Origin of the sequence: Planococcus beigongshangi, assembly GCF_016820495.1 — a bacterium.
GTDB lineage: Bacteria > Bacillota > Bacilli > Bacillales_A > Planococcaceae > Planococcus > Planococcus beigongshangi.
In genome coordinates, this window is record NZ_JADHDU010000003.1 from 342,837 (window position 1) to 400,507 (window position 57,671).

Sequence of the window (57,671 nt, forward strand, 5' to 3'; positions counted from 1 at the left end):
GGCTGTGCTCCAGTTGGTAACGATCTAGATGCATTACGTAATTATTCAGAACCTGTTCTTGGACGATTTACTGGTAAATGGGATTGGAAAAGTTTTGATGATTATATTGAACGTTTAATAAAAGCACCAAAGACAGTTAATACTGTTAGTCAAGTGGCACATGGTGCTGTTCGGTCAGCTGTGATGGGGTTTGATGGAAGGTCAGCTACTAAAAAAGAGATTGATCTAATGGTGGGTATTGTAAGTGAAGCAATGGAAGCAGGAGCTGTGGGATTATCCTTAGGTCTTATGTATGCCCCAGGGAGTTATGCAGACAAAGAAGAACTGGTAGCGCTTGGTAAAGTTGTAGGAAAGTTCGGGGGAGTTCTTAATTGTCATTTGCGAAGTGAGGGAAATAGTCTTATAGAATCAATGGATGAGTTTTTTACAATAGGAGAAGAGGCAGAGGTGTCACTCCATATTAGTCACCTGAAATCTGTAGGCTTAAGTAATTTTGGGAAGTTACCAAGTATAATAGAGAAACTCGATAGAAAGCGATCGGAAGGAGTAGATATTACTTGTGATGTTTACCCTTATCCAGCAGGGAGTACAACAATAGTTTCCCTCATCCCATTATGGGCTATCGAGGGAGGTACTCAACAATTACTTCGTAGACTTCAAAATCCCGCGTTGAGAAAGCAAATTAAATTTGAGTTAAAGAAGCCTTGGGGACAGATGGAGAATAACCTTTTAGGTATTGGTTATGAAAGAATTCGAGTTTGTGGGTTACGCAATATTTCAAATTTAATTTATGAGGGTATGAGTTTAAGTCAAATAGCAGAGAGAAAAAATGAACCTTTGGATGAATGCTTACTTCAACTAATAGAGGAGGAAGAAGGGAAAGCGAGTATTATTCTTTTTCAAATGGCTGAAGAAGACGTCCAAGAAGCATTGAGTTGGAAATGGTCTATGATAGGATCCGATGGATTACCTTTGGATTCTAAAATTATTCACCCTCGACATTACGGAACTTTTCCAAGAGTGCTTGGCCATTATTCAAGAGACAAAGATTTGTTTTCGTTAGAAGAAGGCGTTAGAAAAATGACTTCGTTACCTTCAGAAAGATTTAACTTAAAAAAGAGGGGGCGCATTCAGACTGGTTATGTTTCTGATTTAGTTGTTTTTTCAAGTAATAATATTAAAGATTTAGCAACATTTGAAAAACCACGTGTTTATCCAGAAGGTATAAAATTTGTTTATATTAATGGTGAACAAGTAGTTGAAATTGGGAAGACGACTGGGAAATATCCTGGAAAGCATCTCTTAAATAGTCTTTTAGATAGACCATAAAGTACTTTTTTATGAAGCAAAGAGAGTGATGTCTCTCTTTGTTTCGAAATTCATAATTTAAGTCTTTATTTAAATAAGGACAAGTAAAATCACAACCCATGAAATAAAGAAAACTCTAAAAATACTAAATCTCAAATAGGGAGGTAACATGCGCTGGTTATGAGACTATGTTTGTGAAAGTGTGCACAAATTAAAATAGTTGACAAAATTATAGCTGTTCTAAGAGAACTAAGCGCACTCTCTATTGAATTGAATACAAGAGATGCGGTGATTGAACTTTGCTGAAAGGAAGGTGAAAAGTTGTGACGAAAGTTTGATAAACAGCAACATCTTTAATTAGCTGAAATGCTTTTGCCTAGAAAGTTAATCGATAATGTTTCGATTAAAAAACTGAGGTGCTGTGGTAAGCTCGAGCGAACCAAACTTAGTTGCAAAAAATTAAAAAGAAAACTATATAGCTTTCTAGATGCGTTTATTTCAAAGACTCAATGTATTGGAGGGATTTAATTGACAATTTTACTTGGTGAAAAAAGATGGGAAGATGCAAAAGAATTAGTCGAAAGTAATGCAATTGTAATAGTTCCTACCGCAGCGTTTGAACAGCATGGTAATCACCTTCCTTTAGATACAGATATGAGGTTAGTAACGTTTATTGCTGAGGAGGTATGTAAACGATGTGAATCTTTAAACAGTCCTGTTGTGATTACTCCAACTATATGGACAGGTTTTTCTCCTCATCATATGCAATTTGAAGGAAGTATTACTCTTAAAATGGATACCTTTAATGCAGTGATTCGGGATACTTGTGAAAGCTTGTGGCATCATGGTTTCAGAAAAATAATATTGTTGAACGGGCATGGAGGTAACGCTAACCTGCTAAAGAGTGTGGTTGCAGATATGACTTTTTCTCTTAGCATTCGCACAGTGACAGCTTCTTATTGGGATTTTGCTCTAGAATACATTAATAAATGGCGAAAATCTAATTTCGGTGGAATTAACCATGGTTGCGAAATGGAAACAGCTTTAATGTTATATTTATCGGAAAAACTTGTTCATAAAAATCTTATTAAGGATAATATCTGGAGTCCTGCTTCCAAAAATATAAGTAATGACATAGCTAACAGTGGTACTGTTCTAACAGCTTTTGATTTTTCAGAGATAAGTGAAGAAGGAGTAATCGGCGAACCAAGTAAAGCTTCTAAAGAGAGAGGTCAAGAATTATTCGATTACATTTGCAACGAGATTGTTAACTTTATTGAAGATTTTGAACAATGGGATTGGAAAGAGCCATTGAAAATATAAGCTCCTCGTCATATGCCTGTAGAATTCGTTGTTTACAAAGATGCTTCGGATTTGATTCTATGTAGAGTAATGTCGGAGCTGTAGAGCCTTAATATTATTAGTCTTACCTCCCACCGCTACTTTCGTGAAATGGGGAGGCTGGCAATTTCGGAATTCTTACTGCTAGTTTTTCATGATCTTAGGAAAGCCTGCATGATCAGATGATTAATCTGGTCTTATATGAACCCTCGTGCATATCTTTCGGCCAAGACGCGGTGGTAAAAACAGGGAATTGCCGCATTTTACAGTGATGGGCGTGGAAATGTTAAAGCTGGCTATGAAATTTTCTCCTAAATTGAAAACAAGACGTGTAATACTTCAAATTCCTTCTTTACGTTCAATATTAGATCACCATTGATGCGTCCTCGTTCTCTCGAAGGTGACACTTTTGCGAGTAAATGATTGTATCAATTTGCTATAAATTTTGCGGAAGCGCGTTTGTCGAAAAGTGGATATGATAATTACTTAGAGCACAGCTATAAAAGCGTCTTCCGAATAACATTTGTAAGAAAACTATTTGAAATTTCAGGAGAAAATAGAAGACAAGAGCTCGAGTATACAGTGGAATACATTTGGAATTTAAATCTTTTATTATGTCGATTGAAGATTGGTGCGCTGTTTTACCTTTTTTGAATATAGTCATGCATTTAGGTATTGAAAGTAAGGAATATATATATAAGGTTGTGTATGATGAAGAAATTAGATGTATTTACTTTTGGTGAAACTATGGTTCTTTTTCAGCCGGAGCAAATGATTCCTCTTGAATATGTGCATCAGTTTCCTAAAAAAATTGGAGGCGCGGAATCGAATGTAGCCATTGGATTAACTCGGTTGGGTCACTCTGTAGGATGGTTTAGCAAATTAGGAAATGACCCTTTCGGCCGTTTTATCCTAAAAAGTATCCGTGGAGAAGGAGTTGATACATCTTCTTGCCAATTTACTGACAAAGCTCCTACCGGTTTGTTTTTTAAAGAACAATTGTCACCGGAAAATATGAATATCCATTACTATCGTAAAGACTCTGCTGCCAGTTTGATGGAACCTGCTGATTTAGATATAACAGCTATTGCTCGCTCCAAAATTCTCCATATTAGCGGGATAACTCCTGCATTGAGTACAAGCAGTTATCGCACAGTTATGAAAGCCATTGAAGTCGCAAAACAAAATAGCACGATGATTGTCTTTGATCCGAATCTCCGATTGAAACTCTGGTCTGCTGAACGTGCAAAAGAAGTATTCAATGAGATCGCCGAAAAGGCCGATGTAGTCCTTCCAGGCCTCGATGAAGGGCAATTAATGACAGGTGAGACAGGCGCCGAAGCGATAGCAGAAGCATTAATTAAAGACAGCGATAAAATCATTGTTATTAAACTGGGTCATAAAGGCGCTTATCTGCGTTCAATGTCAGAAAAAATATACATTGATGGATTCAAAGTTGATAAAGTTGTTGATCCAGTAGGTGCGGGTGATGGATTTGCAGCCGGCATTATCAGTGGCATCCTACGTCAGGAACCTATGCAGCAAGTCGTCAGACGGGCAAATGCTATAGGAGCGATGGTAATTGGAGTGAGCGGAGATATTGAAGGCTTGCCAACTTTTGAAGCTGTCGAAAAATTTATGAAACCAACGGAGAACGTACCTGATGTAAAGCGTTAACTTAAGGAGGACCCGAATAATGAAAAAATGGGAAAATTTAATTCAATTGAAAGAATCTGGACTTATTGCGGTTATCCGTAGACCAAAGCAACCCCAAATAGAATATATTTCAGAAGCGCTTGTTGAAGGTGGGACAGGAGCGCTGGAAATTACATTGGACACGCCGGGGGCTTTGGAAATGATTAGAGATTTAAAGAAGAAATACAAGAATCGAATACTAGTGGGTGCAGGGACAGTATTAGATGCGGTTTCAGCGAAAAGTGCAATAGACGCAGGATCGGATTTTATTTTCTGTCCAAGTTTTGATGTTGAAACGATTCAAATAACCAATCGTCATGGCAAGATTTCCATTCCAGGTGTCATGACGCCTACTGAAATCGTTCAAGCATATTCAGCAGGTGCAGATTTGTTAAAAATTTTTCCTGGCGCTGCGTTAGGAGAAAGTTATATTAAGGATTTACAAGGACCTTTAGGCCATATCCCGATGATGCCGACCGGCGGAGTGAATCTTGATAACGTTGAATCATTTATTAAAGGTGGTGCAGTAGCGGTGGGCGTAGGTGGTTCACTGGTTGACAGCAATGCGATTGCGGAAGAACGTTATGACGTTTTGACCGAAATTTCCAAAGAGTTTATCAAGAGAATACAAAAAGGAAGAAGCTAAAAAGTAAAATGCTTTTTCTGATACTGGGATTAAGTAAACGAAAGTTTTCATATTTGTTAAGAATATTAAAGATATCATTTGAGAAAAAACGATGGCAAAAAGGGGTAGCTTACAGAAATGTAAAAACGACAATTTCCATCCAAGTAGTTCTTCTTGTCTTGCATACGTCTTAATAAATTTTGTACTGGAAAAATTGGGAAAGGCCTAGTAAAAAGCCTCTTTCGACCATGGCAAATTACATTTACATACCTATATTGATTTTTTAAACGTTTTATTAATTTAAATTTGATCGAATGAAATAGTCTTATTTTGTCGATAGCTTCCATAAATTCCGAAAATAATGAAAATCCGATGCTATTATGCGCTTACAGTAAAGAAGCGTTAATATGCAGTTTCCTTGTTAGTTTTGCATATGATTTTAATATATTTCTTCGATATTAAGTTTCGGCATAAGCTAGGATTTTAATCTTTATTGTCGCTCAGCCTTCAGCCGAAAATAATGTTATTTACGTAGTTCAATATGACAGCGAACACATCTCATTTCTTGTACCACTTTAAACACCACCTTATTCGATATTCTACCTTTTACAAGAATGCGAATCTTATTAGGGTGGATCTTTCTGTCTTATTGTTCTTCATATAAAAAAGGTTCTTCTTGCAGCATCTCGAGATATGAGAATAGTCAACAGGCAGGGGGATATGCACCTTGTGTTAAGTATACGTCAAATAGGTTCTTTTTGTTATTAGTTGAGTAGTTAACGTACTCTGTTGTGGTGTTGAACTGCAAGCTCCTTTCGGAGACATGAAAGGATTGAGTTCGAGTTCACGCGAGCAAGGCGAAGCGGCGAAAGAAGTTTAAACTGTCATCAAAACGGTTTTCATAAAAGGCAGATAAGCAGATTGAAATAAGAGATTTCCAAGTTTAGAAGTCTTTTATTCTTTAATCTAATAAAACGGTTTACAAAAAAAACTAAGTAAAAACCTGTTTGTTTAAAAGTTTTTTTAAGATTTCGGGTTTTTAAATCTTTACAGAGGAGACTAAAAGTATCTGTTAATCAGAAATTCAAAAATACATAAGTATCAAAGGTTTCGGCTGGAATGCTTATAATTTTTCTATTTAAGAAGAGTTTTTTAAACAAAAAGTAGCTATAGATTCTAGTAAACGACTGGAGGCTTTTTTACTAAATTTCGAATAATTGATAGCATAGCGCAGAAAATTTTAATGCGTATCTATACACCGATGAAAACTAATATATCTACCTATTGTTCTCTGGGATAGTTACGAATTTCTTTTTCAAAATATTCCGCTAAATTTAAGGGTGAATGTTACTTCCATGCTGTACCGACTAGCACCGGAATATTCTTCTTCTGGAGCTGTAATCCATTGTAATAAGGCATATGAGGGGTGATACCTAATCGGCCAACTGAAGTAAAGGTATCATCGGAGAAAATCTAGCGATGTTTTTCTGGTTAAGGAGTCGAAACCATAGAAAGTAAAGAAATATTAAAACAATTCTTATTTTATCCGATACAAGATTATTTTTCGTTTCTCAAGCACTAGCTTTACAGTTAATCTTAAAATATGAGTGGTATGGTTTGGCTCCTTTAAGAATGTTTTAATTTTGTCGACCTTATAAAGAAATTACCTTAGTAGATAAGGAAAGATTTATCCTATTCAAACCAAACGCCGTACGGAATTCAGCCAGCTTTTATTACGACCATAGAACTTAATGTTTTACGGGTTTTGGGCGTAGAATATGTATAGCATAACGGGTAAATTAGCATTTTAGGTTTTTTTAAAGTGAATTAAAAATGTCAATTAGGTTTGTTTAAGAAGGTTAATGGTTGGAGCAATCATCGATGATTCATCAAGCTGTTTTCGCATTTCAAACTCAGTCTGTTTAATAGCCGGTTCATAGTACTAAGAGGATTAAAAGAAATAGGAAAAATAAAAAAGGAGAGATTATAGATGAAAATAGCGGCATTCTCATATCAGGCAGAACAGCATATAGGTGTAGTGGAAGAAGAAGAAATCATTAGTTTGACGGCGCTTAGCCCAGATGAATTCCCGCCATGTCTTAAAACATTCATAAAGGGGGGGTGCTTTGCAACAGAAAGCAGCACAGCTGATTATAGAAGGTAAGAATAAAAATTTCCGATTTGCACTGTCAGATATTACTTATCTTGCCCCAATTCCGGAACCAGAGAAAATTATCTGTGTTGGGTTGAATTATTTGGACCATTGTAAAGAAACGGGCATGGACCCGCCCAAATCTCCAGTCATTTTCTCGAAATATGCAAATGCCATTATCGGTCATAATGACACAGTTGAAATCCCAAGTAATTCAAATGAAGTAGATTTTGAAGCTGAATTGGCGATTGTTATAGGAAAAGAAGCTAAATACGTGTCAGAAGCTGATGCAAACGATTATGTATTTGGCTATACAATAATAAACGACATCAGCGCTCGCGATCAACAATTTGCTGACGGTCAGTGGTCACGCGGAAAAACGGCTGATACCTTTGCACCAACCGGCCCGATAATCGTGACGAGAGATGAAGTGGATAATCCTTATGAGCTCGCAATAAGTTTAGAGCTTAATGGTGTAGTGATGCAAAATTCGAACACTAGTAATCTGATTTTCACCATCCCTCAGATAATATCATATTTAACACAATCGATAACATTAAAGCCAGGTGATTTAATTGCTACCGGAACTCCTCCAGGTGTAGGAATGGGCAGGAAACCAAAAGTTTGGCTGAAAGATGGAGATAAGATGAGTGTAACTATCGAAAAGATTGGTACGCTAACCAATTCCGTTCTAGGCTAAATATACAAAAAATAAAGAACAGCACATTAATTTAAGGAGGATGAAATATGTTTTCATTTGATAACAAAGTAGTATGGGTGACAGGAAGCAGTACAGGTATAGGTAGAGCAATTGCAGTAAAATTTGCAGAAAATGGGGCACATGTAGTTGTCCATGGCAATACTAATAAGGTGGAAGCAGAAAAAACCCGTGAAGAGGTCAGTAGAAAAGGAGGCAATAGCCTTTTAGTCATAGGAGATCTCACTGACAGGAATCAAGTTAACCGTATGACAGAAGAAATCAGAAATAAGTTTGGCCGCATTGATGTCTTAATTAATAATGCCGGCACGATGATAAAGAGAGTGAAAATTGAAGAAATTGAAATTGATACTCTGGAAAAAATTCTCAATGTTAATTTCACTTCAGTTATTCATGTGACACAATCTGTTTTGCCTCTCATGAAAGAACAGAGAAAGGGAGTGATAATCAATATGACCTCCATCGCGGCGAGAACTGGTGGGGGTCCTGGAGGAGTGCTTTATGCAGCAGCAAAAGGAGCAGTCAGCACGTTTACAAGAGGACTGGCAAAAGAGATGATAGAAAACAATATTCGCGTTAACGGGATAGCTCCTGGAGTTATCAATACACCTCTTCATGACCGGTATTCGACGGTCGCACTTCGCGAAAAAATGGCTTCTAATATACCGCTTGGCCGTGAAGGGACAGCAGAAGAGGTGGCAGGTGCCGCCCTATATTTAGCTTCAGATTTGGCAAGTTATGTTACTGGGGAAATTATCGAAGTGAACGGCGGCTTATTGATGGACTAAGGGCTTGAAAGTTTAATTCTAAATAATATGAGGGATTTTATGAAACCGAAAATATATAATGGGCTACCATTTCAACCTGAGAGTGAAGCTACATAGAGTAGCAATGTGGATACAAATTTCGAACAATGTATACCAACTTCACATGAAATCCTCTTAGAAGAAAAAGTTGTTGATGGTTACTTGTTTAGCATACTAAAATTATCGAAGACTTTATAGAAGAGGTTCCGTAAACGAAATATATCAGCATTTCTTACGTAGAGGATAAAACTTTAAATCTTGAAGTTATTGAGATCTAATTTTTTTTAGGCACTCATCCAAGATAAATTTTAAACGAATCATTGCCAGACTTGTTATTCACTTTAGTCCTGGTTGCGGTACGAGAGCCATGGAACTAAAAGGTTATGTGAAACAAGGTAAGAGTACAATATATAGGCAAGCGATCTACGCGACAAAAACGTACACCACGCAACAATGGGTATTATCGAAGAGAAGAAAACCAGACTGGCTGTTTTAGTTTTAAAAATGAGTATTCTTTATAACAGCAACAAACCTAAATCAGAGATTGAAGAAAAATACGGCATAATCTACCGTGACATGGATTCGCTTCTAATCGATAATCCGCTACTAAAGATGTCTCAAGTTGTACCGATGTCACTATAGGTTCGGCGACTGATAAAACACCACTATCATAGTGATGAAAGCGGCTTAAAATGTGATAAAGGAATTGCAAAGTTTCGTCTAGACAGATCAAAAAAGCAAGCTCTTTGTTTTAAAAATTTAAGTAGAGGGTGTATTCCTGATATTAAAATAGTGAGGGGATTAATATGAGATTAAAAGATAAAATCGTTATTATTACAGGAGCAGGATCAGGAATCGGAAAAGAAACGGCTATTTTATTCGCCAAAGAAGGCGCCATTGTGATTCTAAATGATTTGAATCTAGAAGACGGGAAGAAAACGGTGAATGAAATCACTTCAAATAAAGGGCATGCTTCATTCGTTCAAGGTGATGTCACTAAAGTAGAAGATGTAGAATTTTTAGTAAAAGAGGTGGTTAAGAAGCACGGACGAATTGATATTCTATTTAACAATGCTGGAATAAGTGGCGTAGGTCAACTCCATGAAGTGGAATTGGATACTTGGAACAAGGTAATTAATGTTAATGTAACAGGCGTTTTTTTAGTTACGAAATCTGTTATCCCTTATATGCTTGAACAAAGAGCTGGTTCGATTATTAATATGTCTTCTTGCATTGCGGAAATAGGATTAGCTAATCGAGCTTCTTATGCAGCTTCTAAAGGTGCGATTTTATCCCTGACTAAATCAATGCAAGTAGATTACGCCAAATATAATGTGCGTGTAAATGCTTTGTTGCCTGGAACAATTTATACACCTTTTGTGGAGAAATATGTAAAAGATTCTAAGGATCCGAAAGAGACTATAAATTCAATCAAAAAACGGCAATTGAGTGATGAACTTGGAGAACCGATAGATGTCGCCTATGCTGCACTGTATTTAGCGTCAGATGAGTCGAAGTTTATGATGGGGGCGCCTTTGTATATTGATGGCGGAGCTGTAAACGGAAAGTAATGTCGGAAAAGTTAAGAATAGTTTACAAGTTGCCTGCATTATATGTAAGGAGCACTGGACATAATTCGAGAAAGTGGACAGTAATTTCTCCAAACTATTTTTCTTCAAGGCCTACCGCACTTGATAAGTCGAGCTTCCAAAAACGGGAAGTAAGACAAGGATACTTCCTTTTTTTGGAATATTTAACGGAGGGTAAGTAACATGTTTCATGTTGCCAAACCCGTATTTTGGCTCCTTAGATAAGGTCGCAGCTCACGAGTACGGCGTTAAGCGCCTGAAGCATGTCCATTTTTATGAGCTAGGCATGTAACCTAGAACAGTGTAGAGGCCTGAGTCACTATTTTATTTATCTGAAAATCTAGTTTGCGAATCGGCATAGTTTCGTTTGTTTCTATAAGAGTTTATGGGGCTAACCCATTTGTAAAATCATTATATATATATTCTCGGCCATATATAGCTCATTTTTATTGGATTTGGACAGGAATCACTTGAACTTTCCATTACAAGGGCTTCATTTTTTAGTTTTAAAAATTTTGAATATTTAATAATTTAATGATATCAACATTCAACTAACGTAACACTATTGATTCATTTTATAAAAAAAAATCAGTATAAAAGAATGAAGTTAAATTTACTATTAATTCAAAATTTTATTGCTAGTTAATTTATTTAAGTATATACTCATATTATCGATAATTTAAAAGGAGGAAAGAAAATGAATGAGTAGATTCGAAGTACTAAATCTATTTTCTTTAGATTCGTCCTTAAGTAACAAAGTTTATCTTTCCCTTAGAGAAGCAATTATTAAAGGAGAATTAAATGTAGGAGAAAGATTATTGGTGCGTGATATAGCGGAACATTTTTCAATTAGTCAAGCACCTGTAAGGGAAGCCTTAGAAAGATTAAAACAAGAAGATTTAGTAATTAGTAAACCAAACAAAGGATCTATGGTTTCTGATGTAAAAATAGAAGAAATAGAAGAGATATATGAATTAAGAAGATTAATAGAATCTTACGCAGTAGAAAAGACGCTTAGAACTATTAATGAAGCAAATATTAGTTACTTAAAAAGTCTATATATAGGCATGAAAGAAGCGGCAGAAATTAATGACATTTACAAATTAATAAGCTTAGATATTAAATTCCATAGTTTTTTTTACGAGAACTGTAATAATCTAGTTATTTTAGAAATATGGAATAAAATCAAAGTAAAAATTATGCGTTTTACTGCTAAAACTAACACGGTCTATTTTCCGGATTTGGATACTGTAGCGGACACTCATATTGTTTTAATTGAGGCAATTGAAAAAGGAGAAGAGAGAGAAATAAAAGAATTATTTTTGAAACATATGAACGAAGTTTGGTGGAGAATAAAAAATAATTAATTTGATGGGAGATGAAAGATATTCTAATGTCAAAACAAGATTTAATGGGAGATACACCGATAGTAAAAGTAAATTTAGAAAAAATGGAAGATAATATTCGATGGTTAGCTCAACTTGCCAAAGAAGCAAATGTTAAGTTAAGACCTCATACTAAAACCCATAAAAGTCCATTTATAGCTCATGAACAATTAAAAGCTGGAGCAAGTGGCATTACTACTGCAACACTAGGCGAAGCTGAAGTTATGGCGAATTCCGGAATAAAAGATATATTAATCGCATTTCCGATAATTGGTGCTAAAAAGTTAGAGAGGTTTCAGAAACTTTTTGAAAACAATAATCTAATTGTGGGTTTAGATGATTACAAGATTGCAATAGGACTTAATGAAGTTGGCTCAAGGCTTAATAAAAAAGTTCCCATATACTTCGATATAGATACAGGTTTAGGACGGATGGGCAGAATGCCTGAAGAAAGTATAGAACATATATATAAAACTTCAGAATTACCATTTATTGATGTAATTGGTTTGATGAGCCATACAGGACATGCTTATAAAGCGCAAAACGAAGAAGAAATGAGAAAGATAGCAATAGAAGAAGCAACTAAATTAAATGATGTTAAAAATCGATTAAAAGAGAAAGACATAATAATAAAGGAAATAAGCGTAGGCGCCTCGGCCACGGCAAGATTTATAAAAGATATACCTTTTATTACTGAAGTAAGAGCGGGTATGTACGTTTTTAATGATCGAATGGTAATGGGGGCTGGAGGAGCTAATATCAACGATTGTGCCTTGACAATATGGGCAACGATTGTATCAAAACCAAACAATAATCGTATGTTAATTGATGCAGGTAGTAAGACTTTGACATATGATTCATTTAAAGGAGGTGGATATGGATATATTAAAGGTCATGAAAACCTTACAATAAACAATCTTTCTGAAGAACATGGATTTGTGGAAGTAACGGGTCATACTAATTTGGAAATCGGCGATGTAGTGGAGATTATTCCAAATCATGTTTGTCCAGTAGTCAATTTGACAGATAACTTATTTGGCTTTAGGAACAACGAATTTGAAAGAATTATTTCTGTCGAAGCCCGTGGAAAGAATCGATAAGATATAGAAATCATTTCAATATAAAAAATAGGGGGCTTGAAAAATGAGGAAAATATTTGGCTTGTTTATACTTATACTAGTATTCCTAATTACTTCAGCTTGTGGAAATAATAGTGACGGTAATACTGGAAGTGCAAGCGAAAAAGTGATAACAATGAAAGCTGGCGTTGGACTAAACGATCAACATCCACAATATAAAGCTTTATTAAAATTTAAAGAAGAAGTAGAAAAAAATAGTAATGGACAAATGATAGTAGAAACATATCACAGTGGTCAACTTGGCGACGACAAACAAATGATTGAGAATTTGCAGTTAGGTTCACAAGAAATTACGATTCCATCGACTGCTCCTTTAGCAAACTTTGTTCCAGAATTTAATATATTTAACTTTCCTTTTTTATTTCCTAATACAGAAGTTGCGGACTCAGTATTAGATGGTGAATTTGGAACTAATTTGTTAACCAAATTAGACGAATCTAACCTAGTAGGTTTGAACTATTGGGAGGAAGGATTTTATAATATAACAAATAATGAAAGACCAATCGAATCTGTCGAAGACTTAAAAGGGTTAAAAATTCGAACTATGGAGAATAAAATACTTCTGGATGTTTTCAAAGAATTGGGAGCTAATCCTACTCCAATGGCATTTGGGGAAGTATATTCATCGTTACAGCAAGGTGTTGTTGATGGACAAACAAATCCACCTTCGCAAATTTATGAAGCAAAGTTCCACGAAACTCAAAAATATATGTCAGCCACGAATGATTTTTATGGAGTTTGGGTTTTCTTGGTTAGTAAAGAATTCTATGAAGGCTTGAATGAAGAGCAGCAAAAAATAATTAAAGACGCTTCTATGAATGCTAGAGATTTTGAGAGACAAGAAACTAGAAATAGCGAACAAGAATATGTAGAAAAATTACAAGAAGAAGGAATTGAATATAATACTGTAAGTCCAGAAGCGTTACAAGAAATGAAAGACACTATCCAACCTGTACTAGACGAATACTCAAAAGAATTTGATAAAGAAATGCTGGAACTTTTAAACAAGGCTTTAGAAGATGCCCAGTAATATTTTACAATTTTATTGACTATAGAAGGGGATAAAACTCCACTCTATAGTCAATTTTTTCAAAAGTGTACAAATATTTCTTGCGAAAATAATAGGAAAGTAATAAAAGGAAGTGAACTTTTGAAAGTGCTAAAGTTTCTTGACCAATATTTAGAGGTAATATTAATTTCAATTCTTTTCTCTATAATGATTGTTTCTACTTTTTCTCAAATAATTTTAAGAGCGCTCTTTAATGACTCTATATCGTGGTCTGAAGAATTGACGAGATATTGCTTCATACTAATGGTGTTTTTTGGTATTAGTTACGCAGTTAAGCTTAATAAACATATAAAAATTGACTTAATAATGAATATATTAAACGATAAGAAAAAAAAGATTTTAGAAATATTTTCAACGATAATTTTTATGTTGTTTACATTATATTTGACATTCTATGGAGCTGGAGTAGCCCAAAAGATGTTTTCTTTAGGACAAACTTCTCCAGCATTACATATACCAGTTGGATTTTTGTATTCTATCATTCCTCTAGGCTTAGGGCTAACAACAATAAGGTTGCTTCAAAAACTATTTGGTGATTTTAAAAGTTTTAGATTAGATAAATAAAAATATATATAGTAAGGAAGAATAAATATGATATTATGGATTCTGTTTGGAACATTTTTCCTTCTTCTTTTATTAAATATTCCTATTGCTGTTTCTTTAGGGATTGCTACTGTATTAAGTATATTATTTAGTGGAGCCACTACAATTGATTTTTTTATTACTAATTTAGTGACATCAATAGATTCTTTCCCCTTAATGGCTGTTCCATTTTTTATTTTAGCTGGAGAATTGATGAGTAAAGGGGGGATCTCTGATCGTTTATTTCGTTTTGCTAATTCAATTGTTGGATATCAAACTGGAGGTTTCGCTGTTGCTACAATAGTCACTTGTATGTTTTTTGCTTCTATTTCTGGATCTGGCCCTGCAACCGTTGCTGCTATAGGTAGTATTATGATTCCTGCCATGGTGAATAGAGGATATGACTTGAAATTTGCAACAGCCACGGTTGCAGCAGCAGGCTCTCTAGGTGTCATAATCCCACCCAGTATCGATATGATAATGTTTGGGGTCTCTACAAATACATCCATAGGGGATATGTTCATAGCAGGAATTCTCCCAGGTATTTTTATAGGGTTGTGTTTAATAGTATGGGCAGTTATTTACTCTAATATCAAAGGATATAAAGGCGCGGAAGGAAAAATTTCTATTAAAAATATTTTAAAAGAAGGCTATGAAGCAAAATGGGCTCTATTAATACCCGTTATTATTTTGGGAGGAATTTATGGTGGAATCTTTACCCCCACTGAAGCAGCAGTAATTGCAGTGGTAGTAGGATTAATAATTGGAGCATTCTTTTATAAAGAATTGAAAATTAGCAGTATTCCTTCTGTCTTAGTTAAAGCTGCTATAACTTCCGCAACGATATTTTTTATTCTTACTACAGCTACCACTTTTGGAAAAATACTTACCATTGAACAAGTTCCACAAAAAATGGCTGTTTCCTTATCTAATATATCTGAAAACCCGTTAGTTATACTTTTATTAATTAATGTGATGTTGTTAATAGTTGGTACTTTTATGGAGACTGTCGCTGCGATAATCATCCTTGCACCTATTTTTCTGCCTATAGCAGTTGGCTTAGGATACGATCCCGTTCATTTTGGAATTATGATGATTGTTAACTTAGCAATAGGCTTTATAACACCGCCTTTAGGAGTGAACTTATTTATTGGGTCGGGATTATCTGGCTTATCGATAGTAACTTTATCTAAGGCAATATTACCGTATTTTATAGCAATGATTTTTTCCCTTTTTATTGTTATCGTATGGCCAGATCTATCATTATTCTTAATAGATTTAAAAAATTAGCGTTGGGGGGATAACTAGTGAATTATATTATCGAAGATGGCAATATAACGTTAAGAGAGAAGTTATCAATCAATCATGAAGATAGAGCTTATCAATTTGGGGACGGTGTATATGAAGTAATAGGTGTTTATGAAGGAAAACCTTTTAAGATTAAAGAACACCTAACTCGTTTGCAATACAGTTGCAATGAAATTGATATTAGTTTCACTGAAAGTATATCGGACTTAGAAGATAAGTTATTAGAATTAAAAGAAAAAAACAAATTACAAAATGGTCATATTTATTTGCAAGTTAGTCGTGGAATTTCTAATAGAAATCATTCCTTTCCTCCTAAAGAAGTTCTGCCGAAATTTATAGCTTATACATTAGAAGTGCCAAGGCCGACAAGCGAGATGTATCAGAAGGGTGTTAAAGCACTTATAACTGAAGATATTAGATGGCTAAGATGTGACATTAAAAGTTTGAATTTGTTACCAAATGTATTGGCGAAAGAAAAAGCAGTAAAAACAGGTTCATATGAAGCGATTCTTCAGAGAGATGGAATTGTAACTGAAGGAAGCTCAACTAATTTATTTGTTGTTTCTAATGAGATAGTGTTTACACATCCGGCAACAAATAAAATACTCAACGGAATAACTAGAAGAACTATTCTAGAAATTTGTCAAGATAAAAATATTAGTGTTAAACAAGAAGAATTCGATGTCAATTTTTTATTGAATGCGGATGAAGTGTTTATTACAGGTACATACATTGATATTCTTCCTCTTAGAGAAATTAATAAACAAAAGTATGAAGTAGGACCAATATACAATTTACTAAAAAAAGAAATTGATTTTCTTACTATGTAATATGATTCTCTCAAATCGCTCTATAAATAAGTTTAAGCTCTTTTTAAACTGACATAATAATTTGATGCGCTTATTAAAAACCTTTTTAAACTATTTGCTAACCAAATTTTTTGGATGTAAGGTAGCATAATTTTTTAGATTTGGTCTTTGTTGTAGAAATCCATGTATTCATTCACGTTCTCCATGATTTAAATATTGTGCGTCGAATAGAATTTATCATATTGGAATGAAAGGATTCACTGTCCGCGTCATTCCAACAATTTCTAGGGCTTGACATAATGCTCGCTGCGTGTTTCTTAATATTGTCTCTTGGTTTTGTCTAGAAATTGAGTAAGCGTTCAATAACGAACACCTAGTTTCTTAGAGAAGAAAATGCCTTTCTGATTCTTTGTCGGAAAGGCATTTTAAATTTTTTCTTTTGGCTACAAAACTCTGTTAGCAGTACCATCGATCATGCACGATATGATCAATGTTCAGTGATTACAACCACTAAAATGAGCCACTCTTGCCATCTTTTTTACCACGGAATGCCAAAGAATGTACCACTGAATAACACGATACGTATTAATACTATTTTATAATTTACAGAATTCTACGGCATTGTCTGTCTAGGAATTGACGGATAAATGTCCTTAAGAATCCTGGAGAAAGGGAAAGACGTCTCCATTAGTGTCGGCTATTACCGGTAGCTCGAGGGGAGACGTCATCCATAAAAATATAATAATCGTCTCTCATTATAACAGGACATGGGTCAAGAAAGTGGACAGTAATTTCTACAAACTATTTTTCTTCATGGCCTAGCGCACTTCGTTTGTCAAGCTGCCAAAACAGGAAACCGAAAAAGACGCCTCCCTATTTCGGCAGCTTTTGCGAAGATTAATAGACATTTTTCATGTTGCTCACCCGGAATTCCAGCTCCACTTTGTTTGGGGAAAGATAGGCCATTGTGGAATGCTTTCGGCGTTTGTATATTGCAAGAGAAAAATACATAAGATTGCAACGTTTTTCTACATAACTTAGTCACCGATAATAATTTCTAATTATTTTGTTCTTGATAGAGCGTTCGTCAATCGGAAACTTTCTCCGACATACGTAATTACATGGGCGTGGTGGATCAGTCGATCCACTAATGCAGCGGTCAATCGGCTATCTGAAAAGATGCGATTCCATTGACTGAATTCAAGATTTGATGTCACAATCAGGCTCTTTTGTTCATAGAAATCCGTAATTAGCTGAAAGAGGATTTCAGCACCTTCTTTGCTGAATGGTACGTATCCCATCTCATCTAAAATCAATAGATCGACCGTCTCAAACTTCTTGCGATAGGCCGCAATACGGCCATTTCTGTAGGCGCTCTCCAGTTCCTCCACAAGATGTGAAACCCGGTAAAAACGAACCTCATATCCTTTCTCACAGGCCCGCCGTCCTAAAGAGGAGGCGAGATGCGTCTTTCCAGTTCCAGGGGCGCCGACTAGGACGAGATTTTGATGTTGTTGAATAAACTCCAACTCTTCTAATCCTTCCTTACTGATTGTCGACGGAAGCCGGACAGCGTGATTCCATTGATAATCCTCGAGATATTTCTCTTCAAGGAACCTGGCTTTTTTCAGGTTACGTTCAATCCTGGTACTTTCGCGTAGTTCCATTTCTTTTACAAGCACTTCCGTCAGGTAAGTGGCCGGGTCATCCGTATGGATGATATTTCTTTCCGCGATATCCGCCACATGAGCGAGTCGTAGACTCTTACAGATTGTTCTTAGATCCATCGCCGTCATGAGATGACTCCCTCCGATTGCCCTAAATTATCATAGTTGTCCCAGTTCACTTCAAAGGGGTGGGCAATTTCATTCTCGTCTAACCTGCTGATCAACTCATACAGGTTGGCATCAATCTCAAGCACCGAATGATTAGGTAAAAGTGAAAGTACAAACTCGATACGCGCCCGTTTCAGTTCAAGCGATGGAACCAATAGGAATTCTGCTAAACGAGATGGCAGATACGGACGGTAACGTGAATGTTCCAATGCACGAGGTTTCTCTCTCCAGCCGAGGAATACCATTTTCCAAGGGAGTTCCATTCGTTTTTCCATATAAGGTCGTGGACCTTCAAGCAAGACTTCACTATTGCCTGAGAGAATTTGAAAATGATTCCACGTCAAGACGCTGAAAAGTCTTGAGTGATTTCGCGCCTTCGGTACATGGACCTTCACGTTGTCAATCACGACCTCATTGTATTTATTGGCTTTGATGCTCGATTCCTTCCGTACGTTGAACGGTTCTTTTGGTAATTTGAGAAGGTGCTTCTGCTCTTCTTCCCAAAGCTCCTGAATCGGCAGTTCCTTTTCGTAATGCAGTCGATCTTGGTCTTCTTGTGAGAATGCATCGAGTTGTCGTGAAAGGTCGTCAAGACCTGTGATTACTGGAGGAACGCTAAAGATGTTGTGTATCTTATGTATCCGACTCTACGCTCCACATGCCCTTTCTCATTACCGCTTGCAGTGTTACAAACCTGTGTATTAAAACCATGATGCAGCTGGAATCGCAAGAACTCGTCAGTCAATACTGCTTCTTCATTTTTTTCTCGGGTTTTTTTCACGGCCGTGGTCATATTATCAATCCTTACAGCCATAGGCACACCAGCTGATTTATCAAATAGTTTCTTCATTCCTTCAAGAAGACATTCTTGGTTCTCAGATGGCAATGGTTGATAAAACGCTTGGTTGCTAAAGGGGTAGGAAAGAATGAGAAGATAGATATCCAGCATCTTGCCTTCTTGTACAGCCTGCATGATTCCGAAGTCTAACTGAGCCTCTCCTGCGGGATGCAAAAGTCTTTCCGATCCTTTATCCTTGGTCTCTTCACTATGATTAGCTTTCCATTCTGCAATGAAGTTACAGACCGTACGATACGATCCTGGAAAGTCCATCTTCTGAAGCTGCCTGAAGATCTGTAAGTTGTTCCGTCTATGCTTCTTCTTTTCACGACTATCCTCAAACAGCCAATCTCCGACAATTTCGCCCCATTTTTCTTCATACATCATGCCGCTTTTCTTTTTAATAATAGTTGGTTTTTCAATAGCGCCATCGGCGTACTTATCTGCGGTTCTCCAGTCGATCTTCATTATTTCAGCGATCCGGTTGATCGATAGGTCTTTCTCGTTTCTTAGTTTTTTGATAGTATTGATATCGGACATTGATAGCATCCTTTTATTCCTCCAGTAGTTAGATGGTTAGCACCACTAACACTAGAGGCGACTTGGGTGACTATCAAGTCCATTTTTATTTCCAGCAGATTGCTCTGCGGAGTTATGTATTTTTTCATTGCAATACTATGTACTTTTATTTTGCACTACACAATGCCGGGTGAAGAAGAAACGGAAATGGAAATCGCAAGGCGAATCAGTGATTGTCGCACCCAACTTGTTGGAACGAAACTTTACGGCCACGGCTCCGAACAAGAAATGGGTAACGGATATCACGTATATCCAGTATGGGAGCTCGACCCTCTATCTTTCGTCAATCATGGACCTGTACAACAACGAAATCGTTGCATACAAACTCTATGATCATCAGCAGACGCCACTCGTCATCGATACCTTGAATGAGGCGCTGGAACTGCGGGGCTATCCTGAGGGGATCATTATCCATTCCGATCAAGGCAGTGTTTATACGTCGTATGCCTACCAGAATTTAATCAAGGAGAAGCATGGGGTAAGCAGCATGTCACGGCGTGGCAACTGTTGGGACAACGCGGTGATTGAATCGTTCCACTCGAATATCAAGTCAGAGGAATTTCAATACACCAAATTCAACTCCCTGAATAATCTTCAAGTCGCAGAGAAAGTAAAGGAATACATCCGGTACTATAACGAGGATCGGATTCTAGAAAAATTAGGCTACCTGGCACCCAAAGAATTTGGGAAGCAAGCAGCCTAATGAAGGTGTTTTATATGTGTCTCATATCGCTATGTCAGTCTATCTCTACATGACTTTTATCAAATAAAATCAATAGTTCAAATTTTTTAAATATTTTGTTGACTTAATTTTAAATTAAAACTATAATAAACTAACTTTAAATTATAAAGTTATAATTTTATATTCTATATCCTACAAAAGGAGAACTGGCATGGATTTAAACAAAAATCTTTTAGTCCCTCTTTACCACCAAGTGAAAAACTATTTGGAAGAAAAAATTCTATCTGAAGAATGGGGAGTGGGACATCGGTTACCAACAGAAAAAGAATTAGCAGCCCAGTTTAGCGTAAGCAGCATAACTATTAAAAGGGCGGTACATGAATTAGTGAATGAAGGCTTATTATATCGACAAAGTGGCAAAGGAACCTTTGTAATAAAAAAGGAAGAAAAAAATCTCTCACAATTAGTATCTTTAAAAAGTGAATCTGGGGAAAATAAACATCACCCTCACAAAACACTGAGTTTTAAGAAAGAAAAAGCTACAAAAAAAATTGCTAGTATATTCGAAATTAAAACCAATGATCCTGTCTACAAAATTGTCCGTGTAAAATTAGAAGAAGAAAAACCTATGGCCTTGGAGTATTCATATATTCCAACTGACAAATTTCCGGATTTAGACCCGAAAACGTTTGAAAACGACTTACTTTACAACTTATTCATAAAGAAATATCAGATGAAACTGGATAAAGCTAAAGTATACTTTTCGTTAGTCTTAGCGGAAAAAATTGAAGCTGACATATTGAATGTTCCCGTTGGTGAACAGTTATTTGTAATTGAGCGTCACACCTTAACCACGGATGGAAAAGTAATAGAATATTCTCAGTTTGTTATGAAGCCGGATCAAACGAAGTATTTCGTTGAGATAAAAATTTAAATTTAGTTTAACCAGTATGATTTGAGCAACAAGATAAATTATAAGATTATAACTTTATAATATTATAATGAATCTAGTATATAGAAAGGTGGAACTTCTATTGCCAAATATTTATGAAGGAAGAAATGTCAACATTGCTGATGTATATGAATTAATCGAAGAGAATTCTCAAATGTACATAGGCTGGTTAAAAGAAGCCTGTAACCAACCCAGTGTTTCAGTTCTAAACGAAGGAATGTCAGAAATGAAAGAGTTAGTAAAATTCTTTTTAAACAAAATAGGAGCAGAAATAACTGAGATTGAAACGAATGGTTATCCCATTATTTACGGAGAGATTAATAATGGAAAAGAAAAAACACTAACTTTTTATAATCATTATGATGTTCAGCCAGTTGATCCTATAGGGGAATGGGACAGTGAACCTTTTGAAACCGACATCCGAGAAGGACAAATATTTGCAAGAGGAGTGGCTGATAATAAAGGGAATTTAATTGCTAGGATCTGTGCTCTTCATGCTTTTCTGGAAGTCTATAAAGAGCTTCCGATAAATGTGAAATTTATTTTCGAGGGAGAGGAGGAAGTTGGAAGTCCCAATCTAGAGTTTTTCGCAACAAACCACCCTGAAAAGTTGTTAACAGACGGAATTATTTGGGAAGGTGGTACAAGAGGAGCAAACGATAAACGGCTGCATATTGGATTAGGTGTAAAGGGGATTTGTTATGTGGAATTGGTTTGCAAAGGAGCGAATTCCGATTTGCATTCATCAGAAGCGGCAATAATCGAAAATCCTGCTTGGCGATTGATTTGGGCTTTAAATACGATTAAAAATGAAAATGAAGAAATACTAATAAAGGATTTTTATAGCGATATAAAACCATTAGAAGAAAAAGAAAAAGAATTTATTGGAACTATGGATTTTAATGAAGAAGAGACAAAAGAGCTATATGGAATTGATAGGTTCATCAAAAACTTATCCGGCTATGATTTAAAGGACGCATTAACTACAGCTCCGACATGCACGGTTTGCGGAATCGAATCTGGTTATACAGATGAGGGTGCGAAGACTGTTCTTCCGTCAATAGCTAAAGTGAAACTGGATTTCAGGTTAGTACCCGATCAACATCCGGATAAGATAGCTGAACTATTAAGAAATCACTTGGATGCACATGGTTTCCAGGACATAGAAATAAAACAATCTCATGGACTTGCTCCATTTAATACAGATCCTAATGATCTGTTTGTAGACAAAGTCTTAAAAAGTGTGAAAGAAGTATATAAAGAACCTCCAATCATTTTAAGGAATTTAGCAGGATCCAGTCCCATGAGCAAAATGTTAGTAGATACTGGAATTCCAGCAGTACAAATAGGTGTAGCAAACACACAGTCAAAATATCATGCTCCAAATGAAAATATATTCGTTGATGATTTCATCCAAGGTATTAAAGTAACCGCAGCTGTAGTGAAAAATTTCTAAAAAAATAACTGAATATAAAAAACTATCGAAAAACAGGAGGAGTATTATGAAAAAATTAAACGTATTACTAATGGTTGTAGGACTAATTTTATTACTGGCAATAGCTGGTTGCGGCGGAGATGCTTCCTCAGATGGGTCAGCAGCTTCTGGCGATGATGAAAATAAAAGTTTAGTAATTGCACAAGCTTCTGATTTGACGACAATGGATCCTCAAAATTCTTTGAGCACTACTGGAGACAGAGTCTTTAGAAATATGTTCAGCCGCCTGTTCTACTGGGACAAAAACATGGAACTCCAAACAGAAGCGGCAGAAAGTTATGAACAGCTGGATGACACCACTTGGACATTCAATTTAAAAGAAGGAATGACTTTCCATAATGGAGATCCAGTGACAGCTGAAGATGTGAAGTTCAGTTTGGAACGTGTAATGACGGATGACACGTTAAAAGAATATTCATACTTTCAGCAAATCAGTGAGGTCAACGTTTTGGATGAGTTACAAGTTGAAATTATCACAGATGGTCCTATGCCTACACTCCTTAATGTACTCGCGAAAAGTGGGTCCGATATAATGCCGAAGAATTATTTTGAAGAAGTAGGTTTAGAGGAATTTCAAAAAAATCCAATCGGTTCAGGCCCTTATAAATATGTTGAATGGTTAAGAGACGATAAAGTTGTACTTGAACCATATACAGATTATTTTGGTGGAGAACCGAAATGGGAAAAAGTCACTGTCCGTTCTATACCCGAAAGCTCTACCCGTGTCGGAGAAATATTAACAGGGGGGGTAGATCTTGCGACAGATATCCCACCGAATGAATGGGAAAGAATTGAAGGTGAAAGCAGTGTGAAATTGGTTGATGGAGAATCTACACGTGTAAGCCTTCTAATGGTAAGGACAACTGAAGGTAGCGTTACAGCAGATCCGAGAGTAAGAGAAGCGATAGATTTGGCGATTGATCAGCAAGCAATTGTTGATGCACTATTCAGAGGGACGGCAGTTCCTGTCAGATCTCGTGTTCCAGAAGGGGTATTCGGTTCAAACCCTGACTTATATGATACGCGAGTATTTGATATTGAAAAAGCCAAAGAGTTGCTTGCAGAAGCGGGATACGCAGATGGGGTGGAAATTACTTTTACTGCGTCCAAAGGAAGATATCCTTTAGACGGTGAAGTAGCTGAATTGATTACTGCCATGCTTGGGGAAGTCGGAATTAAAGTAAACCTGAAATTACTTGAATCTAGTGCCTTCATCGATGATTATAATTCAAAAGCCAATGAAGAATTATTGATGATTGGTTTGGCAGACGGCTTGTTGGATGCCTCTTACTCACTTGTCCATTACACAAAAGAGCGTGCTGCTGGTCAAACAGATTACTACAATGAAGAAGTGGAAGAGTTATTCCATGAGGCAGGACGTAATCTTGATATGGAGGAACGTTCCAAACAATATCAGCGAATTCAAGAAATCGTTGCAGAAGAACGTCCGCATATTTTCTTATTTCAGCAAGGATCTGATTATGCAATAAGAGAAAATGTTGAATTTACCCCAAATTTGAATGAAGTGATTCTCTTTGATGATATTTCGAAGAATTAATGATTTAAACAGACCCTGTTCAGGGTCTGTTTAATAAGGAGGTTTGAAATGAAGAAATATATTCTAAAAAGATTACTTCAAATTATCCCTGTACTAATTATTATTACTTTTGTGGTTTTTTGTTTGGTCTATGTTGCTGGAGATCCAGTAGCACTTATGTTGCCCGAAGATTCGTCAGAAAGTGATCGGGAAGCATTGCGGCAGGCGCTAGGATTGAATGACCCATTTATTGTCCAGTATTTTGGATTTGTAATGGATTTGATGCAGGGTAACTTTGGAACTTCATTTCGATACAATCAGGAAGCATTACCTCTAGTACTCGAAAGGCTCCCAGCCACACTTGAACTGGCGTTTGCATCTATGGTTGTAGCAACAGTTATTTCAATTCCTCTGGGAATCTATTCTGCAAAGAAACAAAATACATTCGGTGACCTTTTTATCACCGGTGGATCGGTTTTAGGAAAGGCTATGCCAAACTTTTGGTTAGGAATTATTTTGATTTTGTTTTTTGCAGTAAACATTACAATATTCCCTGTATCTGGAAGGGGGAGTTTTATGCATATCATCTTGCCAGCTATCACTCTCGGCACGGGAATTGCTGCTGAAATGACAAGGTTAATTCGGTCGAATATGCTTGAAATCTTAAATCAGGATTATATCCGGACAGCTAAAAGTAAAGGTGTTAGCAATTCTGTCCTTGTATACAAACATGCTTTTCGAAATTCTTTAATTCCTGTTGTAACAATTATGGGGTTGCAAATTTCTCATTTGGTAAGCGGGGCATTGATAACAGAAAGTGTATTTGCATGGCCGGGAATCGGGCAATTATTAGTCCAGGCTGTGAACGGAAGAGATATGGCTGTTGTTCAGGCTGCAGTTTTTGTTATCGCAATTCTTGTAATAGTAGTGAACTTAATTACTGATTTGATTTATCGGCTATTGGACCCGAGAATTCACTATTCATAGGAGGGGTATATGTGCAAGTTAATACAAAAGCAGATCTGCCTTTAACTCGTCCAGTAGCTTTAAATAGAAGCTTTTCCGGAAAAGTGAAAAGGTGGACAAACTTATTATTTCAAAGCAAAACAGGAACAGCCGGTTTGTTAATTGTGATAAGTGTAGTTTTCATAGCAATTTTTGCAGACTTAATCGTTCCACATCCCCCAGCAGAGAATAATCTGACGAACATGTTGAAGCCTCCGGCCTGGTTGGAGGGTGGTTCTTGGGAATTCATATTAGGTACCGATAACCTGGGAAGGGATATTTTGAGCCGTATCTTGATAGGGACCAGGGTTTCGTTATTAGTGGGTGTTTTTTCTGTCGTATTGGCTGGTGTTATCGGATTGATCGTTGGAATTATTGCAGGCTTTTATGGAGGATGGATAGACAGTGTATTAATGCGTTTTGTCGATTCATTTTTAGCAATTCCGAGTATCTTATTCATTCTGGTATTTTTAGCAGTTTTTGAACCCAGCATCATGGTATTAATCATTGTAATAGGACTGACAAATTGGGTGACATATGCCCGGGTCGTCCGAGGCGAAGTATTAAGTATAAAAGAAAGAGAATATGTTAAGGCATCCAGATCAATAGGTTCAAAGAATATTAAGATTATGAAGCAGCATATTCTACCAAATATATTATCTTCATTTATTGTTATTTCGGCATTAAGTGTTGCTACTACTATTATTCTTGAAGCTTCCCTCAGCTTTCTGGGGCTGGGAATTCAGCCGCCGGATGTATCATGGGGGGCTATGTTGACAGATGGACGGAATTATCTAGCGACAAATTGGTGGATTGCTACGTTTCCTGGGATAGCGATTGTCATTACAGTTTTAGGAATAATTTTCCTTGGGGATTGGCTGCGCGATGTATTGGACCCGAAAACACAAGTAAATGCAAAAGGAGGGCCTAAATAATGAGTGAGAAATTGCTTGAGATAAAAGGTTTATCAACTCATTTTTTTACAGAGAATGGTGTTGTGCCCTCTGTTAACAATGTGTCATTTGATGTCAACAAAGGTGAGATTGTTTGTGTTGTAGGTGAATCAGGCTGTGGAAAAAGTGTCACTTCTTTATCGATTTTACAATTAATCAACAAACCCGGAAGAATCGTCAATGGTGAAATTCTGTTTAAAGGAACAGATTTAACTAAGTTATCGGAAAGAGAGATTCGAAAAATTAGAGGAAACAAAATTTCTATGATTTTTCAGGAGCCTTTAACTTCTCTCAACCCTGTTTTTACTATAGGTAATCAAATTTCCGAGACAATTCGATTACATCAGAATGTCAATAAGAATCAAGCAAAAATGAAGACCCTCGAAGTCCTCAAGAAAGTCGGGATGCCGAATCCTGAGAAACAATATTATTCATTCCCTCACTTATTGAGTGGTGGAATGCGGCAGCGAGTAATGATTGCGATGGCTTTATCATGCAACCCGGAATTATTGATAGCGGATGAGCCTACAACAGCGCTGGATGTGACAATACAAGTTCAAGTATTAAGGTTACTGAGAGACTTAAGCGAAGAACTGCAAACCTCTATTGTACTCATTACACACGATTTAGGTGTTGTAGCAGAGATGGCAGATCGGGTTGTTGTGATGTATGGCGGAGAAATTGTTGAGCAAAATAATGTCTTCGATTTATTTTCTGACCCAAAACATCCATATACTAAAGGTTTGTTAAACAGTACACCTAAAATTCATCAGCTTGATGATTCTCTGGAATCTATCGAAGGAAATGTTCCTACTCCAGCTAATATGCCTCATGGATGTAAATTTAATACGAGATGTCCATTTGTAATGAATAAATGCAGAGAAGAACAACCACCGCTGATTGATGCTGACAATGGATCAGAAGTAAGGTGTTGGCTCCATCTTGAAAAGGAGGCGGTAAGTTCATGAAGATTGCAGAAGTAGAGGTAAAAGAAAACTACTTATTAAAGATTGAAGGTTTAAAAAAACACTTTGCTTTATCCGCAAATATTTTTGGCAAAACAACTAAAAGTGTAAAAGCAGTTGACGAAGTAAACCTTTACGTAAAAAAAGGGGAAACACTTGGTATAGTTGGTGAATCCGGATGTGGGAAATCCACAATGGGAAATACGATTCTCCGCTTAATAGAGCCTACTGAAGGAAAGATAATTTTTGAAGGAAGGGATTTATTAAAACTATCCCCGAAAGAAATGCAAAAAGTGAGAAGAGATATTCAAATGGTTTTTCAAGACCCATTTTCTTCTTTGAATCCTCGGATGCGAGTTTTTGATGTAATTGCAGAACCGTTGAGAACCCATGGAATTTCAAAGGGAAAAGAACTTGAAGAAATGATTTATGGCTTACTGGAGACAGTAGGTCTAGATCGCTCACAAGCAGACCGATTTCCCCATGAATTCAGTGGAGGGCAACGGCAAAGAATTGGAATTGCTCGTGCCATAGCTTTACATCCCAAACTAATAATCTGCGATGAGCCCGTTTCCGCGTTGGATGTCTCTATTCAAGCACAGGTTCTGAACTTGCTTATCAAGCTTCAGAAAGAGCTGCAACTGACTTATATTTTCATCGGCCATGGGATACCTGCAGTAAAATACATCAGCGACCGCATTGCTGTTATGTATATGGGTGAAATTGTAGAAATGGCATCAAAAGAAAAATTATTCAGTAGTACAAAGCATCCTTATACATTGGGGTTGATTAATGCTGTACCTGTTCCTGACCCAACTTTAAGAGACGCAAGAGAACGGATTATTATTGAAAATGATATCCCCGATCAAATTAATGTCAAAGAAGGGTGCAGATTTTATTCGCGCTGTCCTTTTGGAACTGATAAGTGTAAGACAGAAAAACCTTCTTTAATTGAAGTGGAAGAAGAACATTTTGTAGCATGTCATTATCCTTTAACTTGAATAACAAAGGGATTAGAACTGAAAACTAAAGGGAGTGTTTAGATGAAAGCGATCGTAATAGGAAGTGGCATTGTCGGTGCCAGTGCCGCATATAATTTAATTAAAAATAATGTTGAAGTAATAATGATAGACAAAGAACAAGATGGGAAAGCAACTTCCGCAGGGGCAGGAATAGTTTGTCCCTGGGTTTCAAAAGTGAAAGATGACGATTGGTATAGAGTTGCGAAAGGAGGAGCAAAGTTTTATCCTTCTCTGATTGCCGATTTAAAAGAAGATGGAGAAACCTCGGTTGGATATAAAAAAGTAGGTGTTTTGTGTGTAAGCGCTTCGCCAGAAGAACTAGATGTTATCGAAGCAAGTGTACGTTTAAAGAAGGAAGAAGCTCCAGAATTAGGTGATATTTCGAGGCTGACTTCTGAAGAAGCACGAAATCTGTTTCCCCCATTAAATGAGGAGTTGGAGGCGGTTCATGTATCTGGAGCTGCCCGTGTTGATGGTCGATTAATTCGTGATGCGTTGAAACGCGCTGCGCAAAAAAATGGAGCGAATATGATTTATGGTGATGCGAATATTTTACATGACAATGAGAAAGTAATCGGTGTCCATGTGAATGGAGAAGATATTTACGCTGATTCCGTTTTGGTGACTGCAGGCGCTTGGGCGCCATCATTACTGGAACCATTAGGGTTAAGTTTGAAAGTAGAGCCTCAACGTGGCCAGATTGCACATATCAAATTGCCTGGTGAAGATACGTCGGATTGGCCAGTTGTTTTACCACAAAGCAGTCATTATATGCTGGCATTTGACGATTCAAGAGTAGTGGCTGGAGCGACAAGAGAAACAGGGGCAGGGTTTGACTATCGACTGACGGCGGGAGGAGTCCACGAAGTGATGACGGAAGCGTTGAATGTCGCACCTGGCTTGTCATCTGGAACTTTAGAGGAAGTAAGAATTGGTTTCCGTCCTATGGGGCAAGATATCTTGCCTTTGCTTGGAGAAATCGAAGGATATGAAGGCCTGGTTTTAGCGACAGGTCTAGGTGCTTCAGGACTGACCATGGGCCCTTACGTTGGTAAATTAGCAGCATCGATAGTAAGAAATGCTGAACAAGATATGGACTTGGCTGCATATAATCCTATGCGCTCCATTTCAATGAAAGAAATGATTTAGATTGAAACATATAGAAGAAAAAATGGATAGTTAATAAGTAACAAGATTATAAAATCAGTATAAAGATTATAATATTATATTATAAGGAGAAGCTTATGTATATTAATGATCACCCGTTACTGGAAAGTGAATTTCTTGAAGAAATTACTTTTTTCTATGAAGGAAAGCAGTTAATAGCAAAATCAGGCCAAACAGTAGCTGCAGCATTAATGGGCAATGGCATAAAAGTGTTTGGCGTCAGCAGGAAGCTTCAGCAGCCAAGAGGCGTCTTCTGTGCAAACGGAAGATGCTGCAGCTGTTTCGTTACAATTGATGGCCTTGATCACACACTTAGTTGCATGACCCGTATTGAGGAAGGCATGCAAGTTTTTTTCAATGGTGGAGATCCAGTGGTCGGGAGGGGAGGAAGTGGAATTTGAACTAGTTATAATTGGTGGTGGTCCAGCAGGATTGATGGCGGCGTTGACAGCAGCTGAAAAAGGAGTAAAGACTGCAATTGTTGAAGAATCTTTTGCGCTTGGAGGACAGTTAAGACAACAGGCGCAAGTATTAGAGAACCTTCCAAAAGAATTTGGTAAACAATCTGGTATTGCTTTGGCTAAATTTTTTAGCAACAAAGTATCGTCCATAGGTGTAACGGCCCTACTTGGTCATACGATGATAGGGACCTATAGAAATGGCACAATAGGTGTGTCAAATGGCAAGGATACTTTCCCGATATATGCGAAAAAAATTCTGGTGACCACAGGTGCTGCCGAACAGGCGGCTCTTTTCCCAGGTTGGACCTTGCCGGGAGTGATGACGATAGGAGCTGCTCAAATACTGCTGAACCGTGAAAGAGTATTGCCGGGGAAAGAAGCAGTTGTGCTTGGATGTAATTCTATTTCATATGATATTGCTAAACAATTGAGAGCATGTGGAGTAAATGTACAGGGAATTATCGAAAAAAAGAGTATTGATGAGATTGACAAGGAACTGATTGAAAAATTCGAAAGTGAAAATATAGAAGTTTTTTTTCATAGTAATATTGAAAAAGCTGCAGGCAAACAGCATGTAGAAAAAGTTTGGATTGACAACGATGTCCTAAAAAAAGAACGAGAAATTGATTTGGTATGTATCAGTAATGGCTTATATCCTGTAACAGAACCCCTTGAACTATTGGATTGTGAATTTACTTATATCGAAAATCTTGGCGGAAGGATTCCGAAATACGGTAGTTCTTTTACAACAAGTAATTCATCTGTATATGTGGCAGGAAACGCCGCTGGAATAACTTGTATCGAAGGAATATTAGTGACCGCTTCAATTGCGGTAACGGGTATTTTGGAAGATTTGGCTATTTTAAATAATATTGAAGCGAAGAAGCAAAAAGAAATTTTATGGACCGAACTTTTGAAAGCTGAAACGGGTCGATACAGTAAAGTTCATGATGCTCGAATTAGCCTTGTAAATGATTTTTTACCGAAAGAGATTTAGCTGTAGCTGATTATACAAAAAAGAAGGAGGGAGTGAATGGATAAGTCAACGATCGTCTGTAAATGCGAAGAGATAAATATAGATGAAATTGAAACAGCCTTAAAGGCGGGAGCCTGTCAATTTGATGATATAAAAAGACTTACCAGATGCGGAATGGGACCCTGCCAGTCAAAAGTTTGTACAAATATGGTAAGGGAAATAATTGCAGCTTACACGGGAGAGCCGATGGAACACATAGAATATCCTAAAAATAGAATGCCTATTAAAATTACTCGATTGGGAGTCCTAGTGGCAAATCAAGAAACATCAAGCGTTGTTTCTGTATTTAAAGAATCGGTTTCCGAGGTGGATACTAATGGATAAATACGTTGATATAGCCATTATAGGGAGCGGAGTTGTGGGGAGCAGTATAGCTTATCACCTTTCTGAAAGCCGCCAAAAGGAAATAATTGTAATCGATAAAGGATTTCCTTTGTCAGGAACATCAGGATCTACTCAAGCGTGGGTGTGGGTGCATAATAAATCACCCTCTTGGTATGGTGAATTAAGCATGTACAGTGCTGAACTATATCCTTTTTTAGAAAAGAAAATTGGAGATGTTGAATACAAAAGAACTGGGGGGATTGCCCCTTTTTTTGATGAAGAAGATAGAGAAAAAGCGTTAAAGTTAGCGGAAAAACAAGCGGAAGTAGGAATTAAAGTAGAAGTATTGAACAGGAATCAAGTATTGGAAAAAGAGCCCGTCCTATCTTCCAAGATAGCTGGCGCTACCTACAGCAGTATCGACGGTAATGTAAATCCGTTTCGATTGGTGGAACTTTATATTAAAGCTGCAAAAAAAAACGATGTTAAATTTTCTTTTTATAACCCGGTTATCGATATTAAAAAAGAAAGTGGTTTTTTTAGAATTACTACAAAAAATGAAGGGACTTATACTGCTGAAAAAATAATTCTGGCGGGAGGTCCATGGACAAAGGAACTTGGCTCCTTTTTGGGTATAGACATTCCCGTAAAACAAGTAAGAGGGCAGATTTTGGTTACAGAGCCGCTCGCACCACTTTTTCGCCATACAATAGCCGGAATGCGACAAACGGATAATGGAGAAGTTTTAATTGGCTATTCGAAAGAAGAAGTCGGCTACGACCGGAGAACCACAATGGAGGTTATTCAAGATACTGCGAAAATGGCAGTTGATTATATCCCGGCTTTAGCAAATGCAAATTTAGTCCGATCTTTTTCGGGTGTCAGAGTAATTCCGGAAGATGGATTCCCTATAGTAGGAGAAATTTCAAACATAAAAAATGCCTATCTTGCTGTAATGCATAGTGGAGTCACCTTATCGCCTTTAGTAGGCACATTGATGGCTGAACTATTATTGGAAGGTGAAACCTCAATTGATTTAGGGAGATTGAGTCTTGATCGATTTGAAAAGAAGAGTAATGGAGCTGTAGTGCAATAATCTGACAGATAATAGCTTAGCAGAAGTTAGAGTGACTGTTGATATGAAGAGGAGGCAGATAAAGTTGGCTAGTTATACAAAAATAGGTGAGTTGCAAATTTCGGATATACTTTATGATTTTGTAAATAAGGAAGCCATTCCGGGAACGGGATTAAATCAAGAGAAGTTTTGGATTGATTTTGAAAAACTCGTAAAAGAATTTACCCGTGAAAATGAAAAACTTTTGGCGGTTCGAGAGTCGCTGCAACAAAGCATTAATAGCTGGCATCAAGAAAATAAAAATGCAGAATTGAAAGAGTATAAAACGTTTCTGGAAAAAATCGGTTATCTGGAAACTGAACCAACAGCCTTTGAAATAGCACCGAAAAGTGTGGACGAAGAAGTGGCTATTAAGTCAGGGCCACAATTGGTGGTCCCGGTTGATAATGCTCGTTTTGCTTTGAATGCAGCAAATGCTAGATGGGGCAGTCTTTACGATGCGCTATATGGAACAAACACAATTGCCGAAGAAGGGGAAACTCGCAGGACTAAGGGTTATAACTCATTCAGAGGAAACAAAGTGATAGAATATGGAAAAAGCTTTTTAAACCATTCGGCACCTTTAAAGCATTCTTCTCATGAAGAAGTAAGTAAATATAGTATTGAAAAGGGAAAGTTAAAAGTATTATTCAGTAACGGTGTGACGACCGGACTCCAGGAAGAAAATAAACTGGCCGGTTATACAGGGGAAGCTGCAAATCCAACAGCTATTTTGCTTCAAAATAATAATCTCTATTTTGAAATTCAGATTGATCACCAGCATCCGGTAGGGAAGACAGACAGGGCAGGAGTAAAGGACATTCTTATAGAGTCGGCATTGACCACAATTATGGACTGTGAGGATTCCGTCGCTGCAGTAGATGCTGAAGACAAGGTCGCAGTGTATCGTAATTGGCTTGGGTTAATGAAAGGAAATTTGGAAGCCTCCTTTACAAAAGACAATAAAACAGTGACGCGAAGATTAAACCCAGATCGCTTTTATCTTTCCCCGCAAGGAGAATCTTTTTCTTTGAAAGGCCGATCTCTAATGTTTGTGCGCAATGTGGGACACTTGATGAAGAGCGATACAGTATTGGATCAAGATGGCCAGGAAGTTCCAGAAGGTATACTTGATGCTGTTTTTACAAGTCTCGCGGCTATACATTCTTTATCCGATGAAAATGAATTCCAGAACTCTTCGCAAAAATCGGTTTACATTGTAAAACCGAAAATGCATGGACCAAAAGAAGTTGCCTTTTCCAATAAGCTTTTCGATAGAGTCGAAGATTTGCTAGGATTGGCACGGCATACTCTAAAAATAGGTGTAATGGACGAAGAACGCAGGACCTCTTTGAATTTAAGAGCATGTATTCTGGAAGTAAAAGATAGAGTAGTTTTTATTAATACAGGGTTCTTAGACAGAACGGGTGATGAAATCCATACATCAATGGAAGTTGGTCCGATGATTCGAAAAGGTGATATGAAAGCAGCTGAATGGCTGAAAGCTTATGAGAAATCAAATGTTTTAAACGGACTTGCCAGTGGCTTAAAAGGACGAGCTCAAATTGGAAAAGGGATGTGGGCCATGCCTGATTTAATGGCAGAGATGATGGAAGAAAAAATTGGCCATCTCCATGCAGGTGCCAATACGGCTTGGGTACCATCGCCTACGGCAGCGACTTTGCATGCACTGCACTATCATAAGGTGGATGTAGATAAAGTACAGAGAGAATTGTTGAATGAGAAGAATTTATTAAGAGATGAAATATTATCTATTCCTGTAGTGAACATTCCCGAATGGTCGCCAGAAGAAGTTCAGCAGGAGATTGAAAACAATGTCCAAGGAATCTTAGGCTATGTCGTTCGATGGATAGATCAGGGTATTGGTTGTTCCAAAGTACAGGATATTAACAACACAGGACTCATGGAAGATCGTGCAACTCTGCGAATATCAAGCCAGCATTTGGCCAACTGGCTGCATCATGGAATCTGTTCTGAAGAACAAGTATGGGAAGCATTAAAAAAGATGGCAAAAGTTGTGGACACCCAAAATGACGGAGATCCGGATTATCATGCAATTGGAGACGGCTATGATAGCTCTATAGCGTTTCAGACAGCTTGTGATTTAATATTTAAAGGGCAAGAACAACCGAGCGGATATACGGAACCGATTTTACATCGACGCCGAAAAGAAGCAAAATCCAAATTTGCTTTAAGTAACTGAAAATATATGAATTTATTTCAAAAAATTCCTTTGAGAGGTGCCGAAAATGAAGTTAGCCAGATTCAAAATTGATTCCGTAATTTATATGGGAATTATCAAAGATGAAACAATAGAAGAAATTGCTGGTGATATTTTTGGGGAATGGTCATATACCGGAAATGTTTTTTCAGTCGATGAAGTTACTTTCCAAGCGCCAATAGAGCCAAATCAAATCATTGGAATAGGTGCGAATTACGTTTCGAAATTGGAAGAGTTGCCAAAAGAACTGCCTGAAATTCCAGTCTTTTTCTTTAAACCGACTTCATCTGTAATCGGACCCGAAGAAGAAGTTATTATCCCGGCTGGTATAGAAGAGGTGAAATTCGAGTCTGAACTCGCTGTTGTGATTGGGAAAGAAGCAAAAAATATTTTAGAATCAGAAGTTAATGACTATATTTTTGGATACACTGTCGGAAATGATGTAACTGCTCCACAATTTTTCCATGAAAATGGGCATTGGATGGTCGGGAAATCGTTTGATACATTTACTCCGTTAGGACCTGTTATAGAAACGGAACTTGTAGCTTCACAAATCAGTGTCAGAGCTGTAGTGAACGGAATTGTAAAACAGAACAGTTCCACAGAGTTGATGATTGTTCCGATTCGAAAAATGATTTCCTATCTCTCGACCGTGATGACGCTTAAACCTGGAGATGTTATTTTGACAGGTAGTCCTGTAGGAGCTGAATTTGTGGGAGCAGGGGATAGTATTGAATGTGAGATAAAAGAAATCGGTGTTCTAAAAAATACTTTTACCAGAGTAAAGGAGAATTTTTTGGTTTCTAAGAAATAAAATTTAGCGATATAATAAGTAGAAATCTGATATTAGCAACCATTGAAAACAGAAGCAGTTGTGAAAGAAATTAGAGAACTATCTCATTGCATACAAAACAAACCCCAGTGTTTTTGTAAACACCGGGGTTTTCTTATTCTAAACGCGTAATGAAATAGCGCATAATATAAAGGCTTCAAGAAAAGAGCGGTTAAAACAAAGACAAACGCTTTCCCACCGACACCGATTGCTTCATCGTATTGTTTGCCTTTAATATCTACGCAGAAAATTAAGCCAGCAATTGCGGTAAAGAGCCCAACAATATTTCGCAAATAAATCTATTTGTCATTATTAAGTAGTATCATTACCATCTTCCTAATGTCTCGCTATTTTTCTACAAGAGACACGTCTCTGATTCATACAAGTTCTCAATCCGTTAACCTGCTTCATGACAATACGATGACTTAAAAAAAAGCGATAATCCTTCGAGGACTATCGCAACAGTTAGTGAAAAATATTAGTTTTTCAATCTAGGACATTTGCAGATGATACGACCATTAACTTAAGTTGTTCCTGTACAGCTACCCACTCGCAACCTGTCACAGATCGCCCAACAAGGAACCTGTCCTCTCACTCATTTATCTTACGTCAAAATTCCAGATGTTTATTCCCCAACCATCCCATCACCATCTCTGTCATCCATATACGGATACAGCCAGTGATCGCTGTGGATCGGCATGCTGAAACCTGCCGCTTTTGCTTCCTTGATCGTCACCTGTCCGTTGCCGTTCGTATCGACGCTGGAGACGTCACCGCCTGGAGCGGCTGGAGCCGGAGTGGAAGCAGGTGGTGCAGGTGTGCTGCTTGACGTGCCTGAATCCGGAGAGCTGCTGCCCGTCAAACCGAGGGATGCGTTGACTTCGTCCGGGTTCAGGTTATCGAATTTGTCAGTGACTTTATTGCCTCTTACGGTATACGTATACTGGTACCTCGATGGAACCTGCGTTTCTGTATCCGGATAAGTGATAATCGCTTCGAAATCATCCGCGCCGCCCGCGTCACGGATGACGTCTTCCATATACGCCTGGTCACCGTGGCGGTTCAGCGTGCTTTCCTGCGGCGTGATGTTGTAGGCGTTCGCCACTCCGCCGAGTGCATCGGCGATGATGTGGCCTTCGTCTAAGCGGTCACTTTCAACATCGGGGACTTTGGCTTCGTCCGGGTAATATCTGCCGTCCGATGTGACCGGTTCGCTGTCGTCGTCCTGCAGAATGATTTCCGCTGCGACGACGCGCACCAGCTGGCCGTGCTCATTCGTGAAGGCCCAGTATTCCCGGTCCCCGAATCCGATATCAACGACGACATTGGCTTCGCGGTGGCCGGACAAATCGCCGCCGTCCACTTCAATCAGGGTGTAACCTGAAAATAGCTCATCTTTTGCTTTGGCTGCAGCTTCCTCTTCAGCCGCTTGCGCCTGCGCCAGGCGTTCCTGTTCCGCTTTTTCTTCCGCTGCTTTTTGAGCTGCAGCTTCTTCTTCGGCTTCTTTTTCTGCTGATTCAGCTTTCGTTTCTTCCTGTACAGCGGTTTCCACATCTGTATCGGCTGCTTCTTCCACACTGGTGCAGCCGGCCATGAAGATGGCAGTCAAAAGCAGGATTAAATAAGTCAATTTCTTTTTCATTTCATTACTCCTCTATAAACATTGATGTTTTTCTTTCTATATAAGATGAACTTATACAGAATGCTGATTTCCATATCAAAATATAACATGGACTGAGAGAAAAATGTCATTTGACAGTAAAATTTCTTTGGGAATTTTTTACTCAAAATTCTTTGCTCTATCTTTTCAATATCCTTTGCCTGTCTAATGCGAATTCGATTATGGGAAAATGAACCAATTTTGAAACTTTTCATATTCCTGTGCGTTTATCTATAGTAGAGTTTAAGGAGGAACGGGTAAATATACTGCATTGATTCGAGCGAAAAAAATGACAGAATTAAGGCTTTAATCCTGTCTATTCTGTCTGAAATCACATACAGTAAGAGTAAACATACATAATAAGTTAACTAAAGAGCCTATCGTATCTGATATTCCGTAAAACAGTTTGCTTTCCGGCGAGAATGCGCTGTTTTGCTCCATATGTTTAGAAATTTATCTCAGCACCGGCGCGGCTCCGGACTGGACGGAGCAATAAGACGAGTGTTCTTCTCGGCTTATTGTGGGAGTCTTGTCCATAGCGCCGAAGCGGCATGTTTACAGGCTTCTTTAATTTGATTTATTTAAAGAGATACATAACCTTTATTTCTCTAAATCCACATCCATTTTGGCTGGGGGAGGGCATACAAATGGAACAGCGTAAGTTAACGTACAGGATTGCGTCGGAACCGGACGAAATGAACCAGATCCATCAATTGAATTACGAGACGTTTGTCGAAGAGATTCCGCAGCATCAGCAGAATCAGGACAGACGGCTGGTTGATAAGTTCGATCAGGAAAACATCTACATCATTGCCAAAGACGGGGAGGAAGTCGTCGGGATGATTGCGCTCCGCATCACCCGTCCATTTTCGCTTGACCAGAAACTGGATGATCTGGACCGGTATTTGCCGGAAGGAGCGAAGCCTTGCGAAGTGCGGCTATTATCGGTGAAGAAGAGTTACCGGCGGACGCTGGTATTTTACCAGCTCGTGAATGAACTGGTGAGCTATTGCCTGGCAGCGGATTTCGATCTGGCGCTGATTTCAGGGACGGACCGCCAGATCAAGCTGTATAAGCGGATCGGTTTCGAACCGTTCGGCGACATGGTCGGCACGGAAGGCGCGATGTTCCAGCCGATGTATCTGACGAAAGCGAAATTCGAAACGACGTCCATCGCATTCTCGAAAATGATGCAAAGGAAGAGCCCTGCGAAGCCGCTGAATTTTCTGCCGGGACCGGTGGCGATCCACAGGGAAGTTGAAGCGGCATTCGGACAGCCGGCGATTTCACACCGTTCAGAGGCGTTCATCGAAGAGATGAAGACTGTCCGGCACAAACTGTGCACGCTTGTGAACGCGGAGCATGCCGGGATTGCCGTCGGAACAGGCACGATGGCGAATGATCTGGTGGCTGCACAGATCAGGAAGCTGCCGGGAAAAGGGCTGATCCTCGCGAACGGCGAGTTCGGCTATCGCCTGATCGATCACGCAACGAGATTCGACCTGCCGTTCGAAACGCTGGCGAAATCGTGGAACGACCCCATTTCGATCCAGGAAGTCGAGCATCTGCTCAAACTGGACAGGGACATCACCTGGCTTTGGACCGTGCACTGCGAAACGTCGACAGGCGCCCTTTACGATCTGGACAGTCTTAAAGCGCTCACGAAGAGCCATGGAGTCAAGTTATGCGTGGATGCCTGCAGTTCTGTCGGCATCGTGCCGGTCGACCTGAAGGGGGTCCATCTGGCAAGCAACGTCAGCGGCAAAGGCTTAGGCGCTTATCCGGGACTTGCGGTCGTCTTCCACCAGGAGCCGGTTTGGCCGGACACTTCGATCCCGCGTTATCTGGATCTGGGGCAATACGCTGTGGCCGACAGTATTCCCTATACGCATTCGTCCAATCTGGTCGCTGCGCTTCACACGGCATTGAACCGGATCGATTTGGACACCAGGCAGCAGACCGGACATGCCGCGAGGGAGATGCTCGGCAATGCGGGATTCACTGTTCTCGGGGATAACAGCTATTCACCGGGCATCCTGACGATTCCGCTGCCGGCACTGATTTCCTCGGATGAAATCGGGACGCAGCTGAAGGAAGAAGGCATCATCGTCAGTTATGAAAGTGATTACCTGTTGGAGCGGAACTGGATCCAGTTCGCCTTGATGGGCGAGCTGACATTGGCGGATTTCGGAAACGCACTGGCCGTTCTCCGGAAAACGATACGCCGGAAAGCCGAGTTGGTTTGAGATGAAACGTTTAACAGAACACTTTAAAAATTCACCAGGCATTGGACTGACATTGCTGATTACGGGAATCCTGTGGCTCAAGACGGTCATCGTCTGTTTCGCCGGATTCAACCTCAACATCCAGTCCTTCTTTGACGTTGTGCTAATCCTGACCGGTTCGATCGGATCACTGATACTCGTGATGGGTTTGAGCTTTTATTTCGGTGAAAGAGTGAACCCTTACGTATTGTTCGGGTTGTTCGTGGCGGGCACAGGCGTCCTTTACGGCGACCTGCTGTATTACCGTTTCTACAACGACTTCGTCTCAGCGCCCGTCCTGTTCCAATTCGCCAATGTCGGCGGCCTGAGCGCCAGCACCGTCGAATTGATGAGCCTGTGGGATATCCTGCTGTTCATCGATTTGTTCGTCGTCGGCTGGCTGCTGTTCAAGACGAAAACCGACTTCAAGGTCTCGAAAGAAATAAAGAAAAAATATATCGCAAGCGGCGCGGCACTTGTCGTGCTGGCCGTTAGTCTGGGACTGGTCCAATCCGTTCACTTGTTTTCCGATTCCTATGACCGGGAACAAGTGGTGAAATCGCTCGGTCCGTTGAATTATCATGTGTATGACATTGCGTTAGGGTTGGGTGCCCCGCTGCAGCGTCTGATGATGACGGAGGCGGAAGCGGTTGAATCCATCGAATACCTGCAGCAGCAGGATCCCGGCCGCACGGAGCTGTTCGGCATTGCGGAAGGCAAAAACATTGTGCTGATCAGTCTCGAATCCACACAGGATTTCGTCATCAACAAAAAAGTGAACGGCGAGGAAGTGACGCCGTTCCTGAATGAGCTGATCCAGGACAGCTTTTATTTCAATCAAATCTATGACCAGACAGCACAGGGCAAAACGTCCGATGCGGAATTCATGATGGACACGAGCCTCTATCCGCTGCCGAGCGGTTCTGTATTTGTGAGGCGGCCGGACAATACGTTCCACAGCCTTCCGCAGATATTAAAGGAAGAAAATGATTATTACGCGGCCACTTTCCACGGCAACGTCGATACGTTCTGGAACCGTGATGTCATGTACGAAACACTCGGATACGACCGTTATTTCTCGAAAGAGGATTACAAGGTAACCGAAAACAACTCGGTCAACTACGGCTTGAAGGACATTCCGTTCTTTAAACAGTCCGCGGCGTTCATGAAAAACCTGCCGGAGCCGTATTATGCGAAATTCCTGACCTTGACGAATCATTTCCCGTTCCTGCTGGAAGAGGAAGATGTGTTCATTGACGAGGCGCAGACGCAGGAAGACGTGGTCAATCGCTATGTCACCACCGTGCGCTACCTGGACGAATCGCTCGAAAGATTCTTCGGCACCTTGAAAGAAGAAGGCATGTACGAAGACACGATCTTCATCCTGGCCGGTGACCATTACGGCATTTCCGAAAAATACGAAGAAGGCCTGAATGAGCTGTTGGGCAAAGAAGCGACGCCGGCGAGCGGGATGAAGCACAAACAAGTGCCGCTGATCATCCACATCCCGGGCCAGGAAGGCGAGATCATCCCAACCCCGGGCGGCGCGATCGACATCCGCCCGACGCTGCTGCATCTGCTCGGCATCAAGATCGAAACCCGCTATTCGTTCGGCCATAACCTGTTCACCCGGGACAGCGACCACCCCGTCATTTTCCGGGACGGCAGCTTTGTCTCACAGGATTACATCTACAAGGATAATGTCTGTTACAGCAAGGAAAGCGGGGAAGCGCTGGACGTTCAGTACTGTGAGCCTTACCTGGAAACGGTGAGGGAAGAGCTGAAGCTGTCGGATAAGATTATCTTTGGGGATTTGTTGAGGTATGTGGTGGGGGAAGAGTGAAATGAGAGGACTGCCAGTTAATTTTAACTGGCAGTTTTTTTGTTGAGGGGGTTATATGGAATGGAATTCAATGCGAAATTAAAGACAAATTCTAGGTTATAATAAGAAATTGTTTGGGAATATTTAGATTCGTTAATTAATTTGGGACTGTAGCAGTTATAATAGAAGGTAATATTGTTTGAACTATTTACTAACCCATTTGAAACCTCATTTACAATACACTTTATGCTAAGGAGTAGAGCGATGAAGGGAGAGCGAAGAGCAATAAGAAATTATGAAAAGTTCTATGATATAACTTCTTCTGGGAGAATATACTCTTACGCCAGAAAAAGATATTTAACAAGAAAAAATGATGAATATGGATTTCATATAGTGAAACTTAGTAAGGAAGGGGTTTCTTCTAACTTTAACGTATACCAACTTTGGAGAAGTACTTTTTCAGAATTAAGCGATGAAGAATTCAAAGGCGCGCGGAAAGTGAAATATAAGTAATTTTTGAAGAGGAGAGTATGGACGGTGAAGAAAAACATCCACGTAGTCGGAGCAGTCATCACAAATAATGGGAAAATCCTTTGCGCACAGCGAGGTCACGAGAAATCATTACCTGGCCTTTGGGAATTTCCGGGCGGCAAGATCGAACAAGGTGAATCGCCACAAGCGGCGTTGCAGCGTGAAATTCAAGAAGAAATGCATTGTGAGATAGAAATAGGTGAGCAAGTCGAGCACACGGTTTATGAATATGATTTTGGCATTGTGCACCTTACCACGTTTTACTGCCGCTTAGTCCAAGGGACGCCGATATTAACGGAACATGTCGCAATCCAGTGGTTAGAGCCAGCGGAGTTGGAGCAACTCCAATGGGCTCCAGCAGATATACCAGCAATTGAAAAGTTAGCGCAGAATCTAGAGCAGCTACCTTATTAGAAGATGATGGGCGGGAGAACCATGAATTTTTTGCAGAACTTAGAGGATTCCCTATATAAAGGTTTTATTGATCACAACAAATCCAGCAGCGAGCGCTACAAGCCGACGCTTTTGATCAATAATGCCAAGACGAATGAGCATGTGTTGAATTCGCTTGTAGAAGAACTCGACCACTGCGAGTCATTTATCTTTTCGGTGGCATTTATCACGGAAAGTGGTTTGGCTACGCTCAAATCGCATTTTCTGGATTTGCATCAGAAAGGCATTAAAGGGCGGATTCTGACTTCGACTTTTTTGAATTTCAATCAACCCAAAGTTTTTAAAGAACTATTGAAGTTAACGAATGTGGAAGTGCGTTTGTCGGGAATGAAAGGCTTCCATTCAAAAGGCTATATCTTTTCGCATAAGACGCATCAAACATTGATCGTCGGGAGTTCAAATTTGACGGCCCAAGCATTAAAAGTGAATTACGAATGGAACGTGAAGCTCAGTTCGCATGAAAATGGTGATTTAGTTCATCATTTCAAGGATCAATTCGAAGAAGTATGGGCGGAATCCGAAGCGTTAACTCCTGGGTGGATTGAAGAATATGAAAAGACATATGTGCCAACGGATTTTAGAAGAGAAGCAAGTAAAGTAGCAGAACTTCCAGAAGCGTATCAAAAGAATCCGATTCAAGAAGCGCTCGAAGTGAAACCCAATAAAATGCAGCAAGTAGCGTTGCGAGAAATTCAAGCAGTGCGCGAAGCGGGACATGATAAAGGCTTAGTTGTCTCAGCAACAGGAACAGGTAAAACTTATTTGTCAGCATTTGATGTGAGAACCGTTGCGCCAAAACGCATGTTATTTATCGTACATAGAGAACAAATTTTGCAAAAAGCCAAATCGGATTTCATGCGGATCTTAGGCGGTATGGAAAAAGATTTTGGTATTCTTTCCGGTTCGAGTCGACAAACAGATGCCCGCTACTTGTTTGCGACCATTCAAACCATTTCAAAACACTCAACGCTGCAGCAACTAGATCCGGAAGCTTTCGATTATATTTTAATCGATGAAGTGCATAAAGCTGGAGCGAAATCCTACTTAAAAGTAATTGAACATTTCAAGCCGAAATTTTTAATGGGCATGACGGCGACACCAGAACGAACGGACGATTTCAATATTTACGAGCTGTTTGATTATAATATCGCGTATGAAATCCGTCTGCAGGAAGCAATGGAAGAAGACATGCTGTGTCCGTTCCATTATTACGGCGTGACGGATGTGGAATACGAAGAAGGCATGATCGACGAAGCGACGGCTTTTGCGAAACTAGTAACGAACGAACGCGTCGATCATATTCTCGATAAAATTTTGTATTATGGTTATTCTGGCGAAAAAGTTCGCGGGCTGATGTTTTGCAGCCGGAAAGAGGAAGCCCTACAGCTTTCGATGGAGTTCAATAAAAGAGGGTTGCGCACAACAGCGTTAACGGGCGATCATTCACAAGAAGAGCGGCTGCGCCAAGTGGAACTACTCGAGAGTGAGCAGCTCGATTATATTTTAACAGTCGATATATTCAATGAAGGAATTGATATTCCGAGCGTTAACCAAGTAGTCATGCTACGCCAGACGCAATCGAGCATTATCTTCATACAGCAACTCGGCCGAGGTTTGCGCAAGCATAATTCGAAAGAATTTGTAACAATCATCGACTTTATTGGGAACTACAAGAACAATTACCTCATTCCTGTAGCATTGTCCGGTGACCGCTCGCAGAACAAAGATAATATCCGCCGTCATATGAAAGATACAAGCTATATTAAAGGGATTTCAACGGTGAACTTTGAAATGATTGCGAAAAACCGCGTCTTCAGCGCGATCAAACGCAGCAATTTAACGGATATGAAATTATTGCGAGATGCTTATATCGAACTGAAAAATCGAATTGGCCATGTTCCGCAATTGCAGGATTTTATTCATCACAACTCGATTGATCCATTAGTGATTGTGCAGAAATACCCTAATTACTATCGTTTCTTATTAAAGCTAAAAGAAATAGACCTAATGCTCTCAGCTTACGAGGAACAAGTGATTACGATGCTGTCATTGGAAATCCTAAACGGCAAGAGGAAGCACGAAATTTTATTGCTCGATTTATTGATGAAGCAGCCTGTTGTTTCTCTAGAAGAATATAAAGAATGCTTAAAAGAGAATGATTGTTATATAGACAATGAAACCATTGCATCTGTGAAACGGATTTTGGATTTAAGTTTCTATAATATTGGTTCACAGAAGAAATATGGAGAAAAACCTTTAGTCGTAACAGACGGAGAAACTAATTTCAGATTCCATGAGCAACTGAAAAATCGCTTGGAGTCGAATCTTGTTTTCACAGGAATGGTTTTGGATCTTATTGCGAGTTCTTTCGAATTAAATAAGCAATATACATGCGAAGAACCGATGACATTGTATAAGAAATACACGCGAAAAGACGCTTGTCGCTTATTAAATTGGCATAACGATGAAAGCTCTACCATGTACGGCTATAAAACGAAACACGGCTCATGTCCGATCTTCGTCACTTACCACAAAAACGACGAAGTCGAATCGAGCGTCGCCTATAACGAAGAATTTATCAATCAGGAAATTTTCAAATGGTCGACTCGCAGCAACCGCACGCTGCAGTCGCCGGAAGTCCAAACGATTATTAATGCCGAGAAAAATAATATCGATCTGCATCTCTTTATCAAGAAGGATAACGATGAAGGTGGAGACTTTTATTATCTGGGGAAAGCGGTGCCGGATCAAAATGCAATTGAGCAATCAACCATGCAAGATAAGAATGACAAGACGATTCCAGTCGTGCATATGAATTTGATGCTGGAGAATAGTGTGGAGAGTAAGTTGTTTTATTATATTGGGAGTGAGGAGTAAAGTGGATTCTGTTTTTACTCCTTTACTTGTATAGATAATATAAATTGACCCAGCAATTAGTTTGCTGGGTTTTGTATATAAAGCTTACTAAAAATAAGAACTTATTATAATTCAAAATAAAGTATATCTTCTTTAAAAAATATTTTATATTAAACATAGATTATGATAATAGAGGATTGTCTGTACTAAGAGTATAATCTTTTGAATTAAACTAAAAAAAACGACTTTTATTAAATGTTTATTATTAAGGTTTAGTTCTTTTTAAATTTTAAGACTCTTTTTCTGATTAGAAATGGAACACGCAAGCAATGAAATTTAAAAAGATGACGCCGGCACAATACCGGTGTCATCTTATCGCAACTTAGCTGGAGGGTACTTTTATTTAATTATCCAATAAATTGGATTCAGTTCACTAATCTTAGTATGTTTTTATTTCTTATTTCCAAAACATTCCTTATGTCTCTAGGAAATTATTAAATGAATACTCAAAGCCATTAATAACCCCAAACTAAAACTCTACTAACCCCGCTCCAATTTGTATAATACATTAAGTTTCGAGCATTTTGATTATATTGAGCTCCTACTCTGCTCATATCCAGACGTGAAGCGGTTGCGTAATATGAAGAAGTAAATCCGAGAAAAACACTGAAAGCACTAGCTGAGTTAAGAACGATGGATACCCAACCTGCTGGACCCACTCCAAAACCGGCCACTAAAACTCCTAGGCCCATTAAAGCGCTAACCCAACCAGCAACTTCTGGGAAAGCATTATATCTCATTTTCTGTTCTACGTAATATTTCCAGTTGGTTGTTGCGTTTTTGAACTTAGCAAGTGTTCCGGCATTTTTTGTATTTCCAAGCGTTGTACCGGTAGTTTTGACATACTTACGAGGAGTAGCACTTAAAGCTTGCGCCGTGAACTTCCCTGTTGTTGTATCGTGATTGTAATAGGTATCAAAAGCGCCGTTTCTCTCGACATAAAGGGCTGAGTACGTTGGTTCTTCAAGTTTTAAAGTGGATTCATAATCTTTAACATCCGGGCGTAATCCTTGAGCTTCAGCGGAATCGGAATCAGTTGTTGAAGCAGTTCCAGCTTCATATTGTTCCGCTACATACTCTTTGATTGTTACTATATCTTCAAATGTTAGTCCTTTAATTTTTTCTTCTTTTTCTTTAAAGCCCTTTTCTTGCGACTTTGCTGACAGTCCAGACTTAATTTTTTCTATTTTATCAGTTGTCAGGGCTTCTTCTTTGAACTTTTCATCTGCAGGAGTGTTAAAAACTTGTTTACTTAAAATTTGAGGAGTTTTATATTCTTTTTCTTTTTGTTTGTAGGTGGCTTCGCCTGTTTTATAGTTATTGGAAAACTTTTCGACTAATACTACTGATTTCAGGAAGTTTCCTTCAAGGTCGTAAAAATCTTGAATGGAAGTAATTTCCGACTCTACTTTATTCGGTTTTTCGATAATGGTCGTGATGGCTTGAACCTTTTTTGTACCTGTATTTTCATAAATATAGTCATCGTTCAAATCATCTGCTAATGTTTCAATTTCATAGGATTCAACAGTTGTATGCTCTTTTTCTAAGTTTTCCTTGTTTGCGAATGCCATATTAGGGGCTACTAAAGTAAAGATCAATAAGATGGACAATATAGAAGATATAATCTTCATTTAATCACTTCCTTGAATTTTTTTAAAAAAACCTTTCTTCAACTAAAAATTAATTAGATTTTTCAGAAAAAGCTTTCTAAATACTTAAAATTACATTAAAGTAAAATTAAATCAATTTAGGAGGATTATTATGAAAAACTCTTATCTCAGAGCGTACTGGTTCTTATCAAACGCATTCATTTATTGCATATCTATCGCTCTTGCGATAGGCCTCTACATTTTGCCTTCTAATATAGATAGACCGACTTTCTCCATTATTATAGTGTCTATCTTTTTAACTTTTTTAGTTGCTGTATATCAAACTTTTAAGATCATAGAATGGCTGAGAGAAGGGAAATTATAAACCACGTTAGTGCAGAATAATAAAATGTTTCTTTTACTTCACCCTTTTCAATAAACGGTAACGTTAGATGAAGAGGGTTTAGTCATGTCTATTCGTGTGAATCGATTAGTTATATTTTTTTAATTTTACTAAAGGAAGGTGCTAAAAATGCTTGATAAAAAAAGGCTAGGTACTGAGTTAAAGAGACGTCGAAAAATGAAGAAATTGACACAGAATCAGTTGGCTGCGGGAATTTGCAATCAGTCAGAAATAAGTAGAATTGAAGCGGGAGATTTTTTTCCAAGTATAGATGTGTTATATGCACTGGCTAACAAGCTAAAACTACCAATCACTTTCTTTTTTGAAGTTTTGGCCCACGAAGAAGTGGAAGAGAAAAATGAAATTCAAGAAAGAGTGACAACATTATCAAGGAATAAAGACTATCAAATGCTTTACGATTATATTGAATGGCTTGTTAAGAATGGCCGGGCTTCACATCCTGAAATTGAAAAATATCTCTTATGGCAAAAATTCGTAGCTGGTTATTGCCTAAATAAGATTAGTACCGATTATTGTTTAACTGAATTGTTTCTCTTGTTAAGAAAAGACATTGTAGGTATGGATATACTATTAAACCACCAAATAAAAAATTCAATCGCTAATATCTTGGCTGAAAATCGCCGGTATAATGAAAGTATGATTATTTATGAAGAGATTTTAATTGATGATATCAGCACTAAAGATTCAGAAATGCTAAAAATTAAAATTCTATTCAACTACGGAAAACTACTTTACATTAAACGGGATGTATTGCTTGCCCTCAAACAAGCTGATGCAGGAATCGATTTATCCATTAAGCTACGAGATATATCGATGCTGGGCCAACTATATTATTTAAAGGCTTCACTCATGGAAGAATTAACTTATTCGTTTGAAGAAATCGCACCAATTTTCAAAAAATCTCAATTTGTTTTTGAAATGCTCAACCTTACGCTGTATAAGCAGATTTTAGAAGAAGAAAAATCAGTTTATCTAGCAGTATAAAATTTTAAAACTCAAAAGGCAATTTAATGTCAGAAGGGTTATCATATGCTAAATAAGTAGTCGATGAACCGTTCTCTGCTCCTGCTGTTCCAGATCCGTTTCCAGCCGCCTCCATTGAAATAGAAAAAAGTAGAGAAAAGGTAAAAACCGTTAATATTTTTCCAACTGTACTCTTCATTTGTTGTCCTCCTTTCTTTTGTATAATTTAAATCTAACAGAATAATCTTGTTCAAAATATGTAATTATACATAATTTATACCTAAATAAAGGTATTTATTTGTTATCAAAACATGTTTTGGATAAATCGAAAATTCTTTCGCTTTTCAACCTGATATTTTGTAACTACTAATTATTGGAGGTAATTGATGGTATATTATAAGAACGAACGTTCTTTTGGGAGGCGGATTTAAATGAAGATCACAAAATTGCCCAAACAAATAATCGCTTGTATTGATATGAGTAGGTTTAATGCAAGCTGCGCAGCAGCAGTTGATGCCGACCAAAATGCGATGAAAGAAGTTATTTGCGTTGTCGGGAATTTAGAGAGAAGGGGAAGTGTCGTTTTAGCAGCATCTCCCCGGATGAAGAAAGATTTCGGAGTTAGGACTGGAGCTCGCCTTTTTGAAATTCCTAACCATCCGAATATTCATTTAACCGAGCCGAAACAATGAAGTTTTTCGTAAAAATTTCGATGGAGATACCTGGTTATTTGAAGAAAACGTTAGAAAAGATGATATATTGGTCTACAGAATAGATGGAAGCTTTTAAGCTACATCATAATGATTAATTTTTTCAGTTAACGAGTGCTTAAATGCAACAACCAGATATTTTAGGGTTGTATGAGGTTGATTTACAACTTCTGTTTAAATCCTTATTCTCTATTTAAAAGGCACACTACCATTAAGCACTGTCATTAATTTAAAATTAATATGTAGTACTCAAGAGATTTGTATAAATTAATATAATAACAGTACTAGTTTAAGCTTTTTTAATGTTTAATTTTTAAGTTATACTAACTCTCAAAAACGATGGTTTATAAGAGGCAGAGAAGAAGATTTCAATTTTCTTCTCTGCCTCTTTTGTGTTGCCTCATAACTCTTTTCAAATTCAAACTATCATAAATGTTGTCTCACAATAATTTTGAAAAGAAATGAGGAGGATGAAGAATGTCGGATTTTGAATTAGTAGTTCACCAAGATGCCCTAGAGACCCAGAAACGTTACCACAACAGAAGAATTCATCTTGAACAAAAGATGGAGAAGATTCCAAGCCAGTATGAAGGGGGTATCCGTAGGTACAAGGAATATTGCTGCAGCACGAATCAAATGGTTGGAACTGAGGCTATGCTTGATTATTTATATATCTCTTTGACCGATTACAAGATTAAAAAAACGACGTGGGAACGACGGTTGGCAGCTATTAAAAAGTACTTAAATGTCATTTATAGAATAGAATTCAAAGGAGAGGTTAGAGTTGCATATGAGCTTTCAGCGATGAGGAAAATGTATCTTGAAGATCAATACGCGCACTTGATTCAGGTTCGAGGAAAGTCAGCCATTGATAAAAAAGAATTGATGAGTATTCTTAATAATCTTCCGGTAAGAGCAAAGGCGATTTGTTTAGTTAATCTAGTAACAGCCAACAGACCCAATGAAATGGTCCGTTTAAAAATACGGGATTTTGATCTGAAAAACAAGTCAGTCTATGTTTATTTGAAGAAGCAAAAAAGATGGCATACGAAACGGCTCACGCAAGACGTCATCAATGCAATCGATCTTTATATATGCAAATACGGCCTTAAATCTGAAGATTACTTCGTAGGGAGAGTCTATAAAAATGGACGCTATGAAAGTACTGCTATTACTGAAATAGGTTATTGCAAAGCTCTGCAGCGATGGACAGGGCTTACCGGATACAATTTTAGAAAAAGCCAAGTGGTGTTCATGCATGCAGCAGGCGCAGATTTACCGACTATAGCGCAACAAACAGGTCATAAATCGCTTGAAACATTAGTTCAACATTATCTCACAGTATCTGAAACAACCATAGACAAGTATTTGTAGAAGCAGAATCGCCATGAAGTAAAGAAATTCAAAATCGGAAGGGCAGCAGGGGTTTTTCACCAATCCTTTCCGATTTTATAACCAAGGTTTCCACTCATTTATATAACTACCGGTAGTTATACATCTGCCTTTAAGAAATGTTCTGCACTACTGTTGAGCTTTATTTTGTGTGTGCCGCAACTGAAAAATGAGCCACTAGAGCGATTAAAAAAGGATTAGGAAATTCCTTAATCCTTGTCATTTTGCTATATTGGCTGGCTGGTATTGATCGGAAACAACGAAATTGTCTTCCAGCAGCACATAAGGATGCGTTTCCATCAACATTGTTTTAAGATGATCTGGCATCTGCTTTCGTTCATAGGCACAGATCAATGGGAAAAATAATTGGTTCACAGCATCGTCCACTATTTTTTCGAAGTCTTCTATGAGGTGCAGCGGCTCTGTCATACTGGCCCATTCCACATGAGCCCATGACCGAAAAGGCTGTTCGCTTTCCAAGTAAGGTTGCACCATTTTAGTAAAGTACTCATGGATTGCAGGCGGATGATAGCTTCCGCTTGACCAATAGAAATGAAAGCTGTTGACAAAGTGAACAAACTCCATTTCTTGTGTTGAAAGCCTTGCATGTAGTTCTTGCTGGATTATCGGAACAAGACGGTCATTTTCGACGACAAGGATATGGTCGCCAACTGAAATACCATCTTCTATAAAATCTACTATCTGTTTGATGTAGTTTTCCATACCGCTGTACGCGTATAGCACATGCGTATTTCTTTGGTCTTCAAAAAGCTGGTTCATTTTACTTTTCATGTGATTCCCTTCTTTCTAAAAATGTTTTATAAAAAGTACTTTCGACAATTCAAGAAACGTAAGGTTAGATTAAAAACAGCTTTTCTTCCATTTAAAGTATAACACTGTCTCGCTTTTGATTTTAGTCTAACGATTGGACGCGATCAGTCAGTCTCCAACGCACTGATACGACCAAGCAAAGAGCATGGTAAACGTGGACGAATATAAAAGGAAGGAATCAAGCTGATTTTCGAAAAGACAACACACCTAGCAATTATTCTGTGTTTCAATTCGGAACTTGAAATTATGTAGTCGAAATTTTTTGGTAATTTAAGGTACACTAAATATGGAGCAACTAAGAATTTACTGAAAGAAAAAGTAGAGAAGGAGAAAAGATGAATTTTGCTATAAACAAAGGGGATAATACAGAGGAATTTATTGATTCATTAAAAGAGCTTTATACCATCGATCAATTAAAGCAACTCGCAAAAAAGAACTTATATATTTGTCCATACTGCCAAGTATCTCTGCGAGTCAGGTCAGGGGATGACAGGGGAACCTATTTTGCTCATCCTTCAAACTTGGCTTGCTTAGAATCTAAGCAAGTTGAACGTGCGTATCACCAGTATAAAAAACAAATTCAACGAGAATCTTTTCGGCATCCGGTACTGGTCAGTATGATAAAGGATGAATTAGACACAGCAGCAGCAGCCGGAAGAGATTTAGTTGAGATTAATGAAGGTTATCGTGTACCACGATTTAAGAAACACTTTCCGGATTTATATGTCCAAATAGGCAGCAAAGAATGGGCGATTACGGTATTAACAGATATGACAGAACATGAAAGCTTGGAATATAGTCGGAACTTCAGAGCACGGCATCAATACTTCAAGGAAAATGGCTTAATACCACTTTGGTTGATTGATAAAGCGAACTTTGCAGCTGAAACGGTGAAGAGCAGTATTCTGATGTGGGAAATTGAATGGTTGAGTTCACATATCAGCAAAGAGGATCATGCCTGGAAGAATGAGATTGCTACCTATACTGACAGAGAAGAGCTGTTTGATGTAATGGGTTATACTACTTCAGCCCTGAGTTCAAAACGGAAAATAGACATGAAAAGCATTTACTACATTTCTCAGATCGAAGATAAAAACTATATTCGTGTCTTTCGCTTTATTGATGACGCAAAAGATGAAATCTATAGAGGCTTTCTGATTGGCGAAACCTCAAGAGTTCCATTTAGCCAAGCACTTCATATCGAGAACGAGGCATTCATGCTAAGGGATCCGGAACAAGAGCTTTCTTTCCGGAAGACGTTCAAAGAGAGCGTCTTGGAAGCTGTGGAGAGAAAAAGGGAAAGGGAGAAATGGATTCTTGAAGAGCAAGCGCAACAAAAGGAACTTCTTCAAAGAATTAGAGAAGATGAGAAACAAGCTGCAGTCACCCCAGTAGTGGTAGAGAAGGTAGAAGAACTGCAAGAACCTATTCCGCAGATCCAGTCATCTGTATCCTTATCTCAAGCAACTTCAGTATCCACTGCCATGAGTCCACAGGAAAAAGAATTGGATGCTCGTTTTCGCCAATATTTTTATGAACTGAATAGAGGAAAAGTCCAAAACTTAGCCTCACATGTTCCTGAAAAGAAATATAAAGAGTTTCTGGAAAGAATGACAACAACACGAATAGAGGGCGCTAGTTATATCTTGTCCTCAAATCATGTTTGGAGACCGATTATTCTAAAATGGCTAGAAGAGAATTATTATTTAGAAAACTGGACGGTTTCTGTGCAATTACTAAGAGACGTTTTAAAAAATGCGAATGTTGAATTTACCGAAAACCGTGAAGAGATTTTAAAAGTACCCATTAAAGATTTTCTTATGGTCTACCAAAAATCATTGAAAAAGGATTTGAAGGTGAAAAGTAGCTTCATTATAAAAAGTTGAAAAAGTGAAGTGTACAGAATGAAGGGAGATTAAAAGTTGAAATGTTCTAAATGTGAGAAGGAAAATAATAGCTACATGAAAAAATGTAAGTACTGTGGAAATCGATTTGTTCCATTAGTTCAATCTGATAATGTACTTGGACGTTGTGAATGTGGCTGCCCAGTGCCATTAACCAACGGAAAAGGATATTGTGTCAATTGTAAAGAGGAAGTATACAGTTTCGAATTAGATTCTTATTAAATAACGAATCCTTTGGTTAAAATGATGGTATTTAGCCCTTGAAATTGTATGCACAAAAAAATAGAACTAGAGATGATTTTCCTCAATCTCTCCAGTTCTATTTTGAGTTTCTTCTATTATAATATGTTAGCCGTCTCTTCTTCGAGTGCTTTTACCAATTTATAAAAAGTGGTCTTCTTGACTCCGGCTTCTTGCATGGCTTCTACTGCTGTAAGTTCTCTAGCTTTCCATTTTCTATAAACCTCTTTAAATTCATCTGAAACAAGAACAGGCGTCCTGCCGAACTGAATGCCATTTTGTAGAGCCAAGTCGATTCCTTCGCGCTGCCGTTTCCGGATGCGCTCTCTTTCCTCTTCCGCCATCCACGAAAGAATCTGCAAAACCAAATCTGCAATGAATGTCCCCATACTGTCTTTGTATTGGGTCGTATCCAATAACGGCATATCTAGCACCACAATATCAGCTTCGATATTTTTCGTGAGGTCATTCCATTCCAGGAGGATCTCTTCTTTGTTCCGGCCAAACCGGTCCAAAGAGTGGATGTACAAAATGTCTCCTTTTCGAATCATCCGTTTTAGTAATTGATAGTCCGTTCGTTCAAAGTTTTTGCCACTTTGTTTGTCCAAATAAATGTCTCGTTCTTTGATGCCGATTTTTCTCATGGCTTCTAACTGACGACCTTCATTTTGGTCTTTGCTGCTGACACGTATGTAGCCAAATTTGCGATGTTTCATAATTCACCTCGGTAAACGATTCTTTTCTCTCATTATACCTGAAAAGCGTTCGTAAAAGTGTATGCAAATCGGCGAACGTTCGTAAAGTCATTTGATACGTTTACGAACGCTTTTTTTGGCCATTTTCAGCCCTTTTCAAAGCGTTCGTAAAAGTGTACATTAATGGAAAGTGAATTCTTGAATAATTTAACATTTTGAAAAGTGAGAAAGAGTTATAATGAATAGTATGAAAGTATAGATTGGATTTATCAAAATAATGCTTGAAGAAAGGAATCATAAAATGTCAATCTACAACAAACTCGTCCGAGACAATATCCCTCAAGTAATTGAAAAAACAAATAAACAATTCTCAACTCGAATTTTAACGAAAGAAGATTACTTGATCGAACTAAAAAAGAAATTGAATGAAGAACTCAAAGAGTACCAAGAAGCAGAAACCAACGAAGAAGCAGTAGAAGAACTGGCTGACATTCTTGAACTGATCCATGCCGCTGCGACAATCCATGGGGCAACACTTGAACAGCTGGAAGAAGTACGGCGGGCAAAAGCTGAAAAACGCGGCGGTTTTGAGAAAAGAATTTTCCTGATCGAGGTTGAAGATGACTAAGCTGGAATTGGTTACTTCTGAGCTTGTCGGACATTTGGAGAAACTTTCAAAAGAAGCAAAGGAGATCCATTGGATTACGGCTTTTGCCATGAAATCAGGAATCAGGTTAATTCTTCCGTTTCTTCAGGAAGCCGCTGCGCGGAAAGTGCCGATTAAATTGTTGATTGGAGATTATTTATTTGTTACTCAACCTGGCGCATTGGAAATGCTATTAGAGCAATTGCCAGAAGCTGAAGTGCGGCTTTGGAAAAGCGGCGGAGTTTCATTTCATCCGAAATCGTATTTGTTCCGCGGCATCGAAAATTCTCACTTGATCGTCGGATCTTCAAATCTATCCGCTTCAGCGCTGACGCGCGGAGTAGAATGGAACCTGATCGCGCCGACTTCAGTGGACAATGAAGTTTTCGAAGAAGCAGTGGAGCAGTTCCATTACTATTTTTATGGTGAACAGACAATTCCGCTGAATCGAGAAACGCTTGAAGAATATACAGACTTACATAGAAAAGCAAACCTTCAAAGACCAATCAGCCCGGTATGGTCCGAAGCAGAGGAAGTGGAAATGACAGTTGGTCCGGCGCAACCACAGGAGATAGAAGATCCGCCAGCGGCTTACACAACTGAAATTTCTCCAAGACCCGCTCAGCAGGAAGCGCTTGAAGCGCTGGAAAATGCAATGGCCGAAGACTATAGCCGGGCGATGGTCGTTTTGGCGACAGGACTCGGCAAAACATATCTCGCCGCTTTCTTCGCCGAGAAGTTTAAGAGGGTATTATTTGTGGCGCACCGGGAAGAAATCCTGTTCCAGGCGAAGCAGTCGTTTCAGCATGTTCATCCGAACAGAACAAGTGCTTTTTACAATGCCTCTGAAAAAAAGACAGATGCAGATTTTATTTTTGCTTCTATTTATACATTAGGAAGTCAGTACCATCTGGACCGATTTAAACCGGATACATTCGATTTGATTGTGGTGGATGAATTTCATCATGCGGCAGCACCGACTTATGAACGGCTGCTGGATCATTTCGATCCGAAGTTTCTGCTGGGGATAACCGCAACGCCAGACCGGATGGACAATAAAGATGTCTATGCGTTATGCGATGGCAATGTGGCGATTTCGATTCACTTCCTCGATGCCATCGAGCGGAATTGGCTTTCGCCGTTCCAGTATTATGGTGTCTATGATGACACTGATTATTCGGCTATCCGCTGGTTAGGTACGAGATATGACGAGGAAGAACTGATGCAGGCTCAGCTCCAGGAAGATTTCGCCGGAAAGATTTTAACGGCCTGGAAAGAGCATAAGCAAACGAGGACGATTGTTTTTTGTTCATCTGTCAGACAAGCGGTCTATATGAGTGAGTTTTACAGAAAAAACGGAGTTCGGGCGATAGCGCTGCACGGTGGTTCTCCGCCGGATCAGCGGAAAGCTGCCAGAGCGAAACTGAATTCTGGCGAGTTGGAAGTTATTTTTACTGTCGATTTATTCAATGAAGGCGTTGACATTCCTAAAGTCGATACGCTGCTGTTTATTCGGCCAACGGAGTCGCTGACGGTTTATACGCAGCAAATCGGACGAGGACTCCGAATCGCCGATGGCAAGTCACATTGTGTCGTCATCGATTTCATCGGAAATTACCGAAATGCCGATCTGAAACTTTCGGTATTCGATAAAACCAGGAAAGCTGGTGCGAGTAATCCAATAGAACCACTTGTTCCAGTAGCATGCGAATTCAATTTGGATATTCAGGTAATCGACCTGTTGAAAGAGCTGAACAAAAAGCGGGCACCGCGAAAAGAAATGGTCGTTATGGCTTATAGAGAACTGAAGCGGGAATTTGGCAGAAGGCCGACTTATTTGGAATTCCATTTGCATGCGAATACCGATTCTAAAATTGTAAAGCAGGAATTCAAGAGCTGGTTCGGTCTGCTCGCCTATGCGGGTGAATTGGATGAAGTGGAGCAGGAAGTCTGGCTGAAGCATAAAGACTGGTTGATGGAAGTGGAAAGAACGGGAATGACGAAGAGTTATAAGATGGTAGTTCTTAGTTATATGCTGTCAAAAGGTGCTGATCGTTGGCTGGAACCGATTACGCCGCAGGAAGCTGCTCCGTTTTTCCATCAATACCTGACGGAGAAAGATTACCGTTTAAATACGGATTTTAGTGATGAACAAGGCAAGAGACTGCGGGAGTACAATGAGAAGGCAATTGCTGATTTGATTGCGCGGATGCCGATGACGAAGTGGAGCGGGAGTGCGAAGGATGGATTAGTTAGTTTTGATGGAGAAGTTTTTCAAATCAATCTGCCTTTGACCTCTTTAGAAAATGAAATTGTTTATGAATGGACTAGAGATATATCCCGTTATCGTCTACATGCCTATTTTGAAAGAAAAGGGCATCTTCAATAAAAATAAAACGTATCCTTTAAATTAGACTTGCTGTTTTGAAGTCTAATTTAAAGGTTTTTTATTTAATAAAAATGTTAATTTCATGTGAAATAATAATTTGATAATAAAGTTAAAAAACTGTTCCCTATTGGAAAATGTAAGGTTATAATACTCTAGGATTAGAAATATTTAGGGGGAAAGAGATGGAAAAGTATATTGGGAAAAGACCAACTTCAGATCAGAAAATGTTGGCTTCCATGAACAAAAAGTTATTAAACCAGGCTCAGGGAATCATTCTGCCTTCAGAGGAGAAAATATTAAAAGTCATTAAAGCTGAACTGGACAAGAAAAAAGCAGGAGAGAGCACCGGGCTTTTATTACTTACTTCAAATTCATTGATTTTTGTGTCTGCAGGAAAAAATCTTACAAAAGATTATTCTTTAATTTTTAAGATAGAAATAAAAGAAGTTAAAGAAATTAAAGAAGTAAATAAAGTAAAAGAAGAGAAAGTGGTTGCAGACAAGCAGCAGCTGGTAGTGAGGTTCAGCCAGGGCGGAATGGCAGCTTTTGATATCAGCAAAAATGAAGATGCGCAGGAGCTCATAGAAGTTCTTGAGATAAAATCGGCTGATCCTGCTCAGGAAGTATTGACTACGGTGACACATGATTTCGATTATTTTTTGCATGCTGATAAACTG

General features: G+C 38.6%; 49 protein-coding genes and 1 pseudogene (2 of these 50 cut by a window edge). 42 read left to right on the top strand and 8 right to left on the bottom strand.

All coding sequences use genetic code 11. From position 1 onward, the window contains the following. The 15 genes and pseudogenes from IQ294_RS08915 to dat form a co-directional block, all read left to right on the top strand. Nucleotides 1-1,329: the 3' portion of an N-acyl-D-amino-acid deacylase family protein gene (locus tag IQ294_RS08915; protein WP_203333684.1), read on the top strand. The gene continues 276 nt to the left of window position 1, outside the view; only the last 1,329 of its 1,605 coding nucleotides appear in the window; its start codon lies off the left edge, out of view; its stop codon occupies nt 1,327-1,329. Between the two features lie 507 nt (nt 1,330-1,836). After that, a complete protein-coding gene (locus IQ294_RS08920; protein ID WP_203333685.1) occupies nt 1,837-2,631 on the top strand; it encodes a creatininase family protein in 795 nt (264 codons plus the stop codon). 729 nt (nt 2,632-3,360) lie between these two features. Beyond that, nucleotides 3,361-4,326: a sugar kinase gene (locus IQ294_RS08925; protein WP_203333686.1), complete on the top strand. Its 966-nt coding sequence runs from the start codon at nt 3,361-3,363 to the stop codon at nt 4,324-4,326. 19 nt (nt 4,327-4,345) lie between these two features. Continuing rightward, complete coding sequence (locus tag IQ294_RS08930; RefSeq protein ID WP_203333687.1) at nt 4,346-4,990, top strand: bifunctional 4-hydroxy-2-oxoglutarate aldolase/2-dehydro-3-deoxy-phosphogluconate aldolase; 645 nt, start codon at nt 4,346-4,348, stop codon at nt 4,988-4,990. Nucleotides 4,991-5,756: 766 nt separating this feature from the next. Beyond that, nucleotides 5,757-5,849, top strand: a pseudogene (locus IQ294_RS16495) (hypothetical protein); the annotation flags it as partial. Between the two features lie 1,110 nt (nt 5,850-6,959). After that, nucleotides 6,960-7,133, top strand: a complete 174-nt coding sequence (locus tag IQ294_RS08935) for a hypothetical protein (RefSeq protein WP_203333688.1) — start codon at nt 6,960-6,962, stop codon at nt 7,131-7,133. Continuing rightward, entirely contained in the window at nt 7,096-7,821 is a 726-nt protein-coding gene (locus IQ294_RS08940; protein ID WP_203333689.1) for a fumarylacetoacetate hydrolase family protein, read from the top strand. The genes IQ294_RS08935 and IQ294_RS08940 overlap by 38 nt, the downstream gene beginning before the upstream one ends. Before the next feature lie 47 nt (nt 7,822-7,868). Then, nucleotides 7,869-8,627, top strand: a complete 759-nt coding sequence (locus tag IQ294_RS08945) for an SDR family NAD(P)-dependent oxidoreductase (RefSeq protein ID WP_203333690.1) — start codon at nt 7,869-7,871, stop codon at nt 8,625-8,627. A gap of 824 nt (nt 8,628-9,451) precedes the next feature. Continuing rightward, nucleotides 9,452-10,216 carry an SDR family NAD(P)-dependent oxidoreductase gene (locus tag IQ294_RS08950; RefSeq protein ID WP_203333691.1) on the top strand — a complete coding sequence of 255 codons (765 nt, stop codon included), beginning with the start codon at nt 9,452-9,454 and terminating at the stop codon, nt 10,214-10,216. A gap of 719 nt (nt 10,217-10,935) precedes the next feature. Next, nucleotides 10,936-11,601: a GntR family transcriptional regulator gene (locus IQ294_RS08955; RefSeq protein WP_203333692.1), complete on the top strand. Its 666-nt coding sequence runs from the start codon at nt 10,936-10,938 to the stop codon at nt 11,599-11,601. Nucleotides 11,602-11,627: 26 nt separating this feature from the next. Then, nucleotides 11,628-12,719, top strand: coding sequence for an alanine racemase (locus IQ294_RS08960; RefSeq protein WP_203333693.1), 1,092 nt, complete (start codon nt 11,628-11,630; stop codon nt 12,717-12,719). Nucleotides 12,720-12,762: 43 nt separating this feature from the next. Next, the gene (locus tag IQ294_RS08965) at nt 12,763-13,788 is read left to right on the top strand and encodes a TRAP transporter substrate-binding protein (protein ID WP_203333694.1); all 1,026 of its coding nucleotides are present in this window, start codon (nt 12,763-12,765) and stop codon (nt 13,786-13,788) included. Nucleotides 13,789-13,914: 126 nt separating this feature from the next. Then, entirely contained in the window at nt 13,915-14,391 is a 477-nt protein-coding gene (locus IQ294_RS08970; protein WP_349291346.1) for a TRAP transporter small permease, read from the top strand. A 27-nt stretch (nt 14,392-14,418) separates the two neighbouring features. Continuing rightward, nucleotides 14,419-15,699: a TRAP transporter large permease gene (locus IQ294_RS08975; protein WP_203333696.1), complete on the top strand. Its 1,281-nt coding sequence runs from the start codon at nt 14,419-14,421 to the stop codon at nt 15,697-15,699. Nucleotides 15,700-15,716: 17 nt separating this feature from the next. Continuing rightward, nucleotides 15,717-16,547, top strand: coding sequence for a D-amino-acid transaminase (gene dat, locus IQ294_RS08980; RefSeq protein WP_203333697.1), 831 nt, complete (start codon nt 15,717-15,719; stop codon nt 16,545-16,547). A 1,040-nt stretch (nt 16,548-17,587) separates the two neighbouring features. On the opposite strand, the gene istB is transcribed toward dat, so the two are convergent. From istB to istA, 3 genes are all read right to left on the bottom strand, one after another. Then, nucleotides 17,588-18,322: an IS21-like element helper ATPase IstB gene (gene istB, locus IQ294_RS08985; protein WP_203333698.1), complete on the bottom strand. Its 735-nt coding sequence runs from the start codon at nt 18,320-18,322 to the stop codon at nt 17,588-17,590. Further along, nucleotides 18,319-18,624 carry a hypothetical protein gene (locus tag IQ294_RS16300; protein ID WP_238942721.1) on the bottom strand — a complete coding sequence of 102 codons (306 nt, stop codon included), beginning with the start codon at nt 18,622-18,624 and terminating at the stop codon, nt 18,319-18,321. Before IQ294_RS16300 ends, istB begins: the two co-directional genes overlap by 4 nt. Nucleotides 18,625-18,962: 338 nt before the next feature. Next, the gene (gene istA, locus IQ294_RS16305) at nt 18,963-19,739 is read right to left on the bottom strand and encodes an IS21 family transposase (RefSeq protein WP_238942722.1); all 777 of its coding nucleotides are present in this window, start codon (nt 19,737-19,739) and stop codon (nt 18,963-18,965) included. Between the two features lie 127 nt (nt 19,740-19,866). On the opposite strand from istA, the gene IQ294_RS08995 reads away from it, so the two are divergent. From IQ294_RS08995 to IQ294_RS09065, 15 genes are all read left to right on the top strand, one after another. After that, nucleotides 19,867-20,481: an IS3 family transposase gene (locus IQ294_RS08995; protein WP_203333699.1), complete on the top strand. Its 615-nt coding sequence runs from the start codon at nt 19,867-19,869 to the stop codon at nt 20,479-20,481. Nucleotides 20,482-20,671: 190 nt separating this feature from the next. Further along, complete coding sequence (locus IQ294_RS09000) at nt 20,672-21,394, top strand: GntR family transcriptional regulator (protein ID WP_203333700.1); 723 nt, start codon at nt 20,672-20,674, stop codon at nt 21,392-21,394. Nucleotides 21,395-21,494: 100 nt separating this feature from the next. Continuing rightward, the gene (locus IQ294_RS09005) at nt 21,495-22,868 is read left to right on the top strand and encodes a M20/M25/M40 family metallo-hydrolase (RefSeq protein ID WP_238942723.1); all 1,374 of its coding nucleotides are present in this window, start codon (nt 21,495-21,497) and stop codon (nt 22,866-22,868) included. Nucleotides 22,869-22,914: 46 nt separating this feature from the next. Further along, nucleotides 22,915-24,465 carry an ABC transporter substrate-binding protein gene (locus tag IQ294_RS09010; RefSeq protein WP_203333701.1) on the top strand — a complete coding sequence of 517 codons (1,551 nt, stop codon included), beginning with the start codon at nt 22,915-22,917 and terminating at the stop codon, nt 24,463-24,465. Nucleotides 24,466-24,513: 48 nt separating this feature from the next. Beyond that, nucleotides 24,514-25,431: an ABC transporter permease gene (locus IQ294_RS09015; RefSeq protein WP_203333702.1), complete on the top strand. Its 918-nt coding sequence runs from the start codon at nt 24,514-24,516 to the stop codon at nt 25,429-25,431. A 35-nt stretch (nt 25,432-25,466) separates the two neighbouring features. After that, entirely contained in the window at nt 25,467-26,384 is a 918-nt protein-coding gene (locus tag IQ294_RS09020) for an ABC transporter permease (protein WP_203333896.1), read from the top strand. Beyond that, nucleotides 26,384-27,370, top strand: a complete 987-nt coding sequence (locus tag IQ294_RS09025; protein WP_203333703.1) for an ABC transporter ATP-binding protein — start codon at nt 26,384-26,386, stop codon at nt 27,368-27,370. The genes IQ294_RS09020 and IQ294_RS09025 overlap by 1 nt, the downstream gene beginning before the upstream one ends. Then, complete coding sequence (locus IQ294_RS09030) at nt 27,367-28,368, top strand: ABC transporter ATP-binding protein (protein ID WP_203333704.1); 1,002 nt, start codon at nt 27,367-27,369, stop codon at nt 28,366-28,368. Before IQ294_RS09025 ends, IQ294_RS09030 begins: the two co-directional genes overlap by 4 nt. A 42-nt stretch (nt 28,369-28,410) precedes the next feature. Further along, the gene (locus IQ294_RS09035) at nt 28,411-29,538 is read left to right on the top strand and encodes an NAD(P)/FAD-dependent oxidoreductase (RefSeq protein ID WP_203333705.1); all 1,128 of its coding nucleotides are present in this window, start codon (nt 28,411-28,413) and stop codon (nt 29,536-29,538) included. Between the two features lie 95 nt (nt 29,539-29,633). Beyond that, nucleotides 29,634-29,957, top strand: a complete 324-nt coding sequence (locus tag IQ294_RS09040) for a (2Fe-2S)-binding protein (protein ID WP_203333706.1) — start codon at nt 29,634-29,636, stop codon at nt 29,955-29,957. Then, nucleotides 29,947-31,014, top strand: a complete 1,068-nt coding sequence (locus IQ294_RS09045; RefSeq protein ID WP_203333707.1) for an FAD-dependent oxidoreductase — start codon at nt 29,947-29,949, stop codon at nt 31,012-31,014. Before IQ294_RS09040 ends, IQ294_RS09045 begins: the two co-directional genes overlap by 11 nt. 36 nt (nt 31,015-31,050) lie before the next feature. Next, nucleotides 31,051-31,377, top strand: a complete 327-nt coding sequence (locus IQ294_RS09050) for a (2Fe-2S)-binding protein (protein WP_203333708.1) — start codon at nt 31,051-31,053, stop codon at nt 31,375-31,377. Continuing rightward, nucleotides 31,370-32,473 (top strand): NAD(P)/FAD-dependent oxidoreductase, encoded by a 1,104-nt coding sequence (locus IQ294_RS09055; protein WP_203333709.1) that lies wholly within the window; start codon nt 31,370-31,372, stop codon nt 32,471-32,473. The genes IQ294_RS09050 and IQ294_RS09055 overlap by 8 nt, the downstream gene beginning before the upstream one ends. A 64-nt stretch (nt 32,474-32,537) precedes the next feature. Next, nucleotides 32,538-34,715 (top strand): malate synthase G, encoded by a 2,178-nt coding sequence (locus tag IQ294_RS09060; RefSeq protein ID WP_203333710.1) that lies wholly within the window; start codon nt 32,538-32,540, stop codon nt 34,713-34,715. Between the two features lie 46 nt (nt 34,716-34,761). Then, a complete protein-coding gene (locus tag IQ294_RS09065; RefSeq protein WP_203333711.1) occupies nt 34,762-35,547 on the top strand; it encodes a fumarylacetoacetate hydrolase family protein in 786 nt (261 codons plus the stop codon). Nucleotides 35,548-36,190: 643 nt separating this feature from the next. On the opposite strand, the gene IQ294_RS09070 is transcribed toward IQ294_RS09065, so the two are convergent. Further along, a complete protein-coding gene (locus IQ294_RS09070; protein WP_203333712.1) occupies nt 36,191-37,207 on the bottom strand; it encodes a DNA/RNA non-specific endonuclease in 1,017 nt (338 codons plus the stop codon). A gap of 665 nt (nt 37,208-37,872) precedes the next feature. Here IQ294_RS09070 and IQ294_RS09075 point away from each other — a divergent pair. From IQ294_RS09075 to IQ294_RS09095, 5 genes are all read left to right on the top strand, one after another. Then, entirely contained in the window at nt 37,873-39,471 is a 1,599-nt protein-coding gene (locus tag IQ294_RS09075) for an aminotransferase class V-fold PLP-dependent enzyme (protein ID WP_203333713.1), read from the top strand. Nucleotide 39,472: 1 nt separating this feature from the next. Further along, complete coding sequence (locus tag IQ294_RS09080; RefSeq protein WP_203333714.1) at nt 39,473-41,332, top strand: LTA synthase family protein; 1,860 nt, start codon at nt 39,473-39,475, stop codon at nt 41,330-41,332. 243 nt (nt 41,333-41,575) lie between these two features. Then, on the top strand, nt 41,576-41,824 hold the full coding sequence (locus IQ294_RS09085) for an NUMOD4 domain-containing protein (protein WP_203333715.1): 249 nt from the start codon (nt 41,576-41,578) through the stop codon (nt 41,822-41,824). 24 nt (nt 41,825-41,848) lie between these two features. After that, nucleotides 41,849-42,256: an NUDIX domain-containing protein gene (locus tag IQ294_RS09090; protein ID WP_203333716.1), complete on the top strand. Its 408-nt coding sequence runs from the start codon at nt 41,849-41,851 to the stop codon at nt 42,254-42,256. 21 nt (nt 42,257-42,277) lie between these two features. Next, entirely contained in the window at nt 42,278-45,172 is a 2,895-nt protein-coding gene (locus IQ294_RS09095; protein ID WP_203333717.1) for a DEAD/DEAH box helicase, read from the top strand. Between the two features lie 494 nt (nt 45,173-45,666). Here IQ294_RS09095 and IQ294_RS09100 read toward each other — a convergent pair whose 3' ends face one another. Next, nucleotides 45,667-46,842 (bottom strand): hypothetical protein, encoded by a 1,176-nt coding sequence (locus tag IQ294_RS09100; protein WP_203333718.1) that lies wholly within the window; start codon nt 46,840-46,842, stop codon nt 45,667-45,669. A 490-nt stretch (nt 46,843-47,332) separates the two neighbouring features. On the opposite strand from IQ294_RS09100, the gene IQ294_RS09105 reads away from it, so the two are divergent. Beyond that, nucleotides 47,333-48,208 carry a helix-turn-helix domain-containing protein gene (locus tag IQ294_RS09105; protein WP_255536227.1) on the top strand — a complete coding sequence of 292 codons (876 nt, stop codon included), beginning with the start codon at nt 47,333-47,335 and terminating at the stop codon, nt 48,206-48,208. Nucleotides 48,209-48,212: 4 nt separating this feature from the next. Here IQ294_RS09105 and IQ294_RS09110 read toward each other — a convergent pair whose 3' ends face one another. Continuing rightward, complete coding sequence (locus tag IQ294_RS09110) at nt 48,213-48,386, bottom strand: hypothetical protein (RefSeq protein WP_203333720.1); 174 nt, start codon at nt 48,384-48,386, stop codon at nt 48,213-48,215. A gap of 232 nt (nt 48,387-48,618) precedes the next feature. Between IQ294_RS09110 and IQ294_RS09115 the strand changes: the two genes are divergently transcribed. Together IQ294_RS09115 and IQ294_RS09120 are read left to right on the top strand one after the other, a co-directional pair. Then, nucleotides 48,619-48,879: a Y-family DNA polymerase gene (locus tag IQ294_RS09115; RefSeq protein ID WP_203333721.1), complete on the top strand. Its 261-nt coding sequence runs from the start codon at nt 48,619-48,621 to the stop codon at nt 48,877-48,879. 495 nt (nt 48,880-49,374) lie between these two features. Continuing rightward, entirely contained in the window at nt 49,375-50,271 is an 897-nt protein-coding gene (locus IQ294_RS09120) for a tyrosine-type recombinase/integrase (protein ID WP_203333722.1), read from the top strand. Nucleotides 50,272-50,508: 237 nt separating this feature from the next. Here IQ294_RS09120 and IQ294_RS09125 read toward each other — a convergent pair whose 3' ends face one another. Further along, nucleotides 50,509-51,081 (bottom strand): MEDS domain-containing protein, encoded by a 573-nt coding sequence (locus IQ294_RS09125; protein WP_203333723.1) that lies wholly within the window; start codon nt 51,079-51,081, stop codon nt 50,509-50,511. A gap of 374 nt (nt 51,082-51,455) precedes the next feature. Between IQ294_RS09125 and IQ294_RS09130 the strand changes: the two genes are divergently transcribed. Beyond that, nucleotides 51,456-53,006, top strand: coding sequence for a competence protein CoiA family protein (locus IQ294_RS09130; protein WP_203333724.1), 1,551 nt, complete (start codon nt 51,456-51,458; stop codon nt 53,004-53,006). Nucleotides 53,007-53,362: 356 nt separating this feature from the next. Here IQ294_RS09130 and IQ294_RS09135 read toward each other — a convergent pair whose 3' ends face one another. Beyond that, nucleotides 53,363-53,980: a recombinase family protein gene (locus tag IQ294_RS09135; RefSeq protein ID WP_203333725.1), complete on the bottom strand. Its 618-nt coding sequence runs from the start codon at nt 53,978-53,980 to the stop codon at nt 53,363-53,365. 280 nt (nt 53,981-54,260) lie between these two features. On the opposite strand from IQ294_RS09135, the gene IQ294_RS09140 reads away from it, so the two are divergent. From IQ294_RS09140 to IQ294_RS09150, 3 genes are all read left to right on the top strand, one after another. Continuing rightward, nucleotides 54,261-54,587 carry a nucleoside triphosphate pyrophosphohydrolase gene (locus IQ294_RS09140; RefSeq protein ID WP_203333726.1) on the top strand — a complete coding sequence of 109 codons (327 nt, stop codon included), beginning with the start codon at nt 54,261-54,263 and terminating at the stop codon, nt 54,585-54,587. After that, on the top strand, nt 54,580-56,994 hold the full coding sequence (locus tag IQ294_RS09145) for a DEAD/DEAH box helicase family protein (protein WP_203333727.1): 2,415 nt from the start codon (nt 54,580-54,582) through the stop codon (nt 56,992-56,994). Before IQ294_RS09140 ends, IQ294_RS09145 begins: the two co-directional genes overlap by 8 nt. Nucleotides 56,995-57,176: 182 nt before the next feature. Then, nucleotides 57,177-57,671: the beginning of an excalibur calcium-binding domain-containing protein gene (locus tag IQ294_RS09150; protein ID WP_203333728.1), read on the top strand. 1,014 nt of this gene lie beyond the right edge of the window; the window shows 495 of its 1,509 coding nt (coding positions 1-495); its start codon is at nt 57,177-57,179; its stop codon lies off the right edge, out of view.

Coding starts and splice junctions, on each gene's coding strand:
- IQ294_RS08965 (WP_203333694.1), top strand. CDS start 12,763: ATGAGGAAAATATTTGGCTTGTTTATACTTATACTAGTATTCCTAATT.
- IQ294_RS09115 (WP_203333721.1), top strand. CDS start 48,619: ATGAAGATCACAAAATTGCCCAAACAAATAATCGCTTGTATTGATATG.
- IQ294_RS08950 (WP_203333691.1), top strand. CDS start 9,452: ATGAGATTAAAAGATAAAATCGTTATTATTACAGGAGCAGGATCAGGA.
- IQ294_RS09095 (WP_203333717.1), top strand. CDS start 42,278: ATGAATTTTTTGCAGAACTTAGAGGATTCCCTATATAAAGGTTTTATT.
- IQ294_RS09030 (WP_203333704.1), top strand. CDS start 27,367: ATGAAGATTGCAGAAGTAGAGGTAAAAGAAAACTACTTATTAAAGATT.
- IQ294_RS08955 (WP_203333692.1), top strand. CDS start 10,936: ATGAGTAGATTCGAAGTACTAAATCTATTTTCTTTAGATTCGTCCTTA.
- IQ294_RS09015 (WP_203333702.1), top strand. CDS start 24,514: ATGAAGAAATATATTCTAAAAAGATTACTTCAAATTATCCCTGTACTA.
- IQ294_RS09035 (WP_203333705.1), top strand. CDS start 28,411: ATGAAAGCGATCGTAATAGGAAGTGGCATTGTCGGTGCCAGTGCCGCA.
- IQ294_RS09135 (WP_203333725.1), bottom strand. CDS start 53,980: ATGAAACATCGCAAATTTGGCTACATACGTGTCAGCAGCAAAGACCAA.
- IQ294_RS08925 (WP_203333686.1), top strand. CDS start 3,361: ATGAAGAAATTAGATGTATTTACTTTTGGTGAAACTATGGTTCTTTTT.
- IQ294_RS09080 (WP_203333714.1), top strand. CDS start 39,473: ATGAAACGTTTAACAGAACACTTTAAAAATTCACCAGGCATTGGACTG.
- istA (WP_238942722.1), bottom strand. CDS start 19,739: ATGTCCGATATCAATACTATCAAAAAACTAAGAAACGAGAAAGACCTA.
- IQ294_RS09125 (WP_203333723.1), bottom strand. CDS start 51,081: ATGAAAAGTAAAATGAACCAGCTTTTTGAAGACCAAAGAAATACGCAT.
- IQ294_RS09105 (WP_255536227.1), top strand. CDS start 47,333: ATGCTTGATAAAAAAAGGCTAGGTACTGAGTTAAAGAGACGTCGAAAA.
- IQ294_RS09070 (WP_203333712.1), bottom strand. CDS start 37,207: ATGAAAAAGAAATTGACTTATTTAATCCTGCTTTTGACTGCCATCTTC.
- IQ294_RS09075 (WP_203333713.1), top strand. CDS start 37,873: ATGGAACAGCGTAAGTTAACGTACAGGATTGCGTCGGAACCGGACGAA.
- istB (WP_203333698.1), bottom strand. CDS start 18,322: ATGACGGCGATGGATCTAAGAACAATCTGTAAGAGTCTACGACTCGCT.
- IQ294_RS08975 (WP_203333696.1), top strand. CDS start 14,419: ATGATATTATGGATTCTGTTTGGAACATTTTTCCTTCTTCTTTTATTA.
- IQ294_RS09145 (WP_203333727.1), top strand. CDS start 54,580: ATGACTAAGCTGGAATTGGTTACTTCTGAGCTTGTCGGACATTTGGAG.
- IQ294_RS08935 (WP_203333688.1), top strand. CDS start 6,960: ATGAAAATAGCGGCATTCTCATATCAGGCAGAACAGCATATAGGTGTA.
- IQ294_RS09120 (WP_203333722.1), top strand. CDS start 49,375: ATGTCGGATTTTGAATTAGTAGTTCACCAAGATGCCCTAGAGACCCAG.
- IQ294_RS09130 (WP_203333724.1), top strand. CDS start 51,456: ATGAATTTTGCTATAAACAAAGGGGATAATACAGAGGAATTTATTGAT.
- IQ294_RS09100 (WP_203333718.1), bottom strand. CDS start 46,842: ATGAAGATTATATCTTCTATATTGTCCATCTTATTGATCTTTACTTTA.
- IQ294_RS08960 (WP_203333693.1), top strand. CDS start 11,628: ATGTCAAAACAAGATTTAATGGGAGATACACCGATAGTAAAAGTAAAT.
- IQ294_RS09010 (WP_203333701.1), top strand. CDS start 22,915: ATGAAAAAATTAAACGTATTACTAATGGTTGTAGGACTAATTTTATTA.
- IQ294_RS09065 (WP_203333711.1), top strand. CDS start 34,762: ATGAAGTTAGCCAGATTCAAAATTGATTCCGTAATTTATATGGGAATT.
- IQ294_RS09110 (WP_203333720.1), bottom strand. CDS start 48,386: ATGAAGAGTACAGTTGGAAAAATATTAACGGTTTTTACCTTTTCTCTA.
- IQ294_RS08930 (WP_203333687.1), top strand. CDS start 4,346: ATGAAAAAATGGGAAAATTTAATTCAATTGAAAGAATCTGGACTTATT.
- IQ294_RS09140 (WP_203333726.1), top strand. CDS start 54,261: ATGTCAATCTACAACAAACTCGTCCGAGACAATATCCCTCAAGTAATT.
- IQ294_RS09050 (WP_203333708.1), top strand. CDS start 31,051: ATGGATAAGTCAACGATCGTCTGTAAATGCGAAGAGATAAATATAGAT.
- IQ294_RS09025 (WP_203333703.1), top strand. CDS start 26,384: ATGAGTGAGAAATTGCTTGAGATAAAAGGTTTATCAACTCATTTTTTT.
- IQ294_RS09055 (WP_203333709.1), top strand. CDS start 31,370: ATGGATAAATACGTTGATATAGCCATTATAGGGAGCGGAGTTGTGGGG.
- IQ294_RS16300 (WP_238942721.1), bottom strand. CDS start 18,624: ATGGAACTCCCTTGGAAAATGGTATTCCTCGGCTGGAGAGAGAAACCT.
- IQ294_RS09085 (WP_203333715.1), top strand. CDS start 41,576: ATGAAGGGAGAGCGAAGAGCAATAAGAAATTATGAAAAGTTCTATGAT.
- IQ294_RS09040 (WP_203333706.1), top strand. CDS start 29,634: ATGTATATTAATGATCACCCGTTACTGGAAAGTGAATTTCTTGAAGAA.
- IQ294_RS08945 (WP_203333690.1), top strand. CDS start 7,869: ATGTTTTCATTTGATAACAAAGTAGTATGGGTGACAGGAAGCAGTACA.
- IQ294_RS09000 (WP_203333700.1), top strand. CDS start 20,672: ATGGATTTAAACAAAAATCTTTTAGTCCCTCTTTACCACCAAGTGAAA.